Genomic DNA, 57,671 nt, shown 5'->3' with positions numbered 1-57,671 from the left:
GACGACATTGGAAAGCAGATCAGTATACTGTTGGATAGTTGCGACCGGGCTCGGCCCGACCGCCGCTCTGCGATAAGGAAGACGTAATGAGCGAGATGATTGGCTACCCCGATCCCGGCCTCGATCTGTCGGACGGCTTCAAGCCGCACACCTCGCACTGGGGCGTGTTCTCGGCGCGTCACAGCGAGGCTGGACTCGAAATCAGGCCGTATGCGGGGGATCCTGATCCGAACGGCATCATCGGCAACTTCCCCGGCGCGTTGCACCATCAGGCGCGCATCGGCCAGCCGGCGATACGCCGCGGCTGGCTTGAGGGTGGCCCCGGCCCCGATGATCGCCGCGGCCGCGACGAATTCGTCTCCGTTAGCTGGGACAGGGCGCTCGACATCCTGGCTGGCGAGCTATCGCGCATCCGCGACACAAGCGGCCCCGGTGCGGTCTTCGGCGGTTCCTATGGCTGGTCGAGCGCGGGCCGCTTTCATCACGCGCAGAGCCAGGTTCACCGCTTCCTCAACATCGCGATGGGCGGCTATGTGCGTTCGGTAAACACCTATTCCTCGGGCGCGTCCTCCGTGCTGCTGCCGCAGATCCTGGCGGGTTACGAAGACATCACCAAGCGCAACGTCACCTGGGAGCAGATCGCGGCCGAAAGCGAGATCGTGCTGGCGTTCGGCGGCATGGCGCTGAAGAACTCCATGGTGGCCGGCGGCTCGATCAGCAAGCATGTCGAGCGCGGCGCCATGGCCGCGGCGCGCCGGCGTGGCTGCGAGTTCATCCTGGTCAGCCCCCTGCGCGACGATCTGCCCGCGGAGGCCGGTGCCGAATGGATGACGGCCGTGCCCGGCACCGACACGGCCCTGATGCTCGGGATCGTCCACACGCTGGTCAGCGAAGGCCTGCACGATCAGGCCTTCCTCGATCGCTATACCCAGGGCTGGCCGATCTTCCTGCGCTATCTGACCGGCGAGACGGATGGTCAACCTAAGAGCGCCGAGTGGGCCACCACGATTTGCGGTATCGACACGAACACGATCAGGAAACTTGCCCGTCGACTTGCCGGGCGGCGCGCGTTGATCACCGTCTCCCATTCGCTGCAGCGCTCGGAGCATGGCGAGCAGCCGGTGTGGATGGGCATGGTGCTGGCGGCTGCTCTCGGCCAGATCGGCCTGCCTGGAGGCGGCTACGCTTATTCGCTCGGCGCGATCGGTTATTACGGCCGCCGCGTGAACGACGTGCCGGGGCCGACGCTAGGGCAAGGCCGAAATGGTGTCGCGGATTTCATTCCAGTGGCGCGCATCGCCGATATGCTGCTCAACCCCGGCACCACCTATCGCTACAATGGCGAGACACGCGTCTATCCGGACATCCGTCTCGTCTACTGGGCAGGCGGCAATCCCTTCCATCACCACCAGGATCTCAACCGCCTGCGCAAAGCCTTCGCCCGGCTCGACACGCTGGTTGTGCATGAGCTCGCCTGGACCGCCACGGCCCGCCACGCCGATATCGTCCTGCCCTGCACGATGACGCTCGAGCGCGAGGACATCGGCTATTCCACCAACGATCCCCTGATGGTCGCCATGCACCGGATCGCGGAGCCGTTTGGCCTTGCGCGCGACGACTATGAGATCTTCGCCGATATTGCCGAACGTCTCGGCGCCCGTGACGCCTTCACCGAAGGCCGCACGGCACGGCAGTGGCTGGCGCATCTCTACGAACCGACCCGTGCCTCGCTCGCCGCGCGCGGCCTCCCGGCCCCGAGCTTCGAGGAATTCTGGGAGCGCGGCAGCCTGATCGTGCCGCAACACCTCGACGACGGCGGTAAGCTCCGCCGCTTCCGCGAAGATCCGATCGCTCATCCCCTCCCGACACCAAGCGGACGGATCGAGATTTTCTCGAAGAAGATCGCGGGCCATGGCGATGCGGACTGCCCGGGCCATCCGGTTTGGCTCGAGAAGACCGACGCGCCCAAGCGGGGCTCGCCGTGCTTCCTTGTCGCCAATCAGCCGGTGACGCGTTTGCATAGCCAGCTTGACTTCGGCGGACATTCGACCGGGGCCAAGCATCGCGGCCGCGAGGTCGCGCGCATGAATCCGCGCGACGCGGACGTTCGCGGGATCATGGATGGCGACATCATCCGCCTGTTCAACGAACGCGGAGCCTGTCTTGCCGCGGTGCACATCACCGACGGCATCGCTCCCGGTGTCGTCCAGCTACCGACCGGCGCGTGGTACGACCCGATGGATCCGGAGGAAGAGACACCGCTCTGCGTTCACGGCAATCCGAATGTGCTCACACGCGACATCGGTACCTCATCCTTCGCGCAAGGCTGCACCGGCCAGCTCACGACTGTCGAGGTGGAGCGGTTCAACGGCAATCTTCCGCCGATCCGCGCTTTCGATCCGATGTAGCGGAGGTGGCGTCGGCTCCTGACTTGCGACGCGCATCCTCGAACAAATCTAGCTCGGTTCAGCGCCTCTCCGCGCGGCTTTGGGAGGTTATGAAACAGCGACGTCGCGAGCTATGCTACCCTCCGGTAAGAAAACAGTGGCTCGGCGATAGTGGGTTTCGCGATGTAGCGCTCCCCGCTACGAAGGGCGCACAGAATGCGTACGGCGGGTGAGAAAGCTGCGGGCAAGGCGATCAAGCAGTCTCATGGTCCGCGTCCTGTTACCCACCGACCTCACCCGTTTGTGATTGCGACGACCGACGGTCACCTCGCAGAGTCACTCCCGCCAACCCCGCTCGAATTGCCGTTCTGCTCGCGCAGTGCGCGCTTCCGCTTCCGGCCAACACGCAGAATTTGCCCCAGGTGTATCTCGAAACGCGCAATGAGATCGTCGTCCCATCCCTCCAAACTTGTGTCGTCTCTTTTCTTCTCTGGTTTGCACACCGGAACTTCAGTTGGTTTTTGCATGGGGTTTAGCTCCCGCGTGGGGGATCAATGCTGGCGAATCAATGGTTTGCGGCGGTCCAACCTCCGGGTGGTCCGCCGGTGCAAGGCTGAAATTTTCGTTCGCCGGCACGGCAGTGTCAGCTGCATCGTCAGGTGCTCGTATTCCACATTCGGCGGCGGATCGGTTGATCTGCGCGATCATAAGGGCGGCGGTCTTGAAGGAAACATCGATGGCGTGGCTGAGTTGAAACGGCTTGATAGATTCGGTGCCGCAGCCGGTCAGTAGCAGGGCCTTCAGCCATTTGCGAAGTGGGACGTGACTGTACTCAAAGATTGTGCCCGTTCGTACCGAGAAGAGTTTCCGGCAGCCATAGCACTTGTAAGTACCTGTCGACGTACTGCCCCCCTTGAGGAGACCGGTCCGGCGAGTTTCGCCACAATGTGGACATACGACACCGGTGGCCCAAAGGCAGGCTTGGACAAGTTCCAATGCTGCACCCTCATCTCTGAAGCATCGAGAGAGGTCGCGGTGCATGCTTGGGTCCGTTTGCTTCCTAGAAGTCCCCGAAGTGTTCCATTCCACTTTCGATCTCATTCTCGGAAATCCTTACGCCAATAACTACTCAGAACCGTGCGTTTATGAATCCTTCGCGCGTCATCGCGGAAGTGTTGTGAGTGGCATTGCCATTACTTCTGCGAAAGAGAAGTCGACATTGCAGTTGTATCTGCCTGATTGTCGACTCCTAGTCCTGTTTCTTTCCTCCTGCCTGTTTCCAATCTCGGTTGTTCATCTTGGCGCCGCTTCAATTTCGGAAGAATGACAGGGACGCTAATCACAATGAAAAAACATTCGAAACCATTGTTTCAACCGTTGTTCCCACGTTGATGCCGCCCCAATTTCTGAAAACAAGGCATGTGTAATCACAGTACAAAACATTGGAACACACGCGAGCCGATGGGCTGCGGCGACATAGATTGCGTCGCAGACTATGCAACCCCCGCTCCGAATGTGGGATTGTGCTCATCGAGAAATCAGGCTGCATACGCATTGCGCACCGTGGGTTAGAATAATCAAGTTGCGGCGCATTATTAGTTACGCATTAATTCGAGACAAGTTGGTGTCAAAAAATTTGTTCCTAAGACAGCTGCATTGATTTCCTTCAGCGGAGGGCGGGCAAATGCAATTGTTCCAGTTGAGGGAAAGCGCCACCACAGAAGTCGAACTGTTCATCGATAAGCGCATCAAATCGCGATCGGCTAGATATCCGATTGGGGGCGTACCGAAGCGGGTGTTCGATATCCTCGTTTCTTTCTCAGCCCTGCTGGCCTTTGCTCCGCTCTTTCTTCTCATTGCATTGCTTCTGAAAGCCAGCGATCGCGGCCCCGTTCTTTACCGGCAGCCACGCGTTGGCTTTCGCTCTTGTTCCTTCGGCTGTTTCAAATTCAGAACCATGGTGATCGACGGCGACGCAGTGCTCGCGCGCCATCTCCGCGATAATCCTGAAGCTGCGAAGGAATGGGCCGAAACACGCAAGCTAAAGCGAGATCCGCGCGTGACTGCGGTCGGGGATGTGTTGCGCCAGATGAGCTTGGATGAACTGCCGCAGCTCTGGAATGTGCTTCGTGGCGAAATGAGCATCGTTGGTCCGCGGCCGGTCGTCAGCGAAGAAATCGCAATGTACGGATCGAGCGCCGGCCACTATCTCCTGGCTCGTCCCGGCCTGACTGGCGCATGGCAGGTCAGCGGCCGGAATGACGTTTCCTATGAACGCCGGGTGTACCTCGACCGAAGCTATGTCGAGAACTGGTCGTTCTGGAGGGATATCAAAATCATCTTGAAAACTATACCGGTGGTGATTAGAGCCAAGGGCACATACTGATGCGCGTCGCAATAGTCCATTATTGGCTTGTCGGCATGCGCGGTGGCGAGAAAGTTCTCGAAGCGATATGCGAACTCTATCCATCGGCCGACATCTTCACGCATGTGGTGGCGCCAGAGTCGATCTCCGCGACAATCTCTAAGCATCGAATCTTCACGTCGTTTATCGCCAGGCTCCCGCGTGCAAAATCCTGGTACAAGAAATATCTCCTGCTCATGCCGCTTGCGCTCGAGCAATTCGACCTTCGTCGCTACGACCTGATCATCAGCAGCGAATCCGGTCCCGCCAAGGGTATCATTCCTCCCCCGCATGCGGTGCACGTTTGCTATTGCCACTCCCCGATGCGCTACATCTGGAACATGTACCAGGACTATAAGCTTGCATCCGGTTTTCTGACGCGCACAGCGATGACGCTGTTCTCGCACTACCTGCGCAATTGGGATCAGGGCTCATCGGCCCGCGTCGACTTGTTCGTTGCTAATTCCCACAATGTGGCATCTCGAATCCGCAAATACTTTCGCCGCGAATCCGACGTGGTCTATCCACCGGTCGATGTCGACGCGTTCGAGCAGGTCCCGGCTTCTGATGTCCGCGACTACTATCTGATGGTGGGGGAACTGGTTGCCTATAAACGGGCTGACTTGGTCGTCGACGCCTTCAACGCGTCAGGCAGGAAACTTATCGTGATAGGCGGTGGAGAGATGCTTGTTACTCTCAAGCAGCGCGCGCGGCCCAATGTTCAGATTCTGGGACCACAGCCGTTTGCGGTCCTTCGCCATCACTACGCACGTTGCCTTGCTCTGATTTTCCCCGGAGAAGAGGATTTCGGCATCGTTCCGGTCGAGGCGATGGCGAGCGGACGGCCGGTCATCGCGTTCGGCCGCGGCGGCGTTACCGAAACCGTCATCGACGGCGTGACGGGTGTTCTGTTCGCGGAGCAGACGGCGGAGGCGCTGGAGAATGCGATCGCTCGCGCGGAGACGATTAGCTTCTCCACGAGCGACATCGTCCGGCATGCTGCCGGCTTCAGCCGGGAGCGCTTCAAACATCAAATGAGGGAGTCGGTCGAACGGGCATTGCGCGAGAGCGCGACAATTGCTGCCGGCCACCGAAATCAAAATCCATCTCGCGCGGAGCCGCGAATTGTCTATGCGAGCAGGTCTTTGGGAGGATGAGGTCGCTTTCTCTTCTTTGAGTGGTAAATATCATGAAGGTTGTCACCTTCAACGTTAAGTATAGTCCGAACCTCGGTGACGGCGTGATCGCCGATTGCCTCGAAACCGAGCTTGCGCGGCGGCTACCCGATATCCGCATCGAAGCACTGGATCTTTCTGGACGCATCAATCGCGACAGTTCGGCGAGGTCCGGCAGTCGTGTTCTTGCTTTGAAGACATTGCAGAAGATGCCGGCAATCCTGCGCGATGTACTGGTAGAGGGTCTCCTTCGCCTTCACATGCGTCGGAAATGCCGACCGGTCTGGCGCGAAGCGCTACGGGACGCCGATCTGGCGATCGTCGGGGGCGGGCAGCTGATTCAGGACGGTGATCTCAACTTCCCCGTTAAGCTATCGATTGTAGCGTCGGAGTGCAGGCGGAACAATGTTCCGATCGCCTTATTCGGGCTCGGTGTCGCGGAAAGCCGTTCGAGGCGAGGTGCGGCACTGATTTCCTCGCTGTTGCACTCTGACGAGCTGGTGTTTGCCGGTGCGCGCGACGGCGAGTCTGCGAGCCGCCTACGGCGGCGCCGCGTCAATGGCGTCGTCGTGACGCCGGATCCCGGCTTGTTGGCGTCCCGGTTATGGCCCTTATCCGGGCGAGGACCGCGTAAACGCCCCGTTGTTGGCGTGGGGATTACCCACCCGGTCGTTCTGCAACATCATGGCGAGAGACAGCCCGACGACACAACCATCAGAGATCTCTATCAAAGTCTGATCCGGCGACTGCTGGCCTCCGGATATGACGTGACCGGTTTCTCCAACGGGGCGCCGGAAGATCGGGCTTACCTGGACGACGTCGTTGGCTCGATGATGAGCAATGCTGACGAACGGCTGACGCGCGCGCCGGACTGCAAGACGCCTCGGGAACTCGCGGAACTGGTCGGAAGCTTCGACGCCGTCATCGCGCACCGGCTGCACGCGTGCATTCTTGCATACTCCTATCGCGTGGTTCACGTCGGCTTGAGTTGGGATCCAAAGCTCGCTGCGTTTTTTGCGAATGTCGGACGGAGCCGGTATCTCGTCGATTTCAACGATGACGTTGTGCGGGCAATGCCAGAGCTGCTGGCCGCTGCGCGAGTGCAGAAGATCAGCGCTGTCCAACATGAGCGCGTACTCGCATTATCGAGCGCATCGATCGACCGGTTGGTCCTGCTGCTTAAAGGCGAGACACGGCCAAAGCTGATCGAGTCTTCCGAAACCGAAAGCGCCTTGCAGGCGATGCAGCTAGCAAGGTTCGCGCATGATCATTGAGGTTATAGGCGTTGCGACTGTTTTGGCTGGCCTCTGGGTGTTGTGGCAGGGGCCAGTCGCGGCGTTTTGGGTGCTGAGCCTGTCTGCCCTGCTTGGGGCGGCCGCAGCCTTCAAGCTCCCCGCGCTGGGGGACGCAAGCGTCCCACCGGTCATAGTCGTGGCCCTTTTTCTCGTGATCTCCGTTGCGCTGCGTCCGCGCCTGCGCGAGGCAGCGATTGAGAGTCTTGCGCCGTCGGGTCCCGGTTTCTGGCTGCTGTTGTTTACGACTTACGCCGTTGCATCCGCCTATTTCATGCCGCGGCTGTTCCAGGGCCTCACCCACGCCTATTCTCTTGCGCGAAACGACATCGACGTTGGTATCGTCAGTCTTGTTTTGATGCCCCGAGCCAGCAATACGACGCAAGCGGCCTATCTCATCGCCGACCTCGGCTGCTTCATGTGCGTCAGGGCGCTCATGATCCGGGGGCAGGCGAAGGCGATCACCAACGCGTTGATCGTGTGTGCGGTACTGCTGCTCGTCTCGGCCGTCGTTGATGTTGTCGCTTATCATACCGACACGGCATTCCTGCTGTCCTGGCTCCGCAATGCCAACTACCGCATGCTCGATGCCGGAGAAATCGGCGGCTTCAAGCGCATCGTCGGCACATTCACTGAAGCTGGCGCCTTCAGCTATGTCGCGCTAGGCTTCTACGCATTCTGTCTGAGCCTTTGGCTGGACGGGTTTCGCACTCGCATCACCGCAACGCTTGCGCTGCTTCTCGCGCTATGCCTGTTGCTGTCGACCTCGACGACTGCCTACGGATCCTTTGCCATCTTCTCCTCTCTCATATTGGCCGGCGCGCTTGTGAAGCTCGCCAACGGGCAAGCGACGAGGAGGGACTGCGGATATCTCGTCATTTTCTCGATGATCCCGTTCCTGCTTGGAACCGCCATCATGTTCGCGCCGTCGATCTGGTCGGCCATGATGGGGCTGTTCGATGCAACTGTCTCCAGTAAGCTCGAAAGCCAGTCCGGGATCGAACGCATGCGGTGGAACTACTTCGCGATGAAGAATTTCTGGGACACTGCGGGTTTCGGCGCCGGGGTCGGTAGCGTCCGGGCATCGAGCTTCGCGGTCGCGTTGCTTGCCAATACCGGCGTGCTCGGCCTGCTCCTGTTCGTCGTGATGCTGGCGTCGTCATTCACGCCGGGAAGGCTGCTTTCGTTTGATGATGCTGTCGCGCGGGCAGGCTTCCGTGCATGCCTCGCGCTCATTGGCGCAGCCTGCCTGTCAGCGGCTAGCGTTGATCTTGGATTTGTCTTCTTCATCTTCTTTGCGCTTGCGGCCAGCGCGCGACAATTGCGCAAGCGTGAGGCACCGCAATTTGCTGCCAGCAATCCCGCGATCGGCGCGCGGCACTACCAACTGCAGGGGGCTAGCTCATGAGGCAACCGCATTATCCGGCACCGCATGCCGCTGTTTCAGGGGAACGCAGCGACGAAGTGTTCGGCGTCTGGCACATTGTCGCCTTTCTCCTGCAGAACCGCAAGGCGATCGCTGCCTCCATCGCAGTGACCGTCTCTGTCGCGGTAATCTATCTTCTCCTGGCGACGCCGGTATTCGTCGCTAGGACCAGTGTCATTATCGACCCCAATCGCGGTGCCGAACTGTTCAATGCGATTCAGATGCCTGCCCCGATGATGTCGGATCAGTCGCGCGTCGAGAGTCAGATAGAGGTAATCAAGTCGGACCGGGTCGCAAATTCAGTTATCTCCCGCCTGAAGCTCGAGCAGCGGCCGGAGTTCGTGTCCGGACCTTCGGTGGTCGAGGCGCTGCTGGCGCGGATCACCGCGACTTCGACGGCATCCGCAGCAGGGGAGGTGGGCCGAGATGAGAGCACGGATTTGCGCGAGGTCGCGGCGCGCTTTGCTAACAGGCTGTCGACGAAACGAGTCGGACAATCTCTCGTCATAGAGATTGCCTTCTCGTCCGCCGATCCAGACCAGGCCGCAGAAATTGCCAACGCCACGGCCGAGTCGTTCATCAGGGCGATTGTTGAGGTCAAGTCCAGGCTCGCGGAAGCGCAGGGCAAGTGGCTCTCGGAGCGGCTGGAAACGCTGCAGCAGCAGGCGTTCGAGGCAGCGCGCAAAGCCAACCGCTTCCGCTCCTTTGGTGACTCCCTGTCCAGCCAGGACGCTCAGGCAAAGCTCGAGGAATTCGAAAGTATCGCGAGCAGCTATCGCAAGATGTACGATGATTTTCAGCGCCAATACAACGAAACGCTGCAACGCATCAGCTATCCTGATGCCGATGTACGGATCATTTCCCGGGCGGCGCCGCCGCTGCGCAAGAGCAGCCCGCGGACCTTGCTCGTCCTTGGATTCGCGATCGTTCTGGGGGGGCTGGGCGGAACGGCTTTTGCAGCGGTGCGTTCCAGCGGCGATCGCAGCGTGCGTTCTCCAAGGCAGCTAAGCGCAAGTGTCGGAGTAAGCCTGCTTGGTGCGATCAATGACCTTTCAGAGCCGAGGATACTGCGCGAGGGGAAGCTGCCGTGGTTCAGCAGGAGCAGATGGGTGCGCGGAGCCGCGGGTACCCTGAGGGGGATAGTGGGCGGCCGGCTGGATCCTTCGACGAAGAAAGATCTTCGAAGGATGAGAACAAGTATCGCGGCGCTGACCGGTAATCCGGAAGTTCTATGCATCGGCGTGGTCGCGTGTTCGAACGGCGAGGGGGCCACGACGGTTGCGGCATGCCTGGCTCATGAGTACGCCCGAAGCGGCGCAAGAACCATTCTCGTTGATGGATGCGCTGACAGGCGGACCCTGAGCAAGGAACTCGCCGCCGGCAAGACGATCAAAGCGAAGCCGAAAGGGCAGCTCGGGTCAGAGCCTGCGACGGGGCCCGGTGCTCTGGGGTTGGCATTATTGCCGTCTGCTGAAAGTGATCTGCAACCCAATGATACCGATCGGCGCCCGATAGAACGGATTGCGGAAGTAATTTCGGAATCCCGGCTGAAGTTCGAACGGATCGTCGTCGATTTGCCAGCGCTGTTACCTTCGGATCAATGGAAGTCGCTCATTCCATACGTCGATGAGGTGATCGTTGTGGTCCGCTTCGGGAAAACCACCGTCGAGGAAGCAGAAGACGGCACGATGGAACTCAATCTTGCGGGCGGCAAGATGCTCGGTGCCGTTCTCAACCGTGTGCCGGCCATTGTTCGGAAGACCTGGTCATGACAATTGCCGGGCACAGAGAAGGCTGTTTGCGATGACCATCAGAGCGATTTGCGAACCGTCCGCTTCTCCCATGCTGTCGGCCATTCGGAGTCGTCCGCGACTCAAGGCGACGATGAAGAAGTGTCTCGAAGCGATTGGCTATGACACGACCGATTGGGTGCGTGTGGCGATGTACCGGCATGCGTTCGACTTTATCGCGCGGCTTGGACCCGAGCGTCTGCATGTGATGGAAGTGTCCGCCGGCTCGCAATGGAGAAGCAAGTTTGCCTTTGCGTCATTCACCGGGACCAGCTATCCGGCGTTCGATATCTGCAAGGACGTTCTGCCGGAGCAGTTCGACCTTATCATCGCCGATCAGGTCTTCGAGCATCTTAAGTGGCCGGCGCGTGCTGCGCGCAATGTCTATGCGATGGTTCGGCCAGGTGGCCACTTCCTCATCGCAACACCATTTCTAGTGCGCTATCATCCCTCGCCGATCGATTGCAACCGATGGACGTCTGAGGGACTTTCCTGCCTGCTGCAGGAGGCAGGATTCCCCGAAGCCGAAATCCAGACCTTCGCCTGGGGCAATCGTTCGTGCCTCAAGGCGAACCTGTCGGCATGGCGCAAGCGCGGCTTCTTTGGCTCGTTACGCAACGAACCAGACGTTCCCATTATGGTGTGGGCGTACGCCAGGAAGCCGCTTCAGCCTGCAAAGGCAGAAACCATTGCCTCCCTGCAGGGACGCTCGATGCCTGTCCAATCAAACGCGGGCATCGAGTCGCTGTGCGGGGCCAATCCTGCTGGGCTCGCGAGCGAAGCATTCGATGCGGCGACACCGCTTAGCGCCGGTTTTAAAGCAGAGGATGCTGGATGAGTGGCATGAGCTCCAATTGGTCCAAGGAACGTGTGCAGCTTGAGCCGCTCAAGGTTGCAGTTGGCATTGCAACAGCGGGTCGTCCGCTCGTTCTCGCACGCATCCTCGAACATCTGGACGCGCAGACGCGTGTTGCCGACGCGGTCATTGTCTGCGGGACCTCTCCAGCCGATGTATTGGGGATCGATCGCGGCCAGACGGGGCTTCGCTTCATCACGAGTTCTCGCGGTCTGACGGTCCAGCGCAATGCGATCCTCAAGGAGGGAGCGGGCTTCGACGTTATTGTTTTCTTTGATGACGATTTCGTGCCCTGTCTCTGCTATCTGGAGGTGGTAGAACGGGTCTTCGAGCGCGCGCCCGATGTCGTCGTCGGCACAGGACACGTTATCGCCGACGGCATTCGTGGTCCCGGGCTGGCCTTCGACGAAGCGCTGACGGTGCTCTGCGAAGACGGTCAAGCGGAACCGACGCTGGAGATTTCGGACGTCCATAACGCATACGGCTGCAACATGGCGATACGCATGGACGCGGTGCGCGCGGGACGGCTGGCGTTTGACGAGACCCTGCCGCTCTACGGCTGGCTGGAGGATCTCGACTTTAGCCGTCGCATGGCAGCATATGGCCGGATAGTGAAGATTGGCGCCGCGCGAGGCGTCCACCTCGGCGTGAAGTCGGGCCGTCAGTCGGGCCGCCGGCTTGGTTACTCGCAAGTCTCCAACCCGCTCTATTTGGTTCGCAAAGGCACCTGTTCGCGCCGTAGGGCGCTGAAGCTCATGAGCCGAAATTTCATTGCCAATTTCGCCAAGACGTTTCGCCCTGAGCCCTACATCGATCGCACAGGTCGATTGATGGGCAACCTTCGCGCGATGCTTGACCTGGTGGGCGGCCGTCTGTCACCGGAACGTGTGTTGAAACTGTAGGGCGTCACGGATGCTGCAAGTGGTTGACAACTGTTGTCCGACATCCGGCTCGCCAAGAACGCGGCCAGTGCCCGATCGCGTCGTCGTCATCAACGATGTATCTCAAGTGCGCGGAGGCGCTACGAATGTGGCGTTGCATTCCGCAGCGTTGTTGAGCAGCGGCGGTATCCCGGTCACTTACTTCGCTGGCGATCATGGCGTGCATTCCGAACCGCGGCTGCGCAACGCAGATGTCGTGGCCGTCGGCGGCGAACATATCCTTCGAGCGGCGTTGCTGCGGGCAACCCGAGACGGGCTCTACAATGTTGCGGCCGAGCAACGCCTGGCCAGCTGGATCGCCTCAAACGATACACCTGGCACAATCTATCACCTGCATGGCTGGTCGAAAATCCTGTCACCTTCGGTCTTCCATGCGCTACGTCCCGTCGCAAGGCGCCTGATTATCAGCGCTCACGACTTTTTCCTGGTCTGTCCGAACGGCGGCTATTTCAACTTCCGAAGCGAAAGTCCCTGCGAATTGCGGCCGATGAGCGCGTCGTGCCTGCTCACCTCGTGCGACCGGCGCAACTATGCTCACAAGCTCTGGCGATCGGTCCGTCAGGAAATTCGTCGTGCGGTATTCGACTTTACCTCGATGGGTGCCAAGGTTCTTGCGGTTCATGAAGGTATGTTGCCGCATCTTGAGCGCGGCGGCATTCCGCGGACACAGCTTTTGACGCTGCGCAACCCGGTCACACCGTGGCACGCGCGCCGCATTGAAGCCGAACGAAACAAGGTGTTCCTGTTTGTCGGTAGGCTCGAGGAGGACAAGGGTGTCGACCTTTTGCTTGCGGCGGCCCGCGACGCGAACGTGCCGGTCCGTGTGATCGGTGGCGGCCCGCTCGCGGACGAGCTTGCCGGGCTTTACCCGGAGGCGGAGTTCGTCGGATGGAAGGGCGCAAACGAGATGGATGCTCTCGTACGAGATGCGAGGGCCTTGGTCATGCCGAGCCGCACCCGTGAGACGTTCGGATTAGTAGCGTTCGAGGCACTTGCCAGCGGCCTGCCGGTCGTGGTCTCCCATTTCGCGATGATCGCCAGCGAGCTGTCAGACGTTGGAGCAGGCCTATCCTGCGATCCCTACGACCGGGCAGCTTTCAGTAGGTTGCTGTCGATGCTGGCATCCGACGACCAGTTGACTGCATCGATGAGCGGTCTGGCTTACGCCAACGCTCGGCGTTATTTGCTGACTCCGAACGAGTGGGTGGAGCGACTTGTCTCGCACTATAGCGACGCCTTGCAGGAAGCTGTGAGATGAACAAGCTTGCGGCGATCCAGATGTTGCGGGCCACTGCGGCGGTTCTTGTCGTGCTGCTGGATGCGATCGTGCCGTCCACAATGACTTGTATCCCCGTTATCGCTCAAGGGAGCCTCTAGTCATGCAGCACGCAACATGGAGCGCCATCGAATCGTCGGCAGTCGCGATGGGTATCTACCGCTTCTATCGCAAATTGGTTCCGCCATCAGCGCGTACCTTGGTGCGCTGGCTTGTGATGCCTCGCTGGAATGCGGCTGCCGCGCTGGTCCGTCATCGTGCTGCGAACACAGTGCTGACGGGGCCGTTCAAGGGGATGCGTCTGAGTCTGACACCGGTGTCTAACCGGAATCTTCTCGGCTATCTTCTCGGCACGCAGGAGGCTGAACTGCATGACGTCGTGCGCCGGGTGATCGCGCGCGGCTATTCGCGCATCATCAATGTCGGCGCGGCTGATGGATACTACGCGCTCGGCTTCCTGCGAGCGATGCCTAACACGAGGGTTACCGCCTTCGAAAGCGCCGCCGAGCATCACGCCGGCCTGATGCGGACGGCGGCTGTGAACGGCGTGGCCGCCAGGTTTACGCTCAAGGGCTTTTGCCGGCCGGATGACCTCGCCGCCGAACTTGCCGGATCCGAGGAACCGACGTTGGTGCTCGCCGACATTGAAGGCGGGGAGCTTGATGTGCTCGACCCTGTCAGGGCCCCACGCTTGTCCGACGTCGACATACTGGTGGAAACGCATGACGCGTTCGTCCCCGACTGTACCGCCAAACTGAAAGCCCGATTTTCGAAATCGCACAGCATCGAGCAGATTGTTTCACAGCCTCGTTCGCTTGCGGATTTCCCGTCTGCGATCATTCCCGAGCTTTCGAAGTTCATGCCGCGGACCGCTGTCGAGCTCATGAATGAGCGGCGTACCGGAGTCCAGATATGGCTCTATCTCACCGCCAAACGGCAGCCGGATGTCAAGCGGTCGCAGTCGTAATGCGCGTGATTTCGGACGGAGGGAGTCCGTGAACATCTTGCTCGCCAGCGGCACGGCATATCTTCCCCACGTTGTCGGTGGTGTGGAAGTCAATACACATGAGCTTGCGCTCGAACTGAACCGTCGCGGGGTAAGGACGTCGGTCTTGTCGCGGTTGCCGTTACGGCGCGTGGACGGTGCATTGCGAGCCGTCAGTAACTTCATTCACGGGACCGATGTGTGCGTGGACCGGCAGCTTGGCTACGATGTGTACTTATCACGGAAGCCATGGGGCAGTCTTGATGGGCTGCCTCTCCCTCGTCTCGTCGTCGTTCAGAACGGGAACATGGTCGAAATCGGCAAGGCGTTCGCCTGCCGTGGCGTGCCGGCGATCGCCTATCTACACGGACTCGAATTTGACATCGGCCGCAGGCGCTGGACCGGCTCGACCGGAAGCCTGCCGTTTCGCGCCTACATCGCCAATTCTGAGTTTACCGCCGCACGGCTTCGCGATCGGTTCGGGGTTCAGGCATGCGTCATTCCGCCTGTGTTTCGGGCGGAGCGCTATCGCGTGGCTGGTGATCGCCGCTGCGTCACTTTCATCAACCCGGTCGTCGAGAAGGGCGTAGAGATCGCACTCGCGATTGCCGAGCAATGTCCGGAAATCCCGTTCCGATTCGTGAAAGGATGGCCCTTGGGAATGCGCCAGGCCGCGCTGCTTAAGGGGCGGATCCGCAGGCTAGCTAATGTCGAACTTGTCGAGCGCAGCGGCGACATGTCGCCGATTTATGCCTCGACACGTGTGTTGCTGGCGCCGAGCCAATGGGCGGAGACCTGGGGCCGCGTCGTCTCAGAGGCACAGTTCAGCGGAATTCCCGTGCTGGCGAGTGATCGCGGCGCATTGCCGGAGACGGTCGGTCCAGGCGGGGCCATCATCAAATACGATGCTCCTGCCTACACCTGGGCCACCGAGTTGAGGCGGATGTGGTCCGACGATCTATATTACCAGCAGTTACAGCAAGCGGCGCTGACGCATTCGCGTCGTCCGGAACTCGATTTTGGGCAGCAGATTGACGCCTTTCTGGCGGTTGCCACAAGGATTGCTGCATGACCCTGTCAACGCTTCTGCCACGCCCGGACATAATCGACATACATGTAGGACGGACTAGGCGTCTCGTCGATCGGCCATCCCGCGCCAAGTCCAAGATCGATCAGCAGGTACATCGGCTGATGATGTTCGGCGGGCGTCGGCACGCTTCCGACCTCACGGCGATCAAAATAGAACCGCGTCCATTCGGCGTCGATCTTCACGCCATAGGTGTGAAAGCCCTCGTAGAGGGCGTTGGGCGGCACAGCGACGAACCTGTGAGTCGAGCGGGATTTTTTCGGTTCCTTGCGATCCCACACATGGATCGCAGCGGTGTAACGCGCGGGCATATGGCCGTAGTGCTCGACCACGTCTACCTCGGACGTGTGAGTAGAGCGATCCAGACCGATCAGCCAAAACGCGGGCCAAAGGCCCTTGCCCGCTGGAAACCTGGCGCGCATTTCGAAGTACCCGAACTGCTGCGCAAAGCCTTTGCCCTCCCGATCGACGGATGCCAAAAGTCCGCTGCGCCACTTCCCATCGGCGCCCTTCGCGACTTCGATGCGGAGCTGGCCGTCTTGCGTCGTGAAGGGAAAGCCGGGCTTCGGATCGGCGAAGGCCGCACTTCCGAAGTCGCCGTTCCACGGCGTGTGAGCGATCCACCGCGTTCCCGGTCCCCACGCGGACACGTCCAGCGAGTCGAAATCCTCGCTGAAGGTTTGCATGAAATCCGAAAGGTTGAGTTTGTCGCCGGTGTCGGCGTGTGCGTTCCTTGCAAGTCCAGCCAGAACAAGGAGCAGCAGGAGTACGCGAGCGACCATGTAAGCACCTCACGCTGTAACGGAGGAGGCCTCCAGCCCAAACAGACTATATCAATGCATCACGGCGATGTCATGCATTGCGGATATCGGAGGCTCGCCAGATTCCAGTGTCATCATGCAGCCGGCCGACGTGCAAGCTCGAAGCCGAAAGGGAGCGCTGCATGTCCGGCTTCGTGAAAAACTCGATGCTCGGTGCGCTGGCGGGAGGCGCAACCGCGCTGGCGAGTTTCTTGAGCAGCATTGCCGTGGCTCGCGCGCTTGGCGTCACAGAGACGGGATCGGTTGCCTATATCATCTGGATTGTCTGGATGGCCGCGCCTTTTGTCGATCTGGGCCTGTCATCGGCTGTTGGACGGTTCTTGCCGTTTTTGTGCGGGAGCGGGCAGCACTGTGTGGCGGAACACCTGGAAAGGAACCTCGCGCAACGGCTCGCGATCTCGGCGTTTGCCGCTGCCTTCTGCGCCATCGTGCTGGTGTGGCTGGTGGGCGACCGATCCATCGCAGAGTTCCTGAGCGGCGGTGTGGTGACGGGCGCATCGATGCCGCTGGTCGTCCTCACGATCCTGCTTGTCGTTGGTCAGGTACTGACTACCCATAGCTACGCTCGTTTGAGGGGGCGGCAGGAATTTGGCATAGCCGCGCGCATCGCAGGCGCTTCGCTCTTGCTTCAGGTCTTTGCTGTGATCGCCGGTTCGCTGCTGTTCGGGACAACAGGCGCGTTGGCCGGTTACCTTGCAGGCATGCTGCTTCCTTCCGTAGTGTGCCTTTCGACGCTATATGGGCCGGCGTCGATCGATCGCACCCTGAGCCGGCGCGTGACCTCGTTTGCGCTCTTCTGTTGGGGCGCGAACGTCACCAGCGCTTTTGTCTGGTCGCGGATCGAGCTGTTCTTCCTTGAACGCTACTGGGGGATGGATTCGGTGGCGATGTTCGCAGTCGCCCTGGCGCTGACCCAACTTGCCATTCAGGGTCCCATGTTGTTGACGAGCGCAGTGCTCGCGTCGCTTGCCGAGAAACGCGGGAGGGACGATCTGGATGCAATGAGAAAACAGTTCGCAGGCGCCACCCGGCTTCTAGCGGCGTTGGTGTTCCCAGTATGTTTTGGCACCGCTGCGATCATTCCAGAGCTGTTGCCCGCCCTCTACGGTGGGAAGTTCGCCTCCGCTGTACCGGCGGCGATGGTCCTTGTTTCCGTTGCGGCGCTGAGCGTATTGTCGACAGTCGGCACCAGTCTGGTGCAGGCGCTCGAGCGAAGTGACTTCATATTCGCAAGCTCGCTCTGCGGCGCTGCATGTGCATTGGCCGCTGGTTTCCTGCTGATTCCCGAATTCGGGGTGATGGGCGCGGCTTTTGCGCGAGTGGCTATCCAGATACTGATGATCGGCCTTGGCTGCTGGTTTATCGTCGCGCGGCTTAGATGCGCTTTTCCAATGCTCGCGGTATTGAAGCTCTGTCTAGCTGCACTCGCCAGCGCTGCGGCGGCATTCTGTTGCATCAGAATCATCGGCCATCCCTCAAGCATACCCTTGGCTATTGTCGTGGGGGGAGCCGTCTATCTGGTTGGGTTGCGCGCGGTAAACGCGGTCGAGCCTGACGATACGGCTTTCCTGACCAATCTTGCGCGATCTCTGCCGCCGGCTCTCGCGGAGATCGCAACTCGTCTGACGAATTTCGTCAGCGCAACGAAGCGGAATGAAGGAATGCTGTTGCCGTGAGATCAAAACCGGACAGTGCGCGCCGGATGGAGATGCTGATGACCACTTCAATTTGGAACCGTCGTGTTATGCCCGGGTGCCTGGGCGCCGTGCTTGCGGCTCTTGGCGTGCTTCAACTTTTTCCCGCACCGGCGCTCAGCGCCGAATATGTTCTTGGCCCGCAGGATAAGATACGCCTGAAGGTCGTCGAATGGCGCGCCGGCAAGGCCGAATACTACGAGTGGGTGCCGTTTGGCGGGGAATACACCGTCAACCCTGCCGGTCGCGTGTCTTTTCCGATGATCGGCGAGATCACCGCGGAAGGCCGGACCAGCGACCAGCTTGCTCGAGCGGTCACGGCAGAATTGTACAAACGCACCGGCTTGATGGGCGCGCAGGAAGCGGCGGTCGAGATCGTTCAGTATCGGCCGTTCTACGTGCTCGGCGATGTGGATCGTCCTGGTGAATTTGCCTTTCGTCCCGGCTTGAGTGTTTTGCAGGCAGTGAGCGTTGCTGGCGGCCTGCAGCGGCTAAGTGAAACCGGGAAACGGGACCAGATCACTGCGGGGGGAAACCTGGAGGCTGCGCGTCTGGAACTGCGGCGGACCTACATCCGTCGCGCCCGGCTCGAAGCCGAACTTGCCGAACAGAAGACGATCACACTCCCGCCCGAGCTTGCCGGCGAGGACGTCGGAAGCCTGCTGGCGGAGGAAGCAACGATCCTGACAACGCGGCGCGACGCGTTGCAATCGCAGCTCACGGCCTTGTCGGAACTACGGTCGCTGTATGAGAACGAGATTGTGTCGCTGGAGAGCAAACGGGTGACACAGGCGAAGCAGATAGCTCTGGCTCAGCGTGAATTGAATACCGTCGGCACACTTGTCGATAAGGGGCTTGCGGTTACGTCGCGGCAGTTCGCCCTTGAGCGCATGACCGCCGATCTGCAGAGTGGGATGCTTGATGTGGAAACCGCGTTAGTGCGAGCCAAGCAGGAAATGCGGAAGACGGAGCGCGATGCAACAGATCTCGTCAAGGACAACAAGGCGAAAGTCTCGGCCGACCTCCGGGAGGCCAAAGCGAGTATCGAGCAGTTGATCAATCGGATGAATATGTCGGAAACGCTTGCTGTCGAAGCGACGATGTCGCTGCGGATGGCTCCAAATGAGGGCGGCGGGAGGTCGCTTGTCTACTGGATACAGCGGCGCAAGGATGGCGCGCTGATGACATTCGCGGCGGGCGAGGGAACACTCGTAGAGCCCGGTGATGTTGTCCGCGTCGAGGTTCATCGCGCGCCGAATGCTGCGGCGTCAGCGTCGCGCAAGGGTGTCGCGACAGCGGAATCCAACTCGGGGAGTTACGCCACCATTGTTTCGCAGTCGGGCGAGCAGTAGAGCAGAACACTCAGCCAACTGAGCGTCAGCTGGTGGAATTGTCGGTGTTGCGCGCGCGCGCGACATGCGGATCCGCATGCCGCCCCCTAAGCCCGGGCGAACGGGCCTTCAGCTTTGTGAGAAGAATTCGAGCGACGACGGCTCCAACGTATCCGACCTGCAGGAAAAGTAACGCTGACAGCAGCTCGATTGCCAGCACCTTCCAGGAGGCGCTGACCGGGCCGATCAGTAGTCCGTATACCGCGATGAATGCTGCGACGCCTATTGCAAAAGCGCCGAAACGAAGAACGACGCCGCAGGCAAAGCCTGCGGCTATGAATAAAGTGCTTGCGAGCATTCTCAGCTACCTTCTCGGTCGGTCACGTCAGCGATCCAACCGAACGTCCCGACCTCTGTCGATAGGCTGCGTCCGAGCCGACAAATAAGATCGAAGATGAATGAAGAAACCGATAAATCGTGCCCAAAAACTAGCGGGAATCGCATTTCGAGAGCTTGAAGGACGATCACCCCGTCGGGTCTGGATAGTCCACGGGCTAAGCAGAACGTTTGCCGGTTAAAAAGCTAAGAGGTCGGAATGAAGAGCGCAAGAGATTTTGCATGCGACGTGTCCGGCTCAGCCACTATCGCGACGCTCCCAATCAACTCATCCGGCCGTTCAAAGCCCGCCATCGAATGGATGCTACGGGATGCAGCGGCATCGGCCCCCTCAGTTACTGTGTGCTGCGCTCCTTCAATGTCGCAGGGGCCGATCCGGCGGTCGTTCGGGGCGGTCCACGCGAGAGGCATTTCATCTCATACATGTGGCGGTGCAGGCGGCGCTCGGTCGGCGGCAGGCGTGGACGTCTTTGGCGCCGATTATCCAATAGCAGACGGATCCTGCATTCGTGACTATGTGCACGTTACCGATCTCGCGCAGGCACATGTCGATGCGCTGACATAGCTGCGAGGCGGCGGGAAGTCCCTGACCTGCAAGGTGGGATATGGCCGTGGCTACTCAATGTCGTTAAGCGCGTAGCCCGCGTCGATTTCGACGTGAGGGTGCGCGAACGAAGACTCGGCGATCCTGCTATCCTTGTTGGACCCAAGTTACCGCGCCAGCATGCCAAGGTTCGTTGCCGCGTGCGCAGCACTGAAAGCCTCAGAGGATGAGGTAATCAGGAACCAGATGCGCCGAGCCAATAACCACACCGAAGTCGGCCATGTGATCGCCGTTGACATCGGCTGACAGAATCCCGTTGCTCAATCGAAGCTGTCCCGCTTCGGCAAAGGGATCCGATCCTATGAAGGTAAAAGCTTGATTGCCACTGACCAGCGTGTTGGCATCGATAGTACCAAGGTCGATGCAATCTCCTGCGGCCCCTGAAAACGCGATGATGGTGTCCCGCGCAGAATATGGGCTTTCCACGGTACTTTCGAAACGGAACGTGTCCGCCCCGCCTTCGCCGTCCAACCGATCGATGCCAGGACCACCGATCAGAAAATCGTTCCCGTTTCCACCATAGAGTTTATCGTTCCCACTCCCTCCGAGCAGCCTGTCAGTGCCGGCATCGCCATACAGATACTCATTGCCGGCCAGACCCGACAGCGTATTGGCGTTTCCATTGCCATAGAGCTGATTGTTTCCGCTGTTTCCGGTCGCGTCGAGGGGGCCTGAACCAGAAAGACGCAGCTTTTCGACGTTCTCGGGTAGGATGTACGATACCGTGGCATTGACGGTATCGAACCCGCCTCCGGGCTGTTCGCGTATTCCAGTGGTCGCGGCATTAACGACGAAAGTGTCGTTGCCGTTCGTTCCGACGAGCACCGAACCGGGCATCGGGCGGTCCAATTCATAGACACGAAAATAATCTACATACAGCTTCTGATGATCGAGTGCAGGATCAATCGGCCAGCCGCCACCGGCGGCCAGATCGATCATGAACATCAGGTCCGTGTTGAGCGTGGCGGGTGTGGGCAGTGAAAAGTGAGCGTGGCCGTCCATGGAAAATGTCATGGTATCCGGTCTGATTTCAACGCCGAAGGTATGCCATCCTGTCGTCAATACACCACGACCGACGAGGTTCTGATGGAATTGGCCCGTGTGGCCTTCCAGGACCGTCCCCTTCCAATTCCAGTCGTGCAAGGAGCTTGAATATCGATCGGCCAGTGCAATGCCGTGCTGCTCCATCACATCGATCTCAAAGACATGGTCTCTTGTCGTCGAGAGACGCTCTTCCTCGATCGCCCAGAAGGCGGGCCACACGCCCTGGCCTGCGGGTAACCACATTCTGACCTCGTAGTACCCATAGGGATCATGATCTTGCGGAGTGGTGCTCGTTCCGTTCGGAAACGTGTTCGAGATGAGGCCGCTCTGAAGCTGGCCTGACGCATTCCGTGTCATTTCGATCTGCAGAGCACTCTCGCCGCCCTGTTGCACGATCGAGAAAGGAGAACTGCCGCCGCCAATAGGCATGAACCGAGCACTACCAAAGCCGCCGCCCCAGGGCTGAGCGGTGTACCAATTGGCCGTTGCCGTCGTGGTATTGGCGATACTCAGCCCAGTGAATTCGTCTGCAAACACGAGTGAATAGTTGGCTGGCGCTGGCATGTTTCCCTCGCAATGCTAAAGGGATTCTGACGCGCCTGAAGTACTCCGACACCAAGGCCAGATCGCGGCGATCGCCTCCCGGCAAACCAGAAAATGCGCTCAAAACGGACACGCTGTTCCATAGCACAGCGACGAGCAGTCAAACGACTTTGCCCGCTTCTGGCCCAGAGGGGGGCGGCGATGCGCCAGAGTACCGCGACTTATGACGACGGCTTTCAAACGTCCTTACGAGCCGAGCTCGCAAAGGGCGTAACCGAACTCGGTTCGAATCCGGCCGACTACGATCTCACACTGGAACCCGCCAAAGTGGAAACCTCCAAGCCCGGTCTCAAAGCCGGAGAACTCTGGCCGCGGATGCCTGGGGGACTACCGAACGCGACACGTTGTCGGTTAGTCTCAGTTCATTCCTTCGAAGATCATCATGATCGGCACCAGCAGCGGCGAGCAGCGCAGGCGGGCAAGTCGTGGCAGCTTGGTGATGCTGACAATGTCGACCATCCCCGTGATGATCATCGGCAGCCGTTCCGCTTGTTCGTTACGACTCGGGCCAGCATCGGCATGCCGATTGTTCCAACGATGTGGTTTCGGCGATCCGGGACGGTCCCATGTCGAGCGCCCAGTCCTCGCCGTCCTTGCGGCGGCGAAAGATCTCTGACACGTAGCGGTTCTTCCGGCGGACCTGGACGCGCCAGTTTCCAGATGCCAAGAGTGAAGGTCGCCACGCGTGTGCACTCCCCAACTCGTGTGCGCGACGTGCACTGAGAGGTCAAAACGGGTCCCCATGATGGACTGGACCGGGACATCTCAAAAAGCGGAGCGCGATCAGCACTTAAGCACGCGCGTTGCGAGTCATGCTGTACCAAATGCTGTACCGTCCGACTGACGATTTCCCTTTAGCGAACAAAATTCTGCGTTAGGCGGCGTACGGCGGCCACAGAGAGCAGTAGTCGTGTCCGCAAAAACTGAGCGGGCCGTGAACTTCACGATAAAGGTTGGAGAAGATGTTGGCGTGGGTTGGTAGCGCCCCCCGCTACTACGGGCGATGATTCAGCCATGCCTTTCGACCATTTCTCTCGCTCGACTACGATCAGGCGACGAGCCGTGGTTGAGTAAATTATGACGTTTGGCGTTGAGGTGCCCGATCCGTGCAAGCGTTGACTTAAGCTCTGCCCGCTAACGTTCTAATTAGACCTAACGAATCCGTGGGCGATGTATTAGACCGCCACGCGACGTGCCGGTCAGAGCGAACGATAATCAGCTTGTGATCCAGCTCAGATGGTCCCCCTGCAACGTCGAGAAGCACGAGCGGCACATTGTGCGCCTCTGCGCTTTTCAATATGGGAGCTACGTCCACGCTAGGATCCGATCGGACCAGCGTGTAGTAAGGACCCAACCTGTCATAGACAGACTCATCCTCGCACAGCCAAAAATGCGGTAGTCGCGCACCAGGCACTGTCGAGGGGGTGAAGCTTCCCATCGTGTATTCCGGTGCTGTTGCGCCATCATATGTGATGATGGGGGAGTTCGCGTAAAAATATCCGAAGTTCAGACCGGCGCAGCAATATTGTTGAACATTCAGTTCATACGCAGCCTTACCCAAGGCTTCCCTTAGTTGGTCGCCACGGGGCCCGCTTGCCTCAATGTCATCTGGTACTGCGCTTCGTTGCTCGAACATCGCGTGCGCGTGGTTCATGGCGAAGTGAGAGACTTGAGCCGTAATCGGCATGCGTTCGGCTTCATAGGCGTCGAGTATTGCATCGCTGGCCCAACCCTTCAGATGAGCGGCAAGAAGCCACGCCAGGTTCTCGGCGTCCGCAATCCCGGCGTTCATGCCATAGCCTGCATAAGGTACCCAGATGTGACTGGCGTCCCCGCATATGAAGACGCGACGTTGCCGGAATCGATCCGCGACCAGTCTTCTCCCAATCCAATCCTCCTTGCTTAGAATTTTGTACTGGAAGTCTGGAGGTACGCCCAAAATGGTACGTATGGATGCATGTCGATCCACACTTTCAAAGTCCGTTTCGTTGGGCTTCAGATAGTTATGGACGAGCCAGCGCTGCTTGCCGTCGATCGCATATACGTTTCCGCTGCGCCTTGGGTTGAGTGAAAACATCGCCCAAGCCGGCGGCGCCGCCATCCTTTCGATGAGATCCGGCGCCTCTATGTAAGTAGACTGAACACGTTGAACGACCGGGTCGCCTTTGAACGTGGCGCCAATCTGCTTGCGCACCACGGAACTGCCACCGTCACATCCGACGAGGAACTTCGCGCGGAATTGGCGTTCGTCGCCAGATGACGATGCAGCAAACGCGGTTATGCCGGACTGATCCTCCCTGAATTCAGTATAGGCCGTTTCATTGAAAATGGTGATACCATCCGTGCTAGCTGCTCGCTGAAACAGGATGGGCTCAAGGAATATCTGATTGATGCGGTGTGGCGGCTCGGGAGTAGGCCACCAACCGTCAGGTCCGGATTTATCGGAGTAGCGATACTTCCTGGCGGGGATCTTGATCCTAGCTATCTCGATGCCGAGCGTCGTGGTTCTATAGCTGACATCGTTGGGGTAGTCCTCCGGCAGTCCGGCATTTCGCAGATCTTGCGAGACGTTGAGGCGGCGAAAGATCTCCATGGAGCGGGCGGAGACGTGATTGCATTTCACGCTCGGCGGTTCGCCGGCGGGGCGTCTCTCTATGATCCCGACGTCAATCCCACGGGAAGCCAAATCGAGCGCCAGCGTGAGTCCGACGGGACCGGCGCCCACGATAAGTACATCAAACTGTGCGGTTTCAGCCAGCATGAGGGATTATCGCTTGGCAAAGGGCGGGGGTACAAGGCGAAGCAGATGCCACGGACTCGGCATAGGGCCGACCTTGGCCTCGATCAAAATCGGTCCGGAATTTGATTGGCGTTCGACAAGAAGCCGCTCCAAATCGGATGGCCCTTCGGCAAGCTTGTAGGGAATCTCGAAGGCGGCCGCGAGCCGGTCATATCTTGGATTGCATAGCTGAACGCCGAACTCCTCACCGAACTGATCCTGCTGCATCTTGCGAACATTTCCAAAGTGACCATCGTTGAAGACCACAATCGTCACGTTGAGATCGTACTTCCTAGCCGTCGACAGCTCCTGTAGTCCCCAGCCGAACCCGCCATCCCCGTTAATGCTTACGACCATGCGCTTGGGATCTGCCGCGGCGACCCCGAGAGCGGTCGGAAACCCATATCCTAGCGTGCCTTGATAGCCTGGTGTAAGGAACGTATTCGGTTGATAAACCGGATAAGCCAGCCGCGCGAAATAACCAACCTGCGTAAGTTCGTTGACCAATACTCCGTCATCAGGGATTCCTGCTCTTAGGGCGCGCACCCAGGCTCCCTGAGGTTCGATCTCGGACATCCGCTCACGTGCAGACGCCCTTAGTTTTCCAAAGTCGACATCGGAAGAGCGGCGTTTTGAACAGGCCGCATGGAGTGCGGAAAGCGCCAGCCGACAGTCGGTCCTGATTGCGATATCAGCCCGTCTCGGCGCTCCGAACACGTTTTCATCGAGATTGATGAAAATGTAGGTCTTGTCATCGGGCGGCCAGGCCGGCTTGCCCATCGCAGTCTCGACAAAGCGGCTGCCAACGATGAGGACTACGTCGGCTAGAGAAACGAGTTCGCGGCCTTCAAGCGTGTTGAATGCCAGGGGATGCCGATCAGATACAGAACCTTTGCCGTTCTCGCCCATGACTATCGGCATTTGAAGTTTTTCAGCGAGGGCCTGCAGTTCGAGGGAGGCGCCCGACGCGATCACGCCGCCCCCTACATACAGTACGGGAAAGCTGCGAGTCGAAAGCGCCTCGGCGGCGCGTTCAATCTCCGCAAACGGAACAGGATCTGTCTCGGTCGGTTCCGCAGGGTCGACCAGCGATATATCGGCAGTTGTGCTCAAGAGATCATGCGAGATCTCGATCCCGACTGGTTGGGGGATTCCTTTCTTTAGTTGCTGAAATGCTTGCCTGACCAGATTGGGGATGTCCTCGGCACGCGATGCACGTCCTTTCCACTTCGTCACCGTTCCCAAAATTGTCGACTGCTCGCGAACCTCATGAAGCAGCCCGAGTCCCTTCCCAACGGCTGATGAATGAATGTCGCCGCAGATGCAGAGTACCCGAGAGTTGCAGGCATAGGCGGTGGCAAGCCCTGCCATAGCGTTTAGAAGACCGGGGCCGGGTACCACCATACAAACGCCGATTCCGTTCGTTGAACGAGCATAACCGTCGGCCATATACGAGGCTGCTTGCTCGTGTCTCGTCACTACGTAGCGAATTCTGTCCTGCATCTTGCGAAGCCCGTCGACAGCCCAGTCGAGCTGAACGCCTGGCACACCAAAGACATCAGTGACGCCCTCCAGCGCGAGCTGACGCGCAAGAGCGTCTCCGCCGGTCTGTTCCATTCAATCGCCTCCGGTGCCCTTCACCACAAACATCGAGGACGTTATGTTGACTTGAGACAGATGTCCACTCCACGAACATTGAATTGAATAGCGGCAAAGCCACTCGAAGGAAACTATATGGACGCGTTGAACACACTGAAGGCGACCCTGACTCGGCCTGGTCTCCTCATCTCCGACCCCCAAATCGTGGATATGGCAACCACCGATTTCAGAGGGTGGTACAAAGGAAACGCCGTTGGTTTGGCACGACCCCGGTCGGTGCGCGAGGTTCAGGACGTCGTCCGGGCCTGCCGCACCGCCGGTTGCGCCATCGTTGCGCAGGGGCGGCAACACCAGCATGTGCGGAGGCGCGGTGCCGGCGGCGGGCGGGCCCTCGCTGATCTTGAGCACGTCGGGACTTGATAAAATCAGGAGTGTTTCTGCCTCCTCTTGGTCCCTGGTGGCAGAAGCCGGGTGCTCGATCAAAGGCGTGCAGACGCCGCAAGGTCCGTGGGGCAACACTTCGGTCTGGATTTCGGCGCGAGGGATAGCGCAACGATCGGAGGCGCCATTTCAACGAATGCCGGCGGCATGAATGTCGTGCGATATGGCAATTGCCGCGATCAGGTCCTTGGGCTCGAAGTGGTGCTTGCCGACGGAACTCTCTGGAATGGATTGCGCTCGCTGCGCAAAGACAACTCCGGCTTTGATATCAAGCACCTCTTCATTGGCGGGGAGGGGACTCTCGGCATCGTAACGGCCGCCTCCCTAAAGCTTCACCCGGCGGAGACCGAGAGCCGCTCTGCGCTCCTTGCGGTGGAGTCCTTGCAGTCTGCCAGTGATCTCGCAGACTTTGCGATGGAACATGCGCATGGACGCTTGTCGGCGATCGAGCTGCTTCCCCGAATGGGGATTGACGGGGTCTGTCAGCAGATTCTCGGCTCAGTGCCTCCAATCAGGCTCGATCGTGAGTGGTACGTGCTCGTCCGCATGGCTGGACAGGACGACCCGTCCGAAAAACTGGAAGCCGTCGTTTCTAGCGCGCTGGAGCGAGATTGGGTGAGCGATGCGATCATTGCCCAGTCGTCTTCGCAGGAGGCGAAGCTCTGGCTCATTCGGGATTCCTTTTCCGAGTTGCACCGCTATCTCGGGGTTTCATTTCGCTTCGACTACTCAGTGCCACTCGGGAGGATTCCGAAGTTGTATCCGGAACTCTGCGAAGCCATCCGGAAAGTTGAACCGCACTTCCTGCCGTTTGCATTCGGCCATCTGGGCGACGGGAACTTGCATTGCAGTGCCTGCCAGCCCGACGCGCACGAACTTGTGCATCAAAAGAGTGATGTAGAGGTCAATGTACTCCGCAAGATCAAGGACGCACTGGATCAGAGATCTCTATTCAATCCTCATAAGACGCTTCCGGCTTGAGCTCGCTCCTTCGAACGCTGCCGGGCTACTTGACCCACTTCTTCGGCGCCACTAGAATTGAACACAATGTCCACTAGATGGACAATCTAGGAGAACGCGAGGGTCGTGGGATGATGGCACCGGGTCCATTGGAATCTCGTCGTGATGACTTCGCTCGACCGCGATTCAGCTTGCCATGGCGGTCGTCGTTGCGGCGAACCCTCATGGGTCTCTTGGCGACGCTGTTCACTGTTCTGGCCAGCTCGCAGGGGATAGCGCAGGAGTCGCGGCGACCCGTCACCATCGTTGTGCCGTTTTCGCCCGGAACTGGCCCCGACATCATCGCGCGAACAATTGCTGAAAATCTCCAGCCGAAGCTCGGTCAGCCCGTTATCGTCGACAACAAGACGGGAGCGAGCGGTGGTATTGGATCGCAAATGGTCATGCGTGCCACGCCGGATGGCCATACGCTGGTCGTAACTGCTGACCCTCCGTTCACAGCGAATGTCAGCCTAACGAAGCCGGTCATCTACGATCCCGTTAAGGGCTTCACACCTATCATTGAAGCTGCAGTGGGCACACTCGCTCTCGTCGTCCATCCATCTGTGCCGGCAAATTCGATCAAGGAGCTTATCGCGTACGCGAAGAGCCGTCCTGGAGAGATCAACTATGCTTCGCCTGGAGTCGGCACGCCGCACCACCTCGCGATGGAATTCTTCAAGCTCACGGCAAAGATAGATTTGATGCACGTGCCGTTTCGAGACTCGGCTGGAGCCATCTCCAATCTCATTGGCGGCCATATCAGCGCGATGTTCCTGCCGGTTCACGTGGCGCTTCCTCTGGCGCCGGACAAGGTAAGGATTCTTGCGGTAGCGACGAAAGCGCGCGCGCCGCAGCTTCCGGATCAGCCGACGTTGGACGAGCTAGGATTCTCCGGTTTTGATGCGGATATCCGCTACGGAGTCCTTGGGCCTCCAGGCATGCCGCCTGCCATCGTCGCCCGCTACAATTTCGAGATCAGCGAAATTCTTCGCTCCCCCGATGTGACGGAGAGATTAGCAAAACAAGGATTGAGGCCCGTTGCTGAAACGCCGGAGAAGTATGCGGGTAACATCGTTCAGGACCTCACGAAGTGGAGCAACGTCGTTTCCGACGCCAAGCTCTCGACAGACTAAGAGCATTCTGCCGGCCAAAGCCTAAGCAGCCGATCCCATTCGATCCAACTACGTGGAGAACGCGATCATGTCCCCAAACAGCCGTTTTGATGATCCTGATAAGCTCGTTGATACGGATAGGGGCTTCGTCAGCCGCGAAATCTTCGTTGATCCCGACCTCTACAAGGAGGAATTGGAGAAGGTTTTCACGCGTGCCTGGCTGTTCATCGGACACGAGAGCCTCATCCCCAAACCCGGCGACTTCTATACAACCCGAATGGGTGAGGAGTCGGTCATTCTGTGCCGGGACAAGCAGGGCATCGTGCACGCGTTTCTCAATTCGTGTCGTCATCGCGGCATGAAAGTGTGTCGCTATGAGTCCGGGAATACCTCGCTCTTTACCTGCCCATATCACAGTTGGACATACACGACTGATGGCAAGCTCCAGGGCGTGCCGCACTTTAGAACTCTGTACGAAGGGCTGGATCGAGAGGAAAATTCGCTCGTATCCGTTGCCAAACTCGCGATCTACAAGGGAACGATCTGGGCCACCTGGGATAAGGATGCTCCCGACTTCACCACCTATCTCGGCGACGCGAAGATTCATCTCGACCAGGCGCTCGATTGCCGTGATGGCCGGAGCGGGGATTCGGAGGTGATCGGCGTGCACAAGTGGATTTTCCCGGCGAACTGGAAGTTCGCCGCGGAGAACTTTCTCGGCGACACCTACCACAATCCGAGTCACCGCTCGGTCGATCTTATCGGCATTGGGCCGAGCGCCGCGGCAGGAAAAAAGGGGCGCCGTGACGACGAGCTGGAAAAGGCACAGCACGTTTGGATCAGTTTCCCGGAAGGACACGGCGTTCATAGCGCGATCCAACCCGAAGAGAATGAGTATATCGAATCGTTTCTGGATAACCCCGTGCTGGAGCAGTATTTCCGCCACTGCTTCGAGGAGCGCAAACGGCGACTCGGAGAGCAGGCGAGGCTGTTGCCGTTCGTTGGCACGATCTTTCCCAATACGTCCTATCACGGGCGTCAGCCTCGCGGGCTTTGCGCCTGGCACCCACATAGCCCGACCTCCACCGAGGGGTGGCGGTTTTTTCTGGTCGACGCTGACGCGCCACAGGAAGCCAAAGACTATCTACGTCGCTACTACATGCGCTACTCCGGTCCGGCAGGAATGACCGAGCAGGACGACATGGAGAACTGGCTCTATGCTACCGCTGCCAGTATGGGGACGGTCGCTCGCCGCTACCCGTTCAACTATCAGCAGTCGCTTGGCGCCTGGACGAGAGATCACGCTCTCGGTGGTACCGTCAGCCTCCAGATTACCGAGGAGATTGCGCGCGGCTACTACGCGCGCTGGAAATCGTACCTGAGAGGCGCCGCGTGGGATGAACTCCTTGGTGTGGGCGGAAACGTGCCCCAGAGGGCTGCAGAATGAATCCCTCGCGTGTAGTCATCGTGACGGGCGGGACTTTCGGGATTGGTCGCGCCATCACTCTTAGTCTTGCAGCACGAGGGCACTCTGTCGTGGCGTTCGGTCTTGAGACGGCGCAGGTCACGAGCACCGCCGCCAAAGCTATTCCAAGCTTGGAGGCTGAGCTCGAACAGCGCGGTCTCCAAGCCGTGCTGATGGAGGCAGACGTTTCCAGTGCGGGGGACGTCGCTCGGGTCGTCGATGAAGCGCTGGGGAAGTACGGACGAATCGATGCGCTCGTGAACAATGCCGCAATTGGTCCGCTCGGTACCGTGCTCGACACGGATGAGGCCTTGTTCGATCGCATTATGGCCGTGAACTTGAAGGGGCCGTATCTATGCAGCCGCGCGGTGCTTCCGCACATGATCAAGGCCGGCGGTGGTGCAATTATCAACGTGGGCTCGGGCGCCGGTTGGGGAAAGCCAAACATGGCGGTTTACAGCGCGAGCAAAGGCGGACTCGTTGCGCTCGGGGCGGCGACAGCCTACGATTTTTTGCACCATCGTGTTCGCGTCAACACGGTGGTGCCGGGCGGCGGCGGCATTGTAACCGGGATGAGTCTCGGTCGGGCGGGCGGCGATCCGTCGCGGTTTGGCAAGGGCGCGCCCGGGACCGCAGCCGGCCGTTCCGTGAATGGGGAAGACGTCGCCAATGTTGTTGCCTTCCTGATATCGCCGGAGGCGGAGACGATCTCCGGAGCAATCATCGACGTGGGTTGCTTTGCCCATCAGGGCGGCCCCGTACCAGCGAAGTCCACGACCCACACCGTCTAGACCTTCAAGGAGAACAGCATGGCCGCCGTGCTTGAAACCGTCACCCCGTCGCCGGCTGGATCCGCCGAACTTCCTCGCAACGATGCGTACTATCGGCTCAGGGCGGACATCGAAGAATTCCTCTATGCGGAAGCTGAACTGCTCGATGAGCGCCGGTTTCGCGACTGGCTCAATCTCCTTGCTGATGACATTACCTATTTCATGCCGATCCGCCGCAACGTGAAGTTTGGGCAGCATGGCGAGCGAGAGAACACCCGCACAGGAATCGGGATTAGCTGGTTTGATGAGGACAAGTGGACGCTGACGAAACGAGTCGACCAAATCCTGACCGGCGTTCACTTCGCCGAGGAACCGCTGTCGCGCGTCTGCCACATGGTAAGTAACGTCCAGATCAAGAACATCTTGCCATCCCTGGATGATCCGCGCGAGGTCGTAACGCGGTGCCGTTTCCTGATCTACCAGAACCGGGTCGAGTACGAGACATACACGTTCGTCGGGAAGCGAACAGATGTGCTTCGCATGACGGATCACGGCTGGAAGATTGCGCGGCGGGAGATCATCCTTGACCAGAATGTCCTGCTTGCAAAGAACCTGTCGGTATTTTTCTAAGGGCCGGTCATGATCAATGTGCTGACCCTCAGACCTGGCGACCGTTTGGAGCTTGAAGATGGGACGATCGCCGAGGTTCTCGAGAATATGGAAGACGGCATGTGGGTTCAGGTTCGCTACCTCCAGGTCCCGCGGAATCCTGCAGAGGTCGGCGCCATTGAGCTCTGCCACGCGCAGGATATTGCAAAGCTTTTGAGTGCGACCTGAAATGTCGAGGCCGTGGGATCGACCTATGCTGCGTTTCGATTACCTGCCAAGCGACTTCCACCCGCTGTTCCTGTTTTTGGGTGAGCGCGAAGACCTGACTGCGTTAGCAGGTCTCCTTCGTACGTTTGCGGAGGGGCGGATGCGTCTCAATGTCGGTGAGCAACTGTTGGCTGCCCGTTCGAAAGCGAAATTGATCGTTGTTCCGGAAGAAGGAAGCACGGGCAACTATGGATTAAAGCCGGATGGCGCGGGCAGTTTCCGATGGGGCCTCAATGCTTGGCAGGCTGAAGAGATCGCGCGACGTATTGAGCTTCTCGCCGCCGCCAATAACAAATCGGGATCCGAGATCATCGAATTGGGTACGGAAGACGAGATTCCCGTCAAGATTTCCCTTGGAGAGTTCACGGACGACTTTCTCGTCCGACGCTTCTAACGCGGCGTTTTGACGGCGGCAGCGCGGTATCTAGGGCTGCTATCGAACCGTGCGGGTGGTTTCAACCTCAGGCGCGGCGACACCTGGGCGTTTTGCCCTGTATCCGAGCTGCATTGAAAGGGTGCCAGCCGCATCTACAACTAGTCTGGCAATCTTCGGAACGTCCGCATCGTTCACGCGTGCTGTCGGCCCGAAAACGCCGATCGATCCAACGACTTCGCCGTTGTGATTGAAAAAGGGGGACGCTACGGCGACCGCGCCAAGAATGACTTCGCTTCGGCTCGTTGCATATCCTTGGACGCGAATGGCTTTCAGCGCGCTGACGAACTCACTTTGCCGTGCCTTGCTGAGCGCCTTACGGATCGTTGCCGCCTGTCTGTCTTCATCAAGAAAGGCAAGGATCGCCTTGCCGGTTGCTCCGACGACCAGGCCGCCTCTATCTCCGATGCCGCGCGCAATGTGCAAGACATGGTGGCTCTCCAGTTCGAGAACGCAGATCCGATGGTCGTCTTGCACAACAAACAGTGCGGCGGTTTCGCCGGTTTTCTCGCGAAGGCCCGCGACGATTGGCCTGGCCACGTCGATGAGCTTGATTCCAGACAGCCACGCATGGGCGAGGTACATCACGCCATGGCCAAGCCTGAAGCGTTGAGGATCACCTTCGGCAGTGATCAGCCCAGTGCCTGCGAGGGTTTGCAGTAGCCGGTAGAGGGTTGGCCGGCTCAGTCCCACGAGACGCTGGATCTCGAGAACGCTCATCACAGGCGTTTCGGCCGTAAAGCACTGCAAAACCGCGATGGCTCGATCGACAGCCCGGACTGTCGACAGGGATTCGCCGCCGCCGGACTTCTCCGCGCGACGGCGTTCACGAACTGCGCTGTTCGCGTCGGGAGATGAGGCGGTTTTTCCGGGCTTACGTTTCACGGACTATCACGAACTGATGGAATTTACTTGTACCGGCCGCCTTAGCGCCGGTCAAACCGTCGCATGTGTTCCGGAGGGTGTCTTGGGGATCGATACTCGGCCACGGCGCCAACCTGCGAAGGGACCGCCTTCGAAAGGCGCCTTCAGCAGAGTTGAACCCATCTTGACGCTCCGTAACTGACCCTCTAGCATTTATAATGAACACGATGTCCATACAATGGACACATCGGCGCAGGCCGGCCATAAAGAAAGACGGGAGAAAACGGATGAGCGCGATCTCGCGTCGGACGGTTTTGCTAACCGGCTTGCTGGCTCCGACGATTGCCTACGGACAGCATTTTCCCTCTCGTCCGGTCACGATCATCACGCCGTTCGCTCCCGGGGCCTCCAGCGATGGGGTGGCGCGCATCCTGGGAGAAAAGCTCACGCAGCTTCTGGGGCAGCCCTTGGTTGTTGAGAATCGGCCTGGAGCAGGGGGAACCACGGGACTAATCGCTTTGGCGCGGTCTAGTCCCGACGGTCATGCAATTGGAATTGGGGCGACGGGAGCGCTTGCTATCAATCCTCATGTCGCCGATGCGAGCGCGAACTTCGAGCCTCTGCGCGAGCTAACTCCAATCGCGAAGCTCGTCGATATTCCTCTGGTGCTTGTCGCCAATCCGGATGCCGGCGTTAGATCGCTCAAGGAATTGATCGACCGCTCCCAACAAAAGACGGACGGGTTTTCCTACGGCTCGACGGGCGTGAACTCCGCGCAGCATCTTGCGATCGAGCTCCTCAAAAAGGCAACCAAGGCAAACCTTGTTCACGTGCCTTATCGCGGGAGTGCTCCCGCCATGACTGACGTTCTCGGCGGCCAAATCCCGCTGTGTTCGGTCGACCTAACTTCGGCGCATCCGCACATCAAGGCTGGAAAGGTCGTGCCCCTTGCGATCATGTCGGCCCGGCGGGTTGATCTAGTCCCCGATATTCCAACGGTCGCAGAACAGGTTGTGCCGAACTTCGAGGTCAGCGCGTGGCTTGGCATGTTTGGGCCGGCAGGTATTCCGAACGACATCGTCGTGCGAGTGTCGGAACATATCAAGACCTCGCTTGCTGATTCCTCGGTGCGTGAGCGGGTACGCCAAATTTCCTGCGTCGATGCCTATCTCGATTCGTCGGGTTTCGCGGCTTTTCTTCAGAAAGAGTCTGCGAGGATGCGCGACCTTGTCCGCTCAGGCTGAAACTACTGGCGCGAATAGCTGAGAGGCCAGTTCTGCCGACGAACTGACGGCAGCGACCATCGCATGCCGGCCGCTGACAAACATATGGAGAGCACCATGAAGGGACTTCGTCGCACCTGGTTGCTGCTGAGCCTAGTAGTAGTAGCCGCCATCGCCTTCTCGCCGTTGATCGCCAACGCGCAGTCGCAGGCATCCTCCTCTTATCCAAACCGACCGATTCGCCTTGTTGTCGGCTTTGCTCCCGGCGGTAGCAACGACATTTTGGCACGCGTGCTGGCGGAGAAACTGCACAAAGTCCTTGGCCAGCCGGTGATCGTGGAGAACAAGCCAGGAGCGGGCGGGGCCACTGCAGCAAGCTTCGTCAAGAGCCAGGAGCCAGACGGATATACGCTTATGGTCGGAGCGAGCGGCGCGATGGTCGTGGGACCGGCCGTCTCGGCGCAAACACCTTACGACACCAAGCGCGATTTCGAACCGATCAGCATCCTGGCGACTTTCCCCCTCGTATTGGTCGTCTCGGCGGATGCGCCCTTCAAGTCCCTGCCTGATTTCATTGAATGGACGAAAAACAACTCGTCCAGCGCAAATTATGCGAGCGCCTCTCCGACGTTCACGCTCGCGTTTGAACTCCTGAAACTCAAAACCGGCGCGACGCTGCAGCGCGTTTCATATCGAGGCACCAACGATGCGGTGGTGGCGGTTCTGTCCAAGCAGGTGACAGCGGCGATGACGGACACGCTTCCTGCCATGCCACTGATCCAGGACGGTAAACTTCGTGCCTTGGCGGTGACAGCGTCAGCCAGACTGCCGCAGCTACCGAATGTCCCCACTACTGCGGAAGCTGGTGTTGCCGGCGCCGAAGCCATCTTCTGGACAGGACTGTTCGCACCCAAAGGCACGCCGAAGGACATCACGGCGCGCCTTGAAGCCGAAGTTCATAAAGTAATGCAGGAGGACGAGGTGCGCCAACGTCTCCGAACCGTCGCCACTGAGGCGGCGAGCAGCACGTCACCAGAGTTCGCCGCGAGGATCGCATCTGAGCTGCAGTCGTGGAGTGCGATAGCAAAATCGGCGAATGTTCAACTCGATCAATGATCGCCCCGGTGCGTCCTGGCGTGATTTGGAGCTCCTATAGGCCGATCTGGTTTTGGAAGGAAGTCTCATTCAGTATGACACCATGACCTCAAGCAGCGCTTGCCGCCGAGACGTGCGCACGTGTTCGAATGCGCGTTTCAGCGCGCTGGGCAATTCCTCGCCTCGCTCAACTCGCTCGGCGTACGCGCCATGTGCGCGCGCAATGCCACAATAGTCGGGAGACGGTTCCAGGGACGTAAGCGGCATTTTATTCGCATGAGCCGCTGCGCCGTTCGGATACATGCCTACTGTAGCGCGCCGGACTGCGTTCCAGACACCGTTATTGAACACGATGGTGAGGACGGGCAGCCGGTGTGCCGACGCCATATGATGGCAGGCGACCGGGTTCGAGAATATGTATGACCCATCGCCCACGCAGGCAATAACTTCGCTGGCCGGATCTGCAAGCTGTGCGCCGAGGGCTGCGGGCAGTGCCCATCCAAGGCCACCCGCTTGTGGAACGGTGAAAAGGGTTCGAGGCTTCTCGAACGTCATCGCGGCAGGTTCACATGCCAACTCGGAAAAAACGACCGCTGAAGGATCTTTGGCTTGCGAAATGCAGTGGCTCACCCAGGCCGGGCTCATTGGTGAGCCGCTACCTGCTTCGATCCGGCTTCGAATCTGCTGCCGGATGGCATCGCGGCGGGCATGGACATCACGACGCCGGTCGCTGATCTGCGTCCTGTCCAGATCCTTGTGCGTGGCCAACGCCTCGTCGAGGGCTCTTACCGCCTCTACGGGGCTGCCCGTCAGCAAGACATCAAAGGGATAGCCGCGCATTGGAATGCGGGAAAACAACGGATCGGAACCAATCGCAATGATTTTGCAGCCGGGCGGCGGCGCCACCTGATCAGGAATCCAGGGGACCATCGCATCCAGCACGAGCACGACGTCGGCTCCGCGCAGCCAGTCAGCCGGATCCCGGCCAATATGCATGGGATGGCTGGTGGAAAGCGAATTACGCGTTGCCCAGAATTCGCAGGTCGGCAACGCATACCGATCCACGAATTCTGATAACGGCTCGAAGTTGCCGGTACCGGTGCCTCGCTGCGCGATCACCAAGGGAGACTTCGCGTTCGCAAGCAGTTCTGCGGCTTTTTCAACATTGTCTTTGAGCGGCCTGCCCAGCTGTGCAGCTACGGGCTTGGAGCTTCGAACATCGGAAGCGGAGACCTCCGCAAGTGCTTCGCGCGGGAGACTGAGATACACCGGGCCCGGCGGCTCGCTGGTAGCCAATGAAATGGCGCGTGAAACGACGTCAATGGCTTGGTCTCCATACCGAAGCTCGTAGTCCCACTTGACGAGTTCCCTCACCATCGCGGCTTGGTCGCGCATTTCCTGCCCCCAATGGATCGGGGTTGAGCGGCTGCCGACCCGTCCTGTCTCCGTGATGGGTGTCCGTCCCGAGCAGACGATTACCGGGACATTGTCTGACGCGGCGTTGATGATCCCCATGGTCGCGTTCGCAAGTCCAACATTGACGTGAACCATGACAGCCTGGGGGCGACCTCTAACAAGATAGAAGCCATGCGCCATGCCCATGGCAACCGCTTCGTGCGACACGAGAAGTGGAGTGGGAAACGACAATTGTGTCGTCGACGTTCTGGCAAAGGCTTCGATGATGGGCGGAAAATCTGTCCCTGAGTTCGAGAACAGGTACTCGACCCCACTTGCTTTCAATTGCGAAAGGAATGCCTCGGCACCTGATAGAAAGCCAGCTTCGCTTTCTCGGTCAGCTTTTCGCGCATCGCCTGACCCGAGCGCATGTTGTGTGCGTTCCGTATCCATCCCATCGCTCCCTTGATGCCGATCGAATCGCCGCGCTTTCGCCGTTGGAAAGAACTGGGACGGAGATCCGATACAGTTTCACGCCATTCTTCGGCTTGCCTAGACGATGATGTCCGTATAGTGGACATTAAGATCATTTTTGCACAGCTTGAGGAGCCGGTCGCTTGGTGTCAAGCGACAACGGGCCTTACGATACGATGGGAGGAATCCATTGAGCCATCACCGCCGCAAACCATCGAACGAAGGCTGTTCGCCGACAAGCTTCTGCAGAAAGGCCTAAGGTCGCAGCGATGAGTAACGAGCCTGTTATTATTGTAGGTGGCGGTCCCGTCGGAATGGGACTTGCAATCGAGCTTGGTCAGAAGGGCATCAACTGCACCGTCGTTGAGCGCTACGAGCAGCCGCAACGCATCCCCAAAAGCCAAAATCTTACGCAGCGCACCATGGAACATTTTCATTTCTGGGGCATCGAGGAAGAGCTGCGGGCTGCGCGAACGATTCCGCGCGAATACGGAATCGGCGGGCTGACTGCCTACAAGACACTTCTCGGCCACTATACGTATGATTGGATGCAGCGAGAGCTCGTTCGGCCCTTCTACTTCACTGACAACGAGAGATTGCCACAATACGCAACGGAAGCCGTTCTACGCCGGCGCACTAGCGAGATACCCGCAATCCGGACTCTGTACGGATGGACCGCCGAAAGCGTCATCCAGGATGCTAGCGGCGTCGATGTTGTGGTTGCCGAGCGAGAAGGGGGTGAACGCCGGACGTTAAGGGCCGACTACGTGGTTGGCTGCGATGGCAGCCGTTCGCTCGTCAGAGAACATGCGGATATCAGTCAAACCCGTTCGGAACATGATAGGCTGATGGTGCTCCTCGTCTTCAAGTCACACGAGCTGCACCGACTTTTGGAGCGCTATCCCGGCAAGTCCTACTACAACGTCCTTGACCCCAAGCTTAAGGGTTACTGGAAATTTTTCGGACGTGTGGATCTGGGAACCACCTGGTTCTTCCACGCTCCCGTGCCGCTCGGCACGACGAAGGACAACTTCAACTTCCGCGAATACCTCTATTCCGCCGTCGGCGCCGAGTTTGATCTCGAATTTGAACATATTGGTTTTTGGGAGCTGCGGGTTGCCATCGCGGATACCTACCGAAAGGGACGGATCTTCATCGCAGGCGATGCGGCTCACAGCCACCCGCCCTATGGAGGCTACGGGGTCAATACTGGCCTGGAAGACGCGAGGAACCTCGGTTGGAAGCTCGCTGCCTTGTTTGAGAGATGGGGTGGAGAAAAACTTCTTGATTCCTATAATGACGAGAGAAGGCCGGTCTTCGAGTCGACGGCGCGGGATTTCATCGAGAAAGCTATCGAGACAGACAGGTCCTTCCTGGCGGAATACAGTCCGGAGCTGAACAAGGACGCGTTTGAACGAATGTGGGAAGCGCGCCGTTCCGGTGCTGCGTCCGAAGTCAATGCCTTCGAACCGAATTACGAGGGCTCGCCAATTGTGTGGGGCCCCACTGACGCCAATTGCGGTGCGATTGGCGCACATACATTCAAGGCGCGGGCCGGGCATCATCTGGCTCCCGCGCGCTTGTCGGGCGGACGCAATGTCTACGATGAACTGGGAAAAGGCTTCACGCTGTTGGCCCTAGATGTCGATGACGCTGCGGTGAAGGCGTTTGCAACGGCAGCGAAGGCACTGAATGTGCCCCTCACGGTGATCGAGGACCGCCGTACCGGCGAACGTGCGCGTTACGAGGCGGCGCTAATGCTTGTGCGACCGGATCAATTCGTCGCGTGGACGTCCAACAATGGTGAAGTCGATCCGGAAGCAGTTCTCAAGCGAGTGACAGGCTTGGAGCAATGACGTTCCTGCCTGCCGAGGCCTAGGCTGAGGCGAGCGGGCAATCGTCAGGAATCGGGAACCTACTATCGGGCGGAGAAGGGGGCGATTAGACGCCTCCGCTCCCAAGCGACGTTTCACTGGACGACTAGATTGGATACGTGCGTCCGCGATCAAATTCGCATATGTACGCAGCCCGAGGCGTAGCTCTCACATCAGAGCGGGCCTGTTCGAAGCAACACTCGCCATCAGCCCCAGTTGGTGGCGAATCAACGACGGGTTCAATGTGGGCCAATCTAGCAAAGCGCGTGTTGCCAACAAGGCAACGAAGCGAAAGAATTCTTCATCGCGGACTGCGATCTCCTCTTCATTGCCCCTAGGCATGGTGGCCCTCCATCTGCTCGCACAGTGGAGGAAGTCGGGTCGCAAAGGCGTCGTCTTTCTTGCTGAAAACGAGAATAGGGCCGAGCGGCTGGGTGCCGTCATTTATGCCCTCGCGCCTTCGTGCGATGTGCTTGTTTTTCCAAGACTGAATACGCTGCCGTTCGATCAGCTGGAGCCGTCGCACGAAATCGCGGGTAGACGAAGCTCGGTCTTGAGGCGCCTTGCCAAGCCTGAGAAGCCGATCCTGCTCGTATCCACGGCAGAGGCCGTGATGGAGCGCCTTCCCACGGCGGCGAGTTGGTCTCGCGTAATCCTTCGGTTGAAAGTCGGCGCCGCGTTTTCTGAACAAGATCTCCGGGCGCGGCTTGAGCCCCTCGGATACGACCTTGACGAAGAGGCGGACTATCCCGGCGGCGCGCTGTTTCACGGGAAGACATTCGAGATTTTTCCCGCCGGCGCGCTCGGTCCGTTCAGAGTAGAGCATTCTGGCGGTGTGATACGTCGGATCGTGGCGTTCGACCCGATAGAACATGAAATCGTTTTTGAGACGAAAGAGCTTCTCATTGACCCGATGTCGGAGCGGCTGGCGTTCGGGAACATGCGCGGAAAGCGCTCGACCCTATTCGACTATTGTGGTCGAGCCAAGTGGATCGCGGATGCCGGCGTTTCAGCGCACGCTGATAGCTGGCTTAGCACGATCGAGGAGGCGGCGGGTCGCACGGACAGAGACCGAGAATACCTCGGGAGGCGCGAATGGAAGCAGGCGACCAGGCGTATGAACGTGCTGTCGCAAAAGGCGCCTTTCGCTCCCACACCGGACTTTTCGCAGGTTGCATCGCCCAGGAAGGCGCTTCGTGCGTTCGTCGACGATACGCGGCGCGCCGGTTCGCGCCTGGTTTTCGTCGCAGCGCATGAGGACGACCTGCGCGTGCTGGAACGGATGAGCGGAGTCAAGGCGGAGCACTTTGCGGATTGGAACGAGGCGACGGCCGGACGCAACCGTGAGGCGGCGCTGCTGGCCGATTTTGATAGAGGGTTTGTCGTACCTGGCCGGAAACCTCTTGTCGTCGTAACTGCTTCCGATGTGCTCGGCAGCAGGGCTCATCATCCGCAGCCCCTGGCTAGAAGCTGGAATGCGGCTTTCGACCACGCAGATGTACCGGAGCAGGGCGCCGCGGTCGTTCATCTGCAGCGGGGACTGGCCTTGCTCGACGGCTTGCAGACCGTGGCAACGGGGGGCGGGTCGTCGCGCGAAATGATCAGGCTGGTATTTGCGGGAGACGATGCAGTGCTCGTTCCGCCCTCTGACCTGGCCTTGATCTGGCCATATGCGTCGGAGCGCGGCGAGCTCACCCTCGACAAAGCGGATGGAAGTACATGGTGGAGCCGGCGTACTGAGGCGGAGCACGAAATTCAAATCGCCGGCAAGCAGCTCGCCAAACACATCAGCCAGCGGCGCCGCCGGCGGGCTCCGAAGCTTGTACCTCCTGGTCCCATCTATGAGAGGTTCGTCGCGCGTTTTCCGTATTTCACGACAGTCGACCAAGCGAAGGCCATTCGGGACGTTTTGGATGATCTTGCGTCGGGCCACCCCATGGACAGGATCATTTGCGGCGACGTCGGATTCGGCAAAACCGAGGTGGCGTTGCGAGCCACGGCCGCCGTCGTATTGTCAGGGAAGCAGGTGGCGATAGCAGTGCCGACGACCGTCCTGGCAAGACAGCATGTCGCGACTTTCCGCAAACGCTTCGCTCCGTTTGGCATCGAGGTGGGGAGTTTGTCGCGAACCGGTTCGGGCGCAGAGACAAGAGAGGTGAAGGAGGGGCTGAAGAGTGGCAAATTGAAGGTCGTAGTCGGAACGCAGGCCCTCACCTCGAAGGACTTGAAGTTCGCCGGCCTCGGCCTTGTCGTCATCGATGAGGAACAGCATTTTGGGGCGACGGAGAAGGCGAGACTTTCCGGGCTGGCCAAGGGTATTCATGCCCTTTGGATGAGCGCCACGCCGATTCCGCGGACTCTCGCGGGCGGTCTTGCTGGCTTCAGGGATCTTAGCGTCATCGCCTCTCCGCCCATTCATCGACTCCCGGTCGTCACAAAGGTTGCTCCTCTTTCGGATGCTGCTATTGCCTCCGCATTGCTGCGCGAGCAAAGGCGGCACGGGCAAAGCTTCTTGATCTGTCCGCGAATTCAGGACCTTGGTCCGATGCTGGCGCGCGTTCAATCGATGGCCCCGGATCTCCGCATCGTATGTCTGCATGGCAAGCTGCCCGCCGACGACATAGATGACCGAATGATGAGCTTCGTCGAAGGCGCGGCGGACGTGCTGCTGGCGACCAACATCGTAGAGAGCGGTCTCGATATTCCACGTGCAAACACGATCGTGGTCTGTTGGCCCGAAAAGTTCGGTCTTGCGCAACTTCATCAGCTCAGAGGAAGGGTGGGCCGCAGCGGGATACGGGCGTTTGCGCATTTGCTGACCGATTCGGAGTCGGAGCGATCTGAGAAGCGATTGGCCGTTCTGGAGGAATTCAACAGACCGGGCGCGGGTTTCGCGATCAGTGCGCGGGATCTGGACCTCAGGGGAGCGGGGGACGTGCTTTCAGAGCGACAGTCGGGCCATGTGCAGGTGTTCGGACCCGTGCTCTACAGCCACCTTCTGAAATTGGCCTCGGAGAAAGCCGACGACAGAACAGCCGACCTGTGGGTGCCTGACCTGAATCTGCCGGTAGGGGACATGTTGCCCGCAGGCTACGTGCAATCGGAGGCGGTTCGGCTGGAAATCTACGGCCGCGTCGCCAGATGTCGAAGCGAAGATGAGTTGGACGATCTCGAGGAGGAGACTTCTCGTCGATTCGGCAGATTGCCTCCGGCGGCCCGCGATTTCTTTGCCGCAGCAAGGCTCAGGATCGACTGCAAGCGAAGAGGAATCATAAGACTTGATGTAGGCCCGGATGCCGTAGCCGCAACTTTCCTGCCGGGACGACTTCGGAAATCCAGGGCGCGATCACTGCAACGCGATGGCGATCGGGTCGTCTACATCAGCAACGGACGCGAGGGACCGCTTAGGAAGATCGAAGAGTTCCTCGACCTTCTGGACGAATAATCGCGGCGACTACTATTCATCTAACATGGGGAGACGACTGATCCTCGTCTTCAGCTTCGGGCCTGTTGAATCCGGAAACGGAGATTCCGAGCAATCGTATCGTCTTCTTGCATTAGATGCCTCAGCAGGTCGAGGACCAAGCTCAGCGTCGATGACGGTACTGACCTGCTGTGGGTGATCAATTCGAAATCGGAGAACTTTACCTTGAGGGTTGCCGTCCGGTCCCGCGCGCCGGTCCCTTCACAATGGCTCCAAAACCTTGTCGACCAGCGGCTGCAGCTCCGCCGCTCGCGCAGCACATTCCCGATGCTATTTTTCTTTGAAGCTGCGCCCGGAATGATGGTACGGCCAAACCAGCAAAGACCGGTTCTTTCGCAGCTCAAGTCAGACAAGGATTTGCGCTGGATTTTCGCCGTTGATGGATTTGGACCGGGACATCTCAAAAAGCGAAGCGCGATCAGCAGTTAAGCATGGTCGTTGCCAGCCATGCTGTACCGTCCGACTGACGATTTCTCTAGCCAACCGAGCAACGCTTGAGTGGAACGCGACTAGAGGGTGGCGTGCATGATGTGTGCATCCAAGAAATCGAGCAACATCCAGCATGCAGAGGCCGAACTGAACATGCTGCGCTGTCACTGGAGGTTGATGTTTCGGGAGGGGGAGCGCCTGGGACGGCCCCGTGCTTTCTGAAATGGAAGCGAGGGCAGCGTCAAGATGACCGGCGCGATGTACAATTTGGAGACGGATCCTAAAGCGGGCCAAATGGAAAACCGTCAGAGCATGTTCGATTCCCTTCTCATGCTATTAATGCTACTCGTGCAACGATTGGCGCCGTCTCGACAGGAGAGGCACCGTCGAGAAAGGCTTTCACGGCGGTGCGGGCGCGCAAATCGATCTCGGAAAGCGTTGGTATGTCGCCGAGCTGAAGCACGGCCTTCAGATGGACGTTTCCGTGGAGCATTCCAAGGAACTGGCGGGCGCCGGCTTCGCAATCCGCAAGATCGGCTTCGCCGACCTGCTTCGCTTTTGCCAGAATCCTCCGACCCACAGCGCGCAAGTTTTCTTACTCTATCATCGCCAGACTACGACCGCGGTCCTGAAGCGCTGGGCTTCGGGAGAGCGGCAGGTTACGTTGCGGCCGAAGTAGATGGATTTATCAGGAGGGTACAAACCTAGCGCGGTACTGCACGAGCTGATGCGGTACTGCAATGCTGTACCGGGAGGCGCGGCATCATCGCGAGAAGAAGAACAGGCGATCGACTTAAGCACTTGAAACGAAAGGAAAATGCCCAAATAGTCAGCTTTGAATTTGTGTTGGCCCAAAAATCAGCTATTCCAGACGAGACGAAAGCGAAATAGCATCAATATGTTAGCGCATCGATTTTGCATTGCTCCCATGATGGATTGGACCGACCGGCACTGCCGCGTGTTCCACCGTCTGATGAGCCGGCGCGCGCGGCTGTATACGGAGATGCTGACAACCGGCGCCATCATTCATGGCGACCGGAGGCGGTTGCTCGGCTTCGACCGACGTGAGTATCCGGTGGTGCTGCAACTCGGTGGTTCCGTTCCGGATGATCTCGCGATCGCCGCGAGGATCGGCGAGGAGTTTGGCTACGACGAAATCAACCTTAATGTCGGCTGTCCGTCCGACCGCGTGAAGGATGGCCGCTTCGGCGCCTGCCTGATGGCGGAGCCGGCGCTGGTTGCCGAGGGCGTCGCTGCCATGAAGCGTGCGGTCAAGATTCCCGTGACGGTAAAATGCCGGATCGGCATCGACGACCAGGACCCGGAAGTGGCGCTCGACGTGCTGGCGAGCGGCGTGGTCGCGGCCGGCGCCGACGCGCTGATCGTCCATGCCCGCAAGGCCTGGCTCAACGGATTGTCGCCGAAGGAAAACCGCGACATCCCGCCGCTCGATTACGACAGGGTTTACCGGCTCAAGGCCGCGCTGCCGGGTGTGCCCATTATCATCAATGGCGGCATCGGCAGTATTGCCGAGGCGAAGCGGCACCTCGACCATGTCGACGGCGTGATGCTGGGCCGGACGGCCTATCAGGAGCCGTGGCGTTTGCTCGACGTCGATCCGGAATTGTTCGGCGAGGTGACACCTCACGCGACGATGAAGGACGTCTTCGAAGCGATGTTGCCCTATATCGAAGACCAGTTGGCGCAAGGCGCAAAGCTGCATGCGATGACGCGGCACTTCGTCGGCGCGTTTCACGGCGTGCCCGGCGCGCGCGCCTTTCGCCGCCATCTGGCGGAGAGGGGCACCAGGCCGGGCGCCGGCGTCGATGTGCTGCGCGATGCGATCGCGCTGGTCGAGGATCGCGCAATGGCCTCGATTGCAGCGTGAGCGCGCTAAGCGCTCAAAAATTATCCCGCATCGCGCGCTGTTTATCTGTTGCGATCGGCGTCGCCCGATTCAGCTAACGCCAGAACAGCGCCAGCAGCAGGATCACGGGAAGCGGAATTCCCAAGAGCCACAGCAGCGCGCCTCGACCAAATGTCATGTCCATCCTCCTCGAACTGTTTGGGGTCCAATCGACGGAGGCTTCCAGTGGTTCCGCAAATAGGAACCAAAGTTTGCTGACAGCATTGGAACCAAAAACAGCAATGGAGGAATTGGTCATGGCTATGCTCAGTTTTCCCAACGCTTTCTTTGGTTGGACCTGGTCGGCCGTGCTGGCCGGCGTCTTTGCGTCGCTGGTAGTCCAGATCTTGCTAACCATGCTCGGGTTCGGCATTGGCTTGCTTGCGATTGATGTCCCGACCGCCCAATCAGCACCCGCCGGCGCCGGCTGGGCGGCGTTCGTGTGGTGGGCGGTGTCAGGGATCATCGCCGCCTTCGTGGGTGGCGCAGTTGCGGCCGCTAACTCTCCGGATCAGACAGGCCTCGGCCGCGTCGGACATGCCCTGGCCGCTTGGGCGGTCGCTACCGTCGTGGTGGTTGCGGCGGCGGCGACGCTTCCGGCTTCCGCGACCAGCGTTGCCAGCAATCTGGTTGGACCCTCATATGCTGCCAGCGCCCGCATCGCGTATTTGTCGGGTGTTCCCGGACGCGAGACGGTCGGTGCAGCCACCAGATCTCCGACGCAGGCTCAGATCGAGGAGGCGCGCAAACACTTCGCTTATGTCATGTTCGCCAGCTTCTGCGCTCTGCTGCTTGGCGCCGGTGCGGCCTATGCGGCCGGAATGGCGACCACGAGCCAGGCGGTCAAGGAGGCGGCGCGACCTGTCACGTAGAAGGTTTCTAGGCATGTCGATGTCCGGTCGAGGGGGTCATTGGGCGATTTGTGGAGCGTCTCCGCGCCACGCGCGCATGATCAATTCGCGGATCGCCTCTCGCTCGATCGGGCGCGGATTCCAGTAGGGGTTCTTCACGGCGAGGTCGGCGGCTTGATCGACGCCGCTCTCGGGCATGCCGATCTCGCGCAGCGACAGCGGCGCGGCAAGCCTTCGTGCCAGATCGTGGAGGCCGAGCGCCGGGTCGCCCACGCCAAGCGCTGTGGCAATGCGTGTCATCGCATCAGGTGCGGCAGGCGCATTGTAGGCGAGGGCGTGCGGGAGAATGACGGTGTGGGTCTCGGCATGCGGCAGATTGAACAGGCCGCCCAGCGTGTGGCAGAGCTTGTGATGCAGGGCCATGCCGACCGCGCCGAGGCAGACGCCGCAGAGCCAGGCGCCATAGAGCGCGTCGGTACGCGCCGTCTTGTCGCTTGGCTCAGCGCAGATTTTCGGCAGCGCCCGCGCCAGCGTGCCGATGCCTTCCTGCGCCATCAGCGATATGATGGGGTTGCGGTCGCGGGCGTAGAGCGCCTCGACCGCGTGCGCAATGGCATTGACGCCCGATGTCGCCGATAGCCTTGCCGGCATCGTCATGGTGAGGTCGACGTCATAGATAACGATCTCGGGGGGCTCGACTGTGTGGTCTTGATCCCGCCGCTGGTCTGGCCGACCACCGGCGTCATCTCGGAGCCGGCATAGCTTGTCGGCAGCACGATCTGCGGCAGATCGGTGCGCAAGGCGATCGCCTTGCCGAGGCCGGTGGTCGATCCGCCGCCGATCGCGACGATGCCATCGGCCTCAATCTCGCGCACGGTTTCCATCGCCCGTTCCGTCACTTCGACGGGCGTATGCATGACGGCCCCGGTGAAGACGCCGGCCAAACGTCCGCCGATCATCTCCCGGATGCCGGCGACCAAGTCTTTCTGCCGCGACGTCGTCAGCACTAGGGCGCGGGTGATGCCGAGCCGGGGCAATTCATCGGGCAATTGACGCAGCGTGCCGGTGCCGAACACCACCCGCATCGGCGCGGTCTGGTAGGTGAAGTCTTGCATGTTGCTCCTTGCGGACGAATGACCAGCTCCGGGATTAGGCCGCCCCGGAGCCGGACTTCCGGCTCAAGAGGCGGGCTGTGCAACCTTGCGCAAGCCGGCAGCCTCTTCAAGACTGCTTATGGGTGCGCTCGCCGGCTGCCGGGCCAGCAGGATAATCATCCCGGCGGCAATCGCGGAGACGCCGATCGACAGGAACATCGGTGTCGGGCTCTGGTAGTATTGCTGTAGCGCGCCGGCCACGAACGGTCCGAGAATGGCGCCGACGCGGGCGACCCCGAGCTCCATTCCGACCGCGGTGGCGCGCACGCCAGTCTCATAGGAAGCCGCAGTGAAATTGTTCAGCACGAATTGCGCGCCGATAATGAAGAAGCCGGCGGCCGCGACCGAGGTGATGTTGACGATGTGGACGTTCAGCACCACGAGCGACAACACGGCGAGGCCGCCAAAGGCCCACCAGGTCGCGATCAGCCCGCGGCTGTTGCCGGACCGGTCGACGAGATGGCCAAGCGCAAGGCCGCCGACGAACGACATGATCTGCATCAGCGCGCCGAAGCCGAAGCTTGCGGCAAAGGTTTCTCCCCGCTGCATCATCACCGTCGGAATCCATGCCGAAAGGCCGAAGATGCAGAACAGGCTGAGGAAGGCCGAGGCCCAGATCGCAAATGTGGTCCGTCGATATTTCGACTGTAGCAGCACCGCCACCGAATTGACCGGCTTCTCCGCTTGCCCGATGGCAATTTCAGCCGACTTTTAGGCGCCGGCGCGCTCGGGCCGAAGCTTCGTCAGCATGTCGCGGATTTCTCCGGTACGCCCCTGGAGTGCGAGGAATTTTGGCGATTCCGGCAGCATCATGTGCATGAACGGCAAGAGCAGGAACGACAGCGAGCCGATCCAGTACAGCGATGTCCAGCCGAAGATTGGCGTTGCAAACACGCCGGCGACACCGGCGAGCGTTCCGCCGAGTGCCCAGCCAAGCGCGACGCCCCATAGCGCAAACGTATTCGCGACGCGACGCGGCGCCAGCTCGTTGATGTAGGTGGTCGCGAGCGGCAGCAGCACGCCGAGTCCGATGCCGGTCAGGAGCCGCAGGATGCAGAAGGAGAGGAACGAGTCTGCCGAAGTCGCGGTGAGCAGGGTGAAGATACTAGTGATCCACAAGCCGCCGAGCAGGGTGCCACGGCGGCCGAGCCGATCGGCAATGATGCCATGGATGGCGGCCCCGAGCAGAAAGCCGACCAGTCCGCTGGAGATCAAGAGTCCCGCCTGGCCGGCCTGAAAGCCCCAGGGCTTTGCGACGTAGTGAATGACGTAAGCCGGGTTGAACGTGTCATAGCCGTCAAACAGCGTTAGCAATCCCATGATGGCGCCGAGGCGCCAGTGAAATTTTCCTACCTTTGCTTCGGCGAGTTCCTCGTGAAGATCGATTGCCTGCGCGGCCATGGCCGTATCCCTCCCAGATGGTGATTATGTCGTTTGAGGCCGCTTATTCCGCGGCTTGATGGATACCGTGCTCGGCGATGGCATGCTCGCCGAGACCGAGCTTGAACAGGTCGATGGCGTTGCGCCGGCCGATTTTCAGGCGATCGTTCTCGCTGATGCTGGCGCTGTTGAACCAGTCGGAAGCATGGTCCACGTTCTCAAACGGCCAGTCGACCGAGAACAGGATGCGGTCGGCCCCGATTTCGAGAATGGAATCGATCAGCGTTTGGGTGCGGAAATTGCCCGACGTTGTCAGGAAAAAGTTGGCGTTGAAGTAGTCGCAGATCTTCTTTTTCGCCTTGTGTTTCGGCGGTGCCTTGACCCAGCCGTTGCGATGATCAACGCGCCACATGCTGTAGGGCAGGCCTTCACCCATATGCCCAAGGATGATCTTCAGTCTTGGATACGCATCGAACAATCCCGACCCCATCAGGCGCAACGCATGCACCGCGGTCTCCTGTCCGAACGCCCAGGTCGGGCCCATCAGCCACGGATGTCCTTCATAGATCGCGCAGTCTTCCGGCAGCGGATTGCGCGGGTGCAGGTAGAAGGGCAGGCCGGTCTGCTCCACCGCCGCCCAGAACGGCCAGTATTGCGGCAGGTCGTAATAGACCGGCCGCTTGCCGTCGCCGATTTGCGAGAAGCCGTTGACCAGCGCGCCGCGGAAGCCGAGCGTCTTGATGCAGCGCTCGAGTTCGGCGATCGCGAGATCGGGGTCCTGCATCGGAAGTGCGGCAAAGGCCTGGAATCGCGAGGGCCGTTTTGCCACCTGTTCGGCAAGGAAATCATTGGCGCGGATCGCAATCTCGTTGGCGTGCTCGACGTCGGGGATTGCCTGAACCGCCGGCGCATTCAGTGACAGGATCATCATCTCGACGCCGTGGCGGTCCATCTGCGCCAGCCGCTTGTCCTGGATATCAAGCAGGCGGTCTTTCAACTCCGGCCAATAGGAGTCTGGAACGAAACCCGCTGAGTCCATCAGCGTATCCGGGATGGCGAAATGTTCCTCTAATGCGATTTTGCCCTGCATGTCGTCCTCGCTGATCTCTGATGTTGGTTAGTATTGTCCCTGCGGCGTCAGCCCGAGCGCGAGTTGGCCGTACATGGTGCCGACCGCGTCCCAGTTCATGCTGATGTGGCGGCCGACGGCATTGGCATCGCGCCACGCGCGTTGCACCGGGTTGGAAAGGTCGAGGCCGAGCCCGCCGGTCGACGCGTTCAGCGCTTCGCTGGCGCGGATGGCCAGCGCAACCGAAAACGCCTGGCCGCGGCGGCTGACGATGCGGTCCTCGATCGAAACGGGCCTGCCGTCGCGGATTGTCGCCGCGCGATCTCGGAGATCTCGCAGCAGCACTTCGCGCGCCGCATCGACGGAAGCGGTCGCTTCCGCCACGCGCAACTGAATGGTCGGGAAATCCGCCATGCGGTTGTTGTGGCCGGCCACCGCGCCGCGCGTGATCCTTCTGGAGGTGACGGCAAGATAGTCTTCCAGCGCGCCGGCGGCGGCGCCGACCGCGGCCGATACCAGGCAGGAAGGAATGTTCGACAGCATCGGTATCGAGAAGGTGGGGTTGGCGGCATAGAGTGCGGCGCCCGGCGTCTTGCCGGACGTGGTGTCGGCGAACGACAGCAGACGGTGCGACGGTACGAACACGTCTGACAGCACCAGCGTCTTGCTGCCGGTGCCGCTAAGGCCGACGACATTCCAGGTATCATCGATAACGTAGTCGGAGGCCGGAACCAGCAGGAAGGCTGGCGCAAACTGGCCGGCTTCTGTCTTCGACGGCACCAGCGCCGCACACAACGACCATTGCGCGTTGTCGCAGCCGCTCGCAAACGACCAGCGCCCGGTCAGACGATAGCCGCCCTCGACCTCGATCGCCTTGGCGGCCGGCGCGTAGGAGCCGCAGGCCAACGCATCTGGACTATCATCCCACACGTCACGCTGCGCCGCTTCCGGAAATCCCGCGATCAGCCATTGATGGGCCGCCAGCAGGCCGCCGACCCACGCCGTCGAGGCGCAGCTTTTCGCAAGCTCGATGTTCAGTTCGACCAGCACGTCGAAATCGTGCTCGTAGCCGCCGAACAGCGCCGGCTTGACGATGTCGAAATAACCGATGTTGCGTAGCGCCGTGATGTTCTCTGCGGGAACGCGCCCGGCCTTTTCCGTGGTGTGGGCGCGCGCCTTGATCTGCGGCGCGATCTGCGCCACGCGGCTTCGCAACTCGCTGATGTCGGGGCGAGGGGCTGACGGCGCAGGCACATCCTTCAACTGGGCGATTGATACCATTGGTTTGCTCCGGATCTTCGATGGGCTGAAAGGCGGCGGCTTGGCGGATTACGCAGCCTGGCTGTCGTGGGGCACCGAGAAGCAGTAGGTCGCGTCCTGGTAGATCAGCGGCTCGATCGGATCGCGGACGTTCACGGTCTCAGCTTCGCCGATGAAAATCGTATGCGTGCCGTAGGGGACGGCGGCGGCCTTCTTGCAGAAAATGTTGATCTGCGCATCGGCGAGATAGGTGACCCCCTCGGCCGAGGTCATCCATTGGCCGAGCCCGAACCGTTCCTCGGCGGGCACCGCGCCGCTGAACGCCGATGAAAGGGAGATCTGATCACGGCGCAGCACGTTCACGCAAAACCGGCGCGCCAGCAACATGATGTCGTGCAGCAGCATCTGCTGGTTGACGCAGACGATCAGCGAGGGCGGGTCGAGCGAGAGTGAGGTCACCGCGGTCGCCGTCATCCCGTGACGGCGGTTCTGGTCGGCAGATGTGATCACCGACACCGCCGCGGGAAATCGCCGCAACGCGCGCTTGAACGTTTCGCGCAATTCGTCGGATGCCGAATCCAGCGACATGTTTCCTCCACTGAACGGTCCCGCTCTTGCTCGGCGGTTTAACTTTCATGATCAATAATTGCATTTGCAAATGATATGAAAACTTTCAGATGCAACAATTGTCTTGAAAGCTGATCGCCGCACAGCTATTGGATGGGTGCAAAAGTTGCACCAAAGCGGGATGCAAGATCTTCTACCGGTTGACGAATTCCTTGCCCTACATGCTCAACCGCGTCGGCGTGCGGATGGGCGATCTGTTTTCCCGGCGCATCGCGGGCTACGGCGTGACGCTACCTATGTACCGCGTCATGGCGGCGCTTTGGGAAAAAGGCGATCAGCGCCTCGGCGATCTCGCCGATATGACGACGATTGAGATATCGACGCTGTCGCGCCTGATCGGCGAGATGAAGCGGCGAGGCCTCGTGACGCGCACGCGGCTGAAGGACAACGCGCGTACGGTTGCGATCAACCTCACGCCGAAGGGACGGACGCTGGTGGAAGAGTTGATTCCGATCGCCGTCCATTTCGAGGAAGTGGCGGTCCGCAATTTTCCGTCGAGGAACGTTTCGGATCTGAAGACGGTGCTCGCAGAAATCTACGAGAGCCTGAATTCGATCGAGCCCGAAATCGAGGAAGTCAACAGGACGCGCAGGGCGGCAAAGTCGAAAGGCTGATGTTTGCGGATGCGGCGCTGTTTTTGCCAGCTATGCGGGGCTGGTGCTCGATAAACCTCCTCGCGATTTTGGATCCGGACTCTGCCAGCCTTTAGCTGCGCATGGCGGCGCGAAAGCCGACGAAGCTTAACGCGCCAGCCACGACGACCGCAATCCAGCTTGCCCAGAACGGCACATCGACGCCATTCAAGGTAACGGACCATCCCATCACGATCCGGATCAACTGCAGAAATGCGATCAGAGAAAAGATGGTGGCGGCTAGTGTGCAAAAGCTCCTGATGGTCATTGCCGATCTTCGTGGCACACGACGACGTGCTCGTGCCCGCCGCGGCCAAAACGGGGAGGGCGGACGCGCCAGCTACTCCCTTAAGCAGGGAAGTAGCTTAGCGGAGCCATCTCGATCTGTAGCACAATCGGCGTTTCGCGGCGTCGCGAGTCTGGATCACTTCTGCCTTGGCACGTTTGAGGCGTCCCGGCGGCAATTGAGGATGTCTGCTTATCGGCGTAGACCAGAAGTGATCGGTTCACTGTCAAAACGTCGCGGATGACCCACTGCCGACGTTGCGAACGCAACCGCTACAGGTAAATCGCGCAACCTCGTTCTTCGAGCTCAGCGAACCAACTCGGGCGTGAAATCGTCGTCACCCAGCGCAGATCAAGTTTTTCGAGACGTGGAAGCTTAAGCAGCGCTTCCGGCAAGGTAGCGACAGGGTTCCCTCTCAAATCGATCTGTCGCAGCTCCACCATTGCACCGATCTCTTCCGGCAAATGGGTCAAGCTGTTGTTCCTGAGATGTAGCTCACGCAGCCGTGTCAGCTTGGAAATGGTCGCAGGCAGAGTGGCCAGGCGATTGTCGGTCACGCGAAGTTCGAGAAGTCCGGACATCTCGGTAACCGCGTTGGGCAGGCTCTCGAACTCGTTTTCGCTGATGTTAAGGTAGCGCAACCGAGTAAGACGCCCCAAAGGCGGCGGAAGCTCCTTCAGCGCGTTGTCGTGCAAGTAAAGGAAGCCGCTCAGGCCGACGAGTTCGCCTAGCGCAGCCGGAATCTGCCGCAACTGGTTGTGGCCCAGGTCCAGCGTCCTCAGGGCGCGTAGCTCGCCGACCCTGTCTGAGAGCTCCACCAGTCCATTGTCGGCCAGCACGAGCGATTGCAGGTTCGTCCGATCCCAGACGTGATCCGGCACGACGCCGAGCGCCTGTTTCCACAAGGATAAGTGCAAGTCCGACACGGTCCTCACAGCCAGATCATGCCTCTATTTCACGCGAAGACCAAGGCAGCTTCTGGCCAACATTCCGGCCAGGCGCGGAAGCGTCCGCTTTCGGGATGAGAGCGGGCGCGCAGCAGGAGAGGGCTGGACCCTACGCAGACGCTTGAGTATTTTTTGCAAGCTTACGCCGATATCTCGGCGGCGCGTGCCGTAGGTAAAGACAGGGCCGTAATGGAGATTGTTGGTCACCCACCCAAATTGGCCGGACTGCTATGCGACGCATTGATTTGTGAGGCGTTCGTTCGCAACGGAGAGCTTCTGGCGAATGCCAATGTTGTTCATCTGTGTTTTGAAGGCGTTTGGTATAGACTCGTCTTGGATTGTGGCGTGATGATTTGGCGCCAATCAATTGAAAGTCCCAAGCCTTGGGCGATTGAAGAGCTGGGTTGGCAATATCCTCACGTGAACGTTGGCGAAATGGCAGGCGTGATTGGCCGTCGCCTCGAATACTACCGGATGGACAGCCTCCCTCCCTCCGGCGCTGACGTCATGTTTTCCTTCGACAACGGCTGCACCGTCGTTATCAACAACGCAGAAGACCGATCGACATTTCGGATAACATGAACGTTCACGCATATGGCAGACTCGCTCCGGCGCTACTAGACGCTAAGCGGACCTGATAATCTATGAGTCCGCGCACTAGTTCGCAGCCGACCGGGTGCGTTTGCGGTTGGACGCCGTCACTTCGGGATAGCCGTGCAGCTTCAGCTTGTCGGCCTGCACGCCCCAGCTTTCCAGTCGGTCCAGAAAGCTCATGCCGAGCAGGTTGGTCTTCATCAGTCCGCGCGGCACCACCAGCGCCGGGACCGACTTCTCGACGAGGGCGCCGACTGCGAGACGATCGAGCGTCAGCCGCGCCGCCTTGGTGTGGCCGCCGGCGGTTTCGACATCGACATTGTATTCCAGCATCTCGATCGGCAGGCCGATCGCCTTCGCCGTCTCCCAGGTCAGCACCACGGACGTCGCGCCGGTGTCGATCACCATCGGCGCCTTGACACCGTTGATCTTGGCGTGCAGCGCGAATTCGCCGGCCTTGCCGCGTGCGATCTCCACGGCAGGTGCGGGCTCCAGGCTGCGTTGCCGCAGCATCTTTGATACCGAGTCGCCGGCGCGCGCGATCTGGCCCGGATCGCCATAGGCGACGACGGCGCCGGCGGTGGCGGCGAGCATCGCCAGAACGAGCATGATGCGGATCACTTGGCGCCTCCGCTGTTTCCTCCGATGATCAGCCGCGCTCGCTGCGCGGCGGCATCGGAACCAGACCCGCATCCACCATGCGCGCCGCAAGCCCTTCCATGACAGCCAATCGTTCCTCCGTTTCCATGCGATGCCAGCGCGCGATCTCCGGTAGCGTTCGTCCGCAGCCGAAGCAGAGTTTGGTTTTGGGATCGATCATACAGACTGCGATACACGGCGTTTCTTTACGCATTCCTTGATAGTGAGATGCTTTGTGTCCTTTGCGCAAGCGCTTGCGGCTACAACCCCGTGCCGGCACTCATGATCGGTTTGTGACGCACCCGCCGCTTGTCCTCGACGGCTGCCGTGACTGCGGGGTCGGGCTGCAGGGGCGGGGCCTCCTCGGCCATCGGCGCCAGCGCGCTCATCACGCGCTCCGGCGGGAAGGTGACGATGACTTCGGTGCCGATGCGCAATTTCGATTTTAGCGTGAAGGTGCCGCCATGCATGTCGACCAGGCTCTTCGCGATCGGCAAGCCCAGGCCCGCGCCCTGTTCGGCCGACTTGATCGAGTTGGAGCCCTGACCGAACGACGCCAGCACGATCGGGATTTCATCCTCGGCAATGCCGGAGCCGGTGTCTTTGACGCTCAGATACTGTCCGCCGGACGCGGTCCAGCCGACCTTGAGCCAGATATCGCCGCCCGGCGGAGTGAACTTGATCGAGTTGGACAACAGGTTGAGCACGACCTGGCGCGTCGCGCGCTCGTCGCCCCAGATCCTGGGCATGCCGTGCTCGAACACCTCATGAATGGTGATGCCGCGGCTGGTCGCGCGCAGCTTCAACAGATGGTGGCAGTCGGCGACGACATGCACGAGCGACACCGCTTCCTCGTTGAGTTCGTAGCGGCCGGCCTCAATCCGCGACAGATCGAGAATCTCGTTGATCAGATTGAGCAGGTGGACGCCCGAATTGTGGATGTCGGCGGAATATTCCTTGTAGACCGGCACGGTATGCGCGCCGAAAATCTCGCTCTTCATCACCTCGGAGAAGCCGAGGATCGCGTTCAGCGGCGTGCGCAGCTCGTGGCTCATCTGCGCCAGAAAGCGCGACTTGGCGACGTTGGCGGATTCGGCGCGGTGCCGCGCTTCGTCCGAGATCGCCTTTGCCTGTTCGAGCTCGCCGATCAGCGCGTCCTTTTCGGCGCGCGCTTCCAGCGTCGCCAGCGTGGTCGAATGGAGCTGGTGCGCGAGCAGCGCAAAATAGCTTTCGGCGGCGACCGCCAGCAGCGCGAGCGCGTAATTGTCGAACGTTCCGCCCATCACGAAGTTGAGCGCGATTGCGGCGGTCACCGGCGCGGTTGCGGCCACTGCCGCAATCGGCAGCGTCGCCGCCAGCATGCTCGACACCGCGATCACCAGCAGCATCAGGAACATCATCATCGTGTTCGAGACGACGTCGAGGCCGGCAGGGTGGAGCAGGATTGCGGTCCAGCACAGGCCGTAGAGCAGGTCGAGCAGCACGAACCGTGTCTGCCATCGGCGCGTGGCGGCGAGCGTGGGCTGCTCGCCGAGGAAGCGCTTGCAGTTGCGAATGATGGCGGCATGTATGCAGAGCATGCCGACGGTCCAAACCGCGGCCGGCACGGCATACTTCCAGAGGCCGAAAAGCACGCCGGTCGCAACCACCAGCAGCATGACGACGAAGGAAGCCGATACCCGGGTCTGGGCGTATTGTCGGAGCAATTCGGTATCGAAGGCCGGGCGGGTTCCGCTGGTCGACGTTAACCGATCGCGCGCCTCGCGAACCCGCTGCGCCGCCACGCGCCGGGTGTTGACCGCTGATGCGACCGGCGCTTCTGCCGGAAGCTGGACAACCTCGGGCTTCTCTGCGGAACTACTCATTGAACAACACAAAATCCTGCCCGCGAACCGCGCGGGCTTTTGCATTGTCTATCTGTGCCGCTAAATCATTAAGCGATGACTTAAAGAGCTAAAAATTCTCGTTAGCAGGAAGTTAAAATTAACCTGTCGGGCAGACGGAACCCCCACTTCTGATTGGATAAGAAGCGGGGGCTTTGCTCGTTGCCTTAACCTGTTTCTTTAACTCACCGCTCCAGTCGGGCCAAAAGGCTCGACGTATCCCAGCGCTTGCCGCCCATCTTCTCGACCTCGGCGTAGAACTGATCGACGAGGGCGGTCACCGGCAGGTTGGCGCCGTTGCGGCGGGCCTCACTGATGCAGATCGAGAGGTCCTTGCGCATCCATTCGACGGCAAAGCCGAAGTCGAACTTGCCGTCATTCATGGTCTTGTAGCGGTTCTCCATTTGCCAGGACTGCGCCGCGCCCTTGGAGATGGTTTCGATCACGGCCGCAACGTCGAGCCCGGACTTCTTGGCGAAATGAATGCCCTCGGACAGTCCCTGGACAAGACCTGCGATGCAGATCTGGTTGACCATCTTGGTGAGCTGCCCGGCGCCGGCGGGCCCGAGAAGTTTGCACATTCTTGCGTAAGCGCCGGAAATGATCGGCTCGGCAGCGGCATAGGCGTCTTCCTTGCCGCCGCACATCACCGTCAGCACGCCGTTTTCCGCACCCGCCTGGCCACCGGACACCGGCGCGTCGATGAACTTGAAGCCGGCCTTGACGGCGGCAGCATCGAGCTCGCGGGCGATTTCGGCGGAGGCGGTGGTGTGGTCGACGAATACCGCGCCCTTTTTCATGCCGGCGAAGGCGCCGTCAGTGCCGATCGTGACCGCGCGCAGGTCATCGTCGTTGCCGACGCAGCACATCACGAAATCCTGACCTTCCGCCGCGGCCTTCGGCGTCGGCGCGGTGCGCCCGCCGAACTTGTCCGCCCACTCCTTCGCCTTGGCTCCGGTCCGGTTGTACACGGTCACCTCGTGGCCGCCTTTTTTCACCAGATGTCCTGCCATGGG

General features: G+C 59.9%; 49 protein-coding genes and 3 pseudogenes (1 of these 52 cut by a window edge). 31 read left to right on the top strand and 21 right to left on the bottom strand.

Annotated elements, in window-relative coordinates; genetic code table 11:
- Window positions 1–86: 86 nt before the first annotated feature.
- Window positions 87–2,408 carry a molybdopterin guanine dinucleotide-containing S/N-oxide reductase gene (locus IVA95_RS32585; protein ID WP_247514221.1) on the top strand — a complete coding sequence of 774 codons (2,322 nt, stop codon included), beginning with the start codon at window positions 87–89 and terminating at the stop codon, window positions 2,406–2,408.
- A gap of 489 nt (window positions 2,409–2,897) precedes the next feature.
- On the opposite strand, the gene IVA95_RS32580 is transcribed toward IVA95_RS32585, so the two are convergent.
- Window positions 2,898–3,428 (bottom strand): transposase, encoded by a 531-nt coding sequence (locus IVA95_RS32580; protein WP_247514220.1) that lies wholly within the window; start codon window positions 3,426–3,428, stop codon window positions 2,898–2,900.
- A gap of 643 nt (window positions 3,429–4,071) precedes the next feature.
- Here IVA95_RS32580 and IVA95_RS32575 point away from each other — a divergent pair.
- From IVA95_RS32575 to IVA95_RS32530, 11 genes are all read left to right on the top strand, one after another.
- Window positions 4,072–4,773: a sugar transferase gene (locus IVA95_RS32575; RefSeq protein ID WP_247514219.1), complete on the top strand. Its 702-nt coding sequence runs from the start codon at window positions 4,072–4,074 to the stop codon at window positions 4,771–4,773.
- Entirely contained in the window at window positions 4,773–5,948 is a 1,176-nt protein-coding gene (locus tag IVA95_RS32570; RefSeq protein ID WP_247514218.1) for a glycosyltransferase, read from the top strand. The genes IVA95_RS32575 and IVA95_RS32570 overlap by 1 nt, the downstream gene beginning before the upstream one ends.
- Window positions 5,949–5,980: 32 nt before the next feature.
- Window positions 5,981–7,240, top strand: coding sequence for a polysaccharide pyruvyl transferase family protein (locus IVA95_RS32565; protein ID WP_249810535.1), 1,260 nt, complete (start codon window positions 5,981–5,983; stop codon window positions 7,238–7,240).
- The gene (locus IVA95_RS32560; protein WP_247514216.1) at window positions 7,230–8,666 is read left to right on the top strand and encodes a hypothetical protein; all 1,437 of its coding nucleotides are present in this window, start codon (window positions 7,230–7,232) and stop codon (window positions 8,664–8,666) included. Before IVA95_RS32565 ends, IVA95_RS32560 begins: the two co-directional genes overlap by 11 nt.
- On the top strand, window positions 8,663–10,456 hold the full coding sequence (locus tag IVA95_RS32555) for a Wzz/FepE/Etk N-terminal domain-containing protein (protein ID WP_247514215.1): 1,794 nt from the start codon (window positions 8,663–8,665) through the stop codon (window positions 10,454–10,456). The genes IVA95_RS32560 and IVA95_RS32555 overlap by 4 nt, the downstream gene beginning before the upstream one ends.
- 31 nt (window positions 10,457–10,487) lie before the next feature.
- On the top strand, window positions 10,488–11,312 hold the full coding sequence (locus IVA95_RS32550) for a methyltransferase domain-containing protein (RefSeq protein WP_247514214.1): 825 nt from the start codon (window positions 10,488–10,490) through the stop codon (window positions 11,310–11,312).
- A 5-nt stretch (window positions 11,313–11,317) separates the two neighbouring features.
- Window positions 11,318–12,232 (top strand): glycosyltransferase family 2 protein, encoded by a 915-nt coding sequence (locus IVA95_RS32545; protein WP_247514213.1) that lies wholly within the window; start codon window positions 11,318–11,320, stop codon window positions 12,230–12,232.
- 235 nt (window positions 12,233–12,467) lie between these two features.
- Window positions 12,468–13,529, top strand: a complete 1,062-nt coding sequence (locus IVA95_RS39200; RefSeq protein ID WP_247514212.1) for a glycosyltransferase family 4 protein — start codon at window positions 12,468–12,470, stop codon at window positions 13,527–13,529.
- A complete protein-coding gene (locus IVA95_RS38900) occupies window positions 13,526–13,648 on the top strand; it encodes a hypothetical protein (protein ID WP_256470331.1) in 123 nt (40 codons plus the stop codon). The genes IVA95_RS39200 and IVA95_RS38900 overlap by 4 nt, the downstream gene beginning before the upstream one ends.
- Before the next feature lie 2 nt (window positions 13,649–13,650).
- Window positions 13,651–14,514, top strand: a complete 864-nt coding sequence (locus IVA95_RS32535; protein WP_247514211.1) for a hypothetical protein — start codon at window positions 13,651–13,653, stop codon at window positions 14,512–14,514.
- Between the two features lie 28 nt (window positions 14,515–14,542).
- Window positions 14,543–15,604: a glycosyltransferase gene (locus IVA95_RS32530; RefSeq protein WP_247514210.1), complete on the top strand. Its 1,062-nt coding sequence runs from the start codon at window positions 14,543–14,545 to the stop codon at window positions 15,602–15,604.
- 5 nt (window positions 15,605–15,609) lie between these two features.
- Here the strand turns inward: IVA95_RS32530 and IVA95_RS32525 are convergent, their stop codons facing one another.
- Window positions 15,610–16,401, bottom strand: coding sequence for a glycoside hydrolase family 16 protein (locus IVA95_RS32525; RefSeq protein WP_247514209.1), 792 nt, complete (start codon window positions 16,399–16,401; stop codon window positions 15,610–15,612).
- Between the two features lie 161 nt (window positions 16,402–16,562).
- On the opposite strand from IVA95_RS32525, the gene IVA95_RS32520 reads away from it, so the two are divergent.
- Entirely contained in the window at window positions 16,563–18,116 is a 1,554-nt protein-coding gene (locus IVA95_RS32520; RefSeq protein ID WP_247514208.1) for a polysaccharide biosynthesis C-terminal domain-containing protein, read from the top strand.
- 38 nt (window positions 18,117–18,154) lie between these two features.
- On the top strand, window positions 18,155–19,486 hold the full coding sequence (locus tag IVA95_RS32515; RefSeq protein ID WP_247514207.1) for a polysaccharide biosynthesis/export family protein: 1,332 nt from the start codon (window positions 18,155–18,157) through the stop codon (window positions 19,484–19,486).
- A 25-nt stretch (window positions 19,487–19,511) separates the two neighbouring features.
- On the opposite strand, the gene IVA95_RS32510 is transcribed toward IVA95_RS32515, so the two are convergent.
- Entirely contained in the window at window positions 19,512–19,823 is a 312-nt protein-coding gene (locus IVA95_RS32510) for a hypothetical protein (RefSeq protein ID WP_247514206.1), read from the bottom strand.
- Window positions 19,824–20,120: 297 nt separating this feature from the next.
- Here IVA95_RS32510 and IVA95_RS32505 point away from each other — a divergent pair.
- Window positions 20,121–20,563, top strand: a pseudogene (locus tag IVA95_RS32505) (NAD-dependent epimerase/dehydratase family protein); the annotation flags it as partial.
- 61 nt (window positions 20,564–20,624) lie between these two features.
- Here IVA95_RS32505 and IVA95_RS32500 read toward each other — a convergent pair.
- The 3 genes from IVA95_RS32500 to IVA95_RS32490 form a co-directional block, all read right to left on the bottom strand.
- Window positions 20,625–22,073: a family 16 glycosylhydrolase gene (locus IVA95_RS32500; protein ID WP_247514205.1), complete on the bottom strand. Its 1,449-nt coding sequence runs from the start codon at window positions 22,071–22,073 to the stop codon at window positions 20,625–20,627.
- A 1,159-nt stretch (window positions 22,074–23,232) separates the two neighbouring features.
- On the bottom strand, window positions 23,233–24,873 hold the full coding sequence (locus tag IVA95_RS32495) for an FAD-dependent oxidoreductase (protein WP_247514204.1): 1,641 nt from the start codon (window positions 24,871–24,873) through the stop codon (window positions 23,233–23,235).
- A 6-nt stretch (window positions 24,874–24,879) separates the two neighbouring features.
- Window positions 24,880–26,508, bottom strand: a complete 1,629-nt coding sequence (locus tag IVA95_RS32490) for a thiamine pyrophosphate-binding protein (RefSeq protein ID WP_247514203.1) — start codon at window positions 26,506–26,508, stop codon at window positions 24,880–24,882.
- A 489-nt stretch (window positions 26,509–26,997) separates the two neighbouring features.
- On the opposite strand from IVA95_RS32490, the gene IVA95_RS32485 reads away from it, so the two are divergent.
- The 7 genes from IVA95_RS32485 (at window position 26,998) to IVA95_RS32455 (ending at window position 32,550) form a co-directional block, all read left to right on the top strand.
- A complete protein-coding gene (locus IVA95_RS32485; RefSeq protein ID WP_247514202.1) occupies window positions 26,998–27,912 on the top strand; it encodes an FAD-binding oxidoreductase in 915 nt (304 codons plus the stop codon).
- A 203-nt stretch (window positions 27,913–28,115) separates the two neighbouring features.
- Entirely contained in the window at window positions 28,116–29,066 is a 951-nt protein-coding gene (locus IVA95_RS32480; RefSeq protein WP_247514201.1) for a tripartite tricarboxylate transporter substrate binding protein, read from the top strand.
- Window positions 29,067–29,133: 67 nt separating this feature from the next.
- The gene (locus tag IVA95_RS32475; RefSeq protein WP_247514200.1) at window positions 29,134–30,492 is read left to right on the top strand and encodes a Rieske 2Fe-2S domain-containing protein; all 1,359 of its coding nucleotides are present in this window, start codon (window positions 29,134–29,136) and stop codon (window positions 30,490–30,492) included.
- On the top strand, window positions 30,489–31,301 hold the full coding sequence (locus tag IVA95_RS32470; protein ID WP_247514199.1) for an SDR family oxidoreductase: 813 nt from the start codon (window positions 30,489–30,491) through the stop codon (window positions 31,299–31,301). The genes IVA95_RS32475 and IVA95_RS32470 overlap by 4 nt, the downstream gene beginning before the upstream one ends.
- 18 nt (window positions 31,302–31,319) lie before the next feature.
- A complete protein-coding gene (locus tag IVA95_RS32465) occupies window positions 31,320–31,910 on the top strand; it encodes a 3-phenylpropionate/cinnamic acid dioxygenase subunit beta (protein WP_247514198.1) in 591 nt (196 codons plus the stop codon).
- 9 nt (window positions 31,911–31,919) lie between these two features.
- The gene (locus IVA95_RS32460) at window positions 31,920–32,117 is read left to right on the top strand and encodes a hypothetical protein (protein WP_247514197.1); all 198 of its coding nucleotides are present in this window, start codon (window positions 31,920–31,922) and stop codon (window positions 32,115–32,117) included.
- Between the two features lie 25 nt (window positions 32,118–32,142).
- Window positions 32,143–32,550, top strand: coding sequence for a hypothetical protein (locus IVA95_RS32455; RefSeq protein WP_247514196.1), 408 nt, complete (start codon window positions 32,143–32,145; stop codon window positions 32,548–32,550).
- 39 nt (window positions 32,551–32,589) lie between these two features.
- Here IVA95_RS32455 and IVA95_RS32450 read toward each other — a convergent pair whose 3' ends face one another.
- Window positions 32,590–33,474 carry an IclR family transcriptional regulator gene (locus IVA95_RS32450; protein WP_247514195.1) on the bottom strand — a complete coding sequence of 295 codons (885 nt, stop codon included), beginning with the start codon at window positions 33,472–33,474 and terminating at the stop codon, window positions 32,590–32,592.
- A 266-nt stretch (window positions 33,475–33,740) separates the two neighbouring features.
- Here IVA95_RS32450 and IVA95_RS32445 point away from each other — a divergent pair, with 266 nt between their 5' ends.
- Window positions 33,741–34,697: a tripartite tricarboxylate transporter substrate binding protein gene (locus tag IVA95_RS32445; protein ID WP_247514194.1), complete on the top strand. Its 957-nt coding sequence runs from the start codon at window positions 33,741–33,743 to the stop codon at window positions 34,695–34,697.
- A 96-nt stretch (window positions 34,698–34,793) separates the two neighbouring features.
- On the top strand, window positions 34,794–35,792 hold the full coding sequence (locus IVA95_RS32440) for a tripartite tricarboxylate transporter substrate binding protein (protein ID WP_247514193.1): 999 nt from the start codon (window positions 34,794–34,796) through the stop codon (window positions 35,790–35,792).
- Window positions 35,793–35,861: 69 nt separating this feature from the next.
- On the opposite strand, the gene IVA95_RS32435 is transcribed toward IVA95_RS32440, so the two are convergent.
- Window positions 35,862–37,619: a thiamine pyrophosphate-requiring protein gene (locus tag IVA95_RS32435; protein WP_247514192.1), complete on the bottom strand. Its 1,758-nt coding sequence runs from the start codon at window positions 37,617–37,619 to the stop codon at window positions 35,862–35,864.
- 290 nt (window positions 37,620–37,909) lie between these two features.
- On the opposite strand from IVA95_RS32435, the gene IVA95_RS32430 reads away from it, so the two are divergent.
- The 4 genes from IVA95_RS32430 (at window position 37,910) to dusA (ending at window position 45,315) form a co-directional block, all read left to right on the top strand.
- Window positions 37,910–39,496 carry an FAD-dependent monooxygenase gene (locus tag IVA95_RS32430; protein ID WP_256470330.1) on the top strand — a complete coding sequence of 529 codons (1,587 nt, stop codon included), beginning with the start codon at window positions 37,910–37,912 and terminating at the stop codon, window positions 39,494–39,496.
- 358 nt (window positions 39,497–39,854) lie between these two features.
- Window positions 39,855–42,959, top strand: coding sequence for a DEAD/DEAH box helicase (locus tag IVA95_RS32425; protein ID WP_247514190.1), 3,105 nt, complete (start codon window positions 39,855–39,857; stop codon window positions 42,957–42,959).
- Between the two features lie 940 nt (window positions 42,960–43,899).
- Complete coding sequence (locus IVA95_RS32420) at window positions 43,900–44,106, top strand: hypothetical protein (RefSeq protein ID WP_247514189.1); 207 nt, start codon at window positions 43,900–43,902, stop codon at window positions 44,104–44,106.
- A gap of 213 nt (window positions 44,107–44,319) precedes the next feature.
- Window positions 44,320–45,315 carry a tRNA dihydrouridine(20/20a) synthase DusA gene (gene dusA / locus IVA95_RS32415; protein WP_346658085.1) on the top strand — a complete coding sequence of 332 codons (996 nt, stop codon included), beginning with the start codon at window positions 44,320–44,322 and terminating at the stop codon, window positions 45,313–45,315.
- Window positions 45,316–45,388: 73 nt separating this feature from the next.
- Here the strand turns inward: dusA and IVA95_RS32410 are convergent, their stop codons facing one another.
- Window positions 45,389–45,592 carry a hypothetical protein gene (locus IVA95_RS32410; protein WP_247514188.1) on the bottom strand — a complete coding sequence of 68 codons (204 nt, stop codon included), beginning with the start codon at window positions 45,590–45,592 and terminating at the stop codon, window positions 45,389–45,391.
- On the opposite strand from IVA95_RS32410, the gene IVA95_RS32405 reads away from it, so the two are divergent.
- Complete coding sequence (locus tag IVA95_RS32405; RefSeq protein ID WP_247514187.1) at window positions 45,591–46,205, top strand: hypothetical protein; 615 nt, start codon at window positions 45,591–45,593, stop codon at window positions 46,203–46,205. The two genes, IVA95_RS32410 and IVA95_RS32405, sit on opposite strands and share 2 nt — an antisense overlap.
- A gap of 36 nt (window positions 46,206–46,241) precedes the next feature.
- Here IVA95_RS32405 and IVA95_RS32400 read toward each other — a convergent pair.
- The 6 genes and pseudogenes from IVA95_RS32400 to IVA95_RS32375 all read right to left on the bottom strand — a co-directional run bounded on the left by IVA95_RS32400 (window position 46,242) and on the right by IVA95_RS32375 (window position 51,635).
- Window positions 46,242–47,299: pseudogene (locus IVA95_RS32400) on the bottom strand (maleylacetate reductase).
- 63 nt (window positions 47,300–47,362) lie between these two features.
- Complete coding sequence (locus tag IVA95_RS32395) at window positions 47,363–48,001, bottom strand: hypothetical protein (RefSeq protein ID WP_247514186.1); 639 nt, start codon at window positions 47,999–48,001, stop codon at window positions 47,363–47,365.
- Window positions 48,002–48,049: 48 nt separating this feature from the next.
- Window positions 48,050–48,739 carry an MFS transporter gene (locus IVA95_RS32390; RefSeq protein ID WP_247514185.1) on the bottom strand — a complete coding sequence of 230 codons (690 nt, stop codon included), beginning with the start codon at window positions 48,737–48,739 and terminating at the stop codon, window positions 48,050–48,052.
- A gap of 43 nt (window positions 48,740–48,782) precedes the next feature.
- Window positions 48,783–49,808: an amidohydrolase family protein gene (locus IVA95_RS32385; RefSeq protein ID WP_247514184.1), complete on the bottom strand. Its 1,026-nt coding sequence runs from the start codon at window positions 49,806–49,808 to the stop codon at window positions 48,783–48,785.
- Window positions 49,809–49,835: 27 nt separating this feature from the next.
- A complete protein-coding gene (locus IVA95_RS32380) occupies window positions 49,836–51,068 on the bottom strand; it encodes a flavin-dependent monooxygenase (protein WP_247514183.1) in 1,233 nt (410 codons plus the stop codon).
- 48 nt (window positions 51,069–51,116) lie between these two features.
- A complete protein-coding gene (locus IVA95_RS32375; protein WP_247514182.1) occupies window positions 51,117–51,635 on the bottom strand; it encodes a flavin reductase family protein in 519 nt (172 codons plus the stop codon).
- Window positions 51,636–51,814: 179 nt separating this feature from the next.
- Between IVA95_RS32375 and IVA95_RS32370 the strand changes: the two genes are divergently transcribed.
- A complete protein-coding gene (locus IVA95_RS32370; protein WP_247514181.1) occupies window positions 51,815–52,288 on the top strand; it encodes a MarR family transcriptional regulator in 474 nt (157 codons plus the stop codon).
- 91 nt (window positions 52,289–52,379) lie between these two features.
- On the opposite strand, the gene IVA95_RS32365 is transcribed toward IVA95_RS32370, so the two are convergent.
- Complete coding sequence (locus IVA95_RS32365) at window positions 52,380–52,574, bottom strand: hypothetical protein (RefSeq protein WP_247514180.1); 195 nt, start codon at window positions 52,572–52,574, stop codon at window positions 52,380–52,382.
- A gap of 290 nt (window positions 52,575–52,864) precedes the next feature.
- Window positions 52,865–53,497 (bottom strand): leucine-rich repeat domain-containing protein, encoded by a 633-nt coding sequence (locus tag IVA95_RS32360; RefSeq protein WP_247514179.1) that lies wholly within the window; start codon window positions 53,495–53,497, stop codon window positions 52,865–52,867.
- Window positions 53,498–53,671: 174 nt separating this feature from the next.
- Between IVA95_RS32360 and IVA95_RS32355 the strand changes: the two genes are divergently transcribed.
- On the top strand, window positions 53,672–54,121 hold the full coding sequence (locus IVA95_RS32355) for a hypothetical protein (protein WP_247514178.1): 450 nt from the start codon (window positions 53,672–53,674) through the stop codon (window positions 54,119–54,121).
- 75 nt (window positions 54,122–54,196) lie between these two features.
- Here the strand turns inward: IVA95_RS32355 and IVA95_RS32350 are convergent, their stop codons facing one another.
- The 4 genes and pseudogenes from IVA95_RS32350 to IVA95_RS32335 all read right to left on the bottom strand — a co-directional run.
- Window positions 54,197–54,754 carry a TIGR02281 family clan AA aspartic protease gene (locus IVA95_RS32350; RefSeq protein ID WP_247514177.1) on the bottom strand — a complete coding sequence of 186 codons (558 nt, stop codon included), beginning with the start codon at window positions 54,752–54,754 and terminating at the stop codon, window positions 54,197–54,199.
- Between the two features lie 28 nt (window positions 54,755–54,782).
- Entirely contained in the window at window positions 54,783–54,986 is a 204-nt protein-coding gene (locus IVA95_RS32345; protein ID WP_247514244.1) for a DUF1289 domain-containing protein, read from the bottom strand.
- Between the two features lie 46 nt (window positions 54,987–55,032).
- The gene (locus IVA95_RS32340) at window positions 55,033–56,637 is read right to left on the bottom strand and encodes a HAMP domain-containing sensor histidine kinase (RefSeq protein WP_247514176.1); all 1,605 of its coding nucleotides are present in this window, start codon (window positions 56,635–56,637) and stop codon (window positions 55,033–55,035) included.
- A 203-nt stretch (window positions 56,638–56,840) separates the two neighbouring features.
- Window positions 56,841–57,671: pseudogene (locus IVA95_RS32335) on the bottom strand (NAD(P)-dependent oxidoreductase); its annotated part runs 57 nt beyond the window's last position; the annotation flags it as partial.

The sequence above is a fragment of the Bradyrhizobium sp. 157 genome (assembly GCF_023073815.1).
GTDB lineage: Bacteria > Pseudomonadota > Alphaproteobacteria > Rhizobiales > Xanthobacteraceae > Bradyrhizobium.
The sequence above is the reverse complement of the archived record's forward strand: the minus strand, read 5'-3'. Positions and strand labels throughout refer to the sequence as shown.

What these genes read in the sequence shown, in the direction of transcription:
- IVA95_RS32550 (WP_247514214.1), top strand. Translation starts at nt 10,488, where the DNA reads ATGACCATCAGAGCGATTTGCGAACCGTCCGCTTCTCCCATGCTGTCG.
- IVA95_RS38900 (WP_256470331.1), top strand. Translation starts at nt 13,526, where the DNA reads ATGAACAAGCTTGCGGCGATCCAGATGTTGCGGGCCACTGCGGCGGTT.
- IVA95_RS32510 (WP_247514206.1), bottom strand. Translation starts at nt 19,823, where the DNA reads ATGCTCGCAAGCACTTTATTCATAGCCGCAGGCTTTGCCTGCGGCGTC.
- IVA95_RS32465 (WP_247514198.1), top strand. Translation starts at nt 31,320, where the DNA reads ATGGCCGCCGTGCTTGAAACCGTCACCCCGTCGCCGGCTGGATCCGCC.
- IVA95_RS32535 (WP_247514211.1), top strand. Translation starts at nt 13,651, where the DNA reads ATGCAGCACGCAACATGGAGCGCCATCGAATCGTCGGCAGTCGCGATG.
- IVA95_RS32385 (WP_247514184.1), bottom strand. Translation starts at nt 49,808, where the DNA reads ATGCAGGGCAAAATCGCATTAGAGGAACATTTCGCCATCCCGGATACG.
- IVA95_RS32570 (WP_247514218.1), top strand. Translation starts at nt 4,773, where the DNA reads ATGCGCGTCGCAATAGTCCATTATTGGCTTGTCGGCATGCGCGGTGGC.
- IVA95_RS32515 (WP_247514207.1), top strand. Translation starts at nt 18,155, where the DNA reads ATGACCACTTCAATTTGGAACCGTCGTGTTATGCCCGGGTGCCTGGGC.
- IVA95_RS32475 (WP_247514200.1), top strand. Translation starts at nt 29,134, where the DNA reads ATGTCCCCAAACAGCCGTTTTGATGATCCTGATAAGCTCGTTGATACG.
- IVA95_RS32410 (WP_247514188.1), bottom strand. Translation starts at nt 45,592, where the DNA reads ATGACCAATTCCTCCATTGCTGTTTTTGGTTCCAATGCTGTCAGCAAA.
- IVA95_RS32495 (WP_247514204.1), bottom strand. Translation starts at nt 24,873, where the DNA reads ATGCTGGCTGAAACCGCACAGTTTGATGTACTTATCGTGGGCGCCGGT.
- IVA95_RS32470 (WP_247514199.1), top strand. Translation starts at nt 30,489, where the DNA reads ATGAATCCCTCGCGTGTAGTCATCGTGACGGGCGGGACTTTCGGGATT.
- IVA95_RS32560 (WP_247514216.1), top strand. Translation starts at nt 7,230, where the DNA reads ATGATCATTGAGGTTATAGGCGTTGCGACTGTTTTGGCTGGCCTCTGG.
- IVA95_RS32375 (WP_247514182.1), bottom strand. Translation starts at nt 51,635, where the DNA reads ATGTCGCTGGATTCGGCATCCGACGAATTGCGCGAAACGTTCAAGCGC.
- IVA95_RS32585 (WP_247514221.1), top strand. Translation starts at nt 87, where the DNA reads ATGAGCGAGATGATTGGCTACCCCGATCCCGGCCTCGATCTGTCGGAC.
- IVA95_RS32435 (WP_247514192.1), bottom strand. Translation starts at nt 37,619, where the DNA reads ATGGATACGGAACGCACACAACATGCGCTCGGGTCAGGCGATGCGCGA.
- IVA95_RS32365 (WP_247514180.1), bottom strand. Translation starts at nt 52,574, where the DNA reads ATGACCATCAGGAGCTTTTGCACACTAGCCGCCACCATCTTTTCTCTG.
- IVA95_RS32525 (WP_247514209.1), bottom strand. Translation starts at nt 16,401, where the DNA reads ATGGTCGCTCGCGTACTCCTGCTGCTCCTTGTTCTGGCTGGACTTGCA.
- IVA95_RS32390 (WP_247514185.1), bottom strand. Translation starts at nt 48,739, where the DNA reads ATGGCCGCGCAGGCAATCGATCTTCACGAGGAACTCGCCGAAGCAAAG.
- IVA95_RS32460 (WP_247514197.1), top strand. Translation starts at nt 31,920, where the DNA reads ATGATCAATGTGCTGACCCTCAGACCTGGCGACCGTTTGGAGCTTGAA.
- IVA95_RS32565 (WP_249810535.1), top strand. Translation starts at nt 5,981, where the DNA reads ATGAAGGTTGTCACCTTCAACGTTAAGTATAGTCCGAACCTCGGTGAC.
- IVA95_RS32500 (WP_247514205.1), bottom strand. Translation starts at nt 22,073, where the DNA reads ATGCCAGCGCCAGCCAACTATTCACTCGTGTTTGCAGACGAATTCACT.
- IVA95_RS32480 (WP_247514201.1), top strand. Translation starts at nt 28,116, where the DNA reads ATGGGTCTCTTGGCGACGCTGTTCACTGTTCTGGCCAGCTCGCAGGGG.
- IVA95_RS32455 (WP_247514196.1), top strand. Translation starts at nt 32,143, where the DNA reads ATGCTGCGTTTCGATTACCTGCCAAGCGACTTCCACCCGCTGTTCCTG.
- IVA95_RS32520 (WP_247514208.1), top strand. Translation starts at nt 16,563, where the DNA reads ATGTCCGGCTTCGTGAAAAACTCGATGCTCGGTGCGCTGGCGGGAGGC.
- IVA95_RS32340 (WP_247514176.1), bottom strand. Translation starts at nt 56,637, where the DNA reads ATGAGTAGTTCCGCAGAGAAGCCCGAGGTTGTCCAGCTTCCGGCAGAA.
- IVA95_RS32580 (WP_247514220.1), bottom strand. Translation starts at nt 3,428, where the DNA reads ATGCACCGCGACCTCTCTCGATGCTTCAGAGATGAGGGTGCAGCATTG.
- IVA95_RS32545 (WP_247514213.1), top strand. Translation starts at nt 11,318, where the DNA reads ATGAGCTCCAATTGGTCCAAGGAACGTGTGCAGCTTGAGCCGCTCAAG.
- IVA95_RS32420 (WP_247514189.1), top strand. Translation starts at nt 43,900, where the DNA reads ATGGACGTTTCCGTGGAGCATTCCAAGGAACTGGCGGGCGCCGGCTTC.
- IVA95_RS32405 (WP_247514187.1), top strand. Translation starts at nt 45,591, where the DNA reads ATGGCTATGCTCAGTTTTCCCAACGCTTTCTTTGGTTGGACCTGGTCG.
- IVA95_RS32425 (WP_247514190.1), top strand. Translation starts at nt 39,855, where the DNA reads ATGGTGGCCCTCCATCTGCTCGCACAGTGGAGGAAGTCGGGTCGCAAA.
- IVA95_RS32445 (WP_247514194.1), top strand. Translation starts at nt 33,741, where the DNA reads ATGAGCGCGATCTCGCGTCGGACGGTTTTGCTAACCGGCTTGCTGGCT.
- IVA95_RS32490 (WP_247514203.1), bottom strand. Translation starts at nt 26,508, where the DNA reads ATGGAACAGACCGGCGGAGACGCTCTTGCGCGTCAGCTCGCGCTGGAG.
- IVA95_RS32575 (WP_247514219.1), top strand. Translation starts at nt 4,072, where the DNA reads ATGCAATTGTTCCAGTTGAGGGAAAGCGCCACCACAGAAGTCGAACTG.
- IVA95_RS32345 (WP_247514244.1), bottom strand. Translation starts at nt 54,986, where the DNA reads ATGCGTAAAGAAACGCCGTGTATCGCAGTCTGTATGATCGATCCCAAA.
- IVA95_RS32430 (WP_256470330.1), top strand. Translation starts at nt 37,910, where the DNA reads ATGAGTAACGAGCCTGTTATTATTGTAGGTGGCGGTCCCGTCGGAATG.
- IVA95_RS32380 (WP_247514183.1), bottom strand. Translation starts at nt 51,068, where the DNA reads ATGGTATCAATCGCCCAGTTGAAGGATGTGCCTGCGCCGTCAGCCCCT.
- IVA95_RS32555 (WP_247514215.1), top strand. Translation starts at nt 8,663, where the DNA reads ATGAGGCAACCGCATTATCCGGCACCGCATGCCGCTGTTTCAGGGGAA.
- IVA95_RS32440 (WP_247514193.1), top strand. Translation starts at nt 34,794, where the DNA reads ATGAAGGGACTTCGTCGCACCTGGTTGCTGCTGAGCCTAGTAGTAGTA.